The sequence below is a fragment of the Enterococcus sp. OL5 genome (genome assembly GCF_006491895.1).
GTDB lineage: Bacteria > Bacillota > Bacilli > Lactobacillales > Enterococcaceae > Enterococcus_D > Enterococcus_D innesii.
Genome location: NZ_VHIL01000003.1, coordinates 230,687 through 288,357, shown reverse-complemented (window position 1 = coordinate 288,357; position 57,671 = coordinate 230,687). Strand labels below are relative to the sequence as shown.

Here is a 57,671-nt window from a genome sequence, read left to right as displayed (position 1 = left end):
GTTGCTGGAAGCAGAGCATTTTCAGCTCGGCTATGAGCAGCCTTTGTTTAAACCGCTGACGTTTGCGATCCGTCAAAAAGAGCGCTTGGGGATTCAAGGGGCCAACGGATCTGGCAAGTCCAGTTTGATTGCGAGTATTTTAGGTACTTTCGATGGACAGCAGACAGGGACGATCAAAACAGCCCACGGGATCACTATTAGTTACGTCCGGCAAAATTATGAGGACAACCGTGGGATGCTGACAGAATTTGCCCAAGAGCATGGCTTGAATTATCAAGATCTGCTAAATAATTTAAAAAAACTTGGCTTGGAAAGAACTGTCTTTCAAACCCCGATCCAGCAAATGAGTATGGGGCAACGTAAACGCGTGGAGCTAGCCAAATCATTAGCAACACCAGCGGAATTGTTTATCTGGGATGAACCGCTGAATTATTTGGACGTCTTCAATCAGAAGCAATTAGAGGAAGTGATCCATTTGGTGGAGCCTTCTATGCTGATCATTGAACACGACCGTTATTTTCTTGAGCAAGTCTCAACGAAATTGCTGACGTTGACGATCGATGAAAAAGAATGAATAAAGGGAAAAAAGGACGATTGTTTTCTTAAATAAATCGTTCTTTTTTGTTATTTTAAACGGGAATTTACTGGCAGGTTTAGTAAATAAATACTAAGGGTGCTTTTGATAAAAAAGAAGTGTAAAAATAGTGTTATTATACACAGCTGCGTATATTTGATAAAATTCATTCATTTTTTCATGAAAATTTTCGAAAAATGACGAAATGTTCGTGTTTAGTGGGTGCAATCCCCTTTGGGCTACTCATCGTTTTCTCATTATTAGGTAAATTAATTAAAAATTCTTTCATAATTCCCAATGATTTTTACAAAACATTTACAATAATAGTATCGAATAAAAACATTAGTTTGTTATGATTAAAATCGAATTTCTTTGAGCGTTTGACCGAAACATCAAGAGTTCGTTTTTTTTGTGACTTGAAATGCCAGTCAACTATTCGGAGGAAAAAGAGAAAATGGAGGGGCAGTTTTGATAGAAGTAGTCGGGTTGAAGAAGGTTTTCGATAATAAGTTTGAAGCCTTGAAAGCAGTAGATTTTACAATAGAAAAAGGCGATTTGGTTTGTTTGTTGGGACCGAGTGGTTGTGGGAAATCGACGATATTGAATTTGATCGCGGGGTTGTTAAGTCCCACCGATGGAGATATCCGCTTTAATGGTACTTCCGTTGTTAAGACGGAGCCGAAAGACCGCAATATCGGGTTTGTTTTTCAGAATTATGCCCTTTATCCCCATATGACTGTGTTAGAAAATGTCATGTTTCCCTTGACAGTCGGAGAGAAAAAAATCAAGAAAAATGAAGCACAAAAAATTGCTGAGAAGTTCATGAAACTGACCAATATTGAAGAATTAAGTCAGAAAAAACCTGGAACCCTTTCCGGTGGACAGCAGCAACGGGTCGCTATTACTCGTGCTTTGGTACAAAGTCCAGAAGTGTTACTGCTAGATGAACCATTGAGTAACCTAGATGCCCGTTTGCGCTTGAAGATCCGTGAAGAGATCCGTCGGTTAGTCAAAGAAGTAGGTATCACCACGATCTTCGTGACTCATGACCAGGAAGAAGCTCTTTCTATCAGTGATAAGATCATTTTGATGAACGAAGGGATCATTCAGCAAAATGATGATCCGCAAAACCTTTACTTAGAACCAAACAATCTTTTCGTAGCGAAATTTATTGGTAATCCAATCATCAACATCTTGCCAGTAGAAGTCAAAGAGGGACAAATGATCCATCCAGCGTTTACGATCCCGGTTGACCGCTTTACCGACATTCGCTTCAAAAAACCATTGACAGACGGCCAATATACGTTAGGTATTCGTCCAGAAGATGTGCTGACCACTTTACAAGCAGGGTTGTTCCAAACAGAAATCAAGAGTGTAGAGCTGATCGGACGAGAACGAATCTTGAACTTTGATCTGGCTGAAAAACATATGAAATCGATCGTTAGTATTGAAGAGATCATTGAAGAAGGCGCGCAAGTGTCATTTGATTTTCATTACAAAAAAGCCTTTATCTTTGATGAAAAAGGAGAGCGGGTCTACTAATGTTCAAAAAAAATTATAACCCTGAGAATCAACCAAAGGCGTGGCTGTTTTTACTGCCTTCATTGGTCATTATTTTCTTATTCAGTGTGTATCCGCTGTTTCGTTCCTTCATCATGAGTTTCCAAAAAGGAACCTTGATTAACCAACAGTATGCTGGGCTTGAGAACTATCAAAGGGTTTTAACGGACCCCGTATTCTTTCGAGCACTGCAAAACACAGCGCTGTTTGCTTTTGCGGTCGTGCCGATCTCGCTGATTCTCTCATTAGCGATTGCTTGGATCATTTTTGAAAAAGTCAAATACAAAAGTTTTTTTGAAACGATCTTCTTTATGCCCTATGTCACAAGTACGATTGCGATCGGGATCGTGTTTCGTTACTTTTTCAATGGCTCTTACGGGATCATTAATTATCTGCTAGGTCTTGTCGGCATTGCGCCAGTCAATTGGCTAGATAACGTCAACATGAGTATGACGACTTTGATCATCTTCGGCGTTTGGACGAGCCTCGCCTTCAACATTATTATCTTGTTGGCAGGAATGCGCAACATCGACAAAGAACACTATAAAATCGCAAAAATGTTTGGCGCTACCGATGGCGAAATTTTTCGGAAAATCACCTTTCCGCAGTTGATCCCGACCTTTGCTTTCTTGTTGACGGTCAATCTGATCAGTGCCTTTAAAGTTTATACTCAAGTATATGCTTTGTTTGGCGGCCAGCCAGGGATCGCTCGTAGTGCCACGACAGCAGTCTTTTATATTTATGACAAATTCCATATTGCCGACGTCCGGGGATTGCAATGGCGGCAACCGTGATCTTGTTCATCATTATTTTGCTCGTCACCTTTATCCAAAATAAACTTTTGAAGAAAGTGGGCGAGTAAACGAATGAAAAAAATTGTGACGATTGTTTCGATGTTGTTTTTAGCAATTTTAGCAGTGATCACGCTGTTTCCCTTTGTCTATATGATCTTGGCTGGGCTAATGACCTACAGTGAAGCAACCAGTATTCCACCGACGATCATGCCGGAGTCTTTCCAGTGGAGCAACTACGGGGAAGTCTTTACCCGAGCACCGTTTTTACGCTACTTCTTTAATACGGTCTTCGTTTCTGCGGTGACGACTATCGCGACGCTGATCACGGCGATTCTAGCTGCCTTTGCATTAACAAGTCTTGAATTCAAATACAAACGTCTCGTGATTGGCTTGATGATCTCGTTATTGATGGTTCCTTATGAATCGATCATTTTCACCAATTACAATACGATTGCGCGAATGGGCTTATTGAATACGTATAGTGCCTTGATCATTCCCTTTTTGACCAGTATTTTTTACATCTATTATTTAAACGGTTATTTACAAAGTATTTCTAATACCTTTTATAAGGCAGCCAAAATTGACGGTGCCAGCGACCTAGCTTATATCCGCCGGATTTTGATCCCCATGTCAAAACCAGCCTTAGTGACAGTCGGGATTCTGACGTTCATCTCTAGCTGGAATTCCTTCTTATGGCCGTTGTTAGTGACCAATGAGAAAAAATACCGCCTCTTAAATAATGGGTTGGCTGCCTTTACCACAGAAAGCGGCAGTGACGTTCATTTACAAATGGCGGCAGCGACCTTGACCGTCATTCCAATTCTGATCATTTACTTGATCTTTAGAAAAGAAATTATCAAAGGAGTGGCTAAAGATGGCATCAAAGGATAAAACAACGATCACCTTCCATAGCGGGATCTTAACGATTGGAGGGACCGTCATCGAAGTTGCGTACAAAGATGCCCATATCTTTTTTGACTTCGGTTCGGAATACCACCCAGAAACACCTTTACCAGATGAAGAATTACAAACTCTAGTCTCCCACCGTTGGATACCAGAACTGAAAAATGTCTACGATCCACGCTTAGACTACACGTATCAAGGCAGTGAAACGAAAGAATACCAAGAAACAGCAGTCTTCCTTTCCCATGCCCATCTGGATCACTCAAAAATGATCAACTTTTTAGACCCGAGCATTCCTATGTACACCTTGAAGGAAACCAAAGCGATCCTTGAAGTGTTGAATCAAAAAGGGGACTTCTTGCTGCCCGTTCCTCATGAGGAAAAAAGCTTTGTCCGTGAATTGATCGGCTTAGAACCGCACGATGTGATTCGAGTCGGGGAAATTGAAGTCGAGATCATTCCAGTCGATCATGATGCTTATGGAGCGGCAGCTTTGTTGATTCGCACGCCGGATCATTTTATTGCTTATACCGGTGATTTACGTTTGCATGGCTATCATCCAGAGCGTACCAAAGAATTCTGTCAATTAGCCAAACACACGGACCTATTGATGATGGAAGGGGTCAGCATCAGCTTCCCAGAAAGAGAACCGGATCCCAATGCGATCACGGTGGAAAGTGAAACAGAATTGATCGAGAAGTTTGTGCGTTTGGTCAAAGAAAATCCCCAACGACAAATTACCTTCAATGGCTATCCAGCCAATGTCGAGCGCTTTATGGCGCTTGTCGAAGCCGCACCACGGACGGTTGTTCTAGAGGCGACCCAAGCCGCATTGCTGAAAGAAATTTTCGATAAAGATGTACCGTTCTATACGATCGATGATCAAGTACCAGCGACCCTCGATCCAGCCTTCGCTATTTCTTATCAGGCATTATGTGCCGACAGGAGCCAGTACCTTTGGCAAGCAGTCGCGCATTTTGAAAACTTGCAAACAGGTGGATTGTATATTCACAGTGATGCACAGCCGTTAGGCGATTTTGATCCAGCTTACCAAGTCTTTTTGGATCAACTGGCAGCACTGGAGATCGAATTTGTCCGTTTGCCAAACTCGGGACATGCAAAACCAGCTGATTTAGATCAGATCATTGCCTGGATCGAGCCCCAACGATTGGTTCCAATCCATACGCTGAAACCAGAAAATCTGGTGAATCCGTACGGTGAAAGAATATTGCCGCAACGCGGTGAAAAAATTATTTTAGAGTGATAGAGGAGAGGAAAAAATGAAAACAAAGAAACTTGCATTTGCAGCAGCTGCAGCCGCGACATTGGTATTAGGGGCTTGTGGAAACAACAACGATTCATCTGGTTCTACGGAAAGTGATGAAATCGTTACAGAACTAAGCGAAGATACGACTGTCACCTTTTGGCATGCAATGAATGGTGCGCAAGAAGAATCATTGACGAAATTGACGGAGCAATTCATGGATGAAAATCCAAACATCAAGATCGAATTGCAAAACCAATCCAGCTACTCTGATCTACAAGCAAAGGTGAATTCAACCTTGCCTTCACCAAAAGATCTACCAACTATCACCCAAGCATATCCTGGTTGGTTATGGAATGCTGCCCAAGATGACATGTTGGTTGACCTTGGCGAATACATCAACGATGATACTATCGGTTGGGGTGACCAAGAAGAGATCCGCAGTGCCCTTTTAGAAGGCGCACAAATCGACGGCGTGCAATACGGAATTCCATTCAACAAATCAACAGAAATGCTGTTTTACAATGCAGACATGTTAGACGAGTATGGTATTGACGTACCAACAAACCTGGAAGAATTAAAAGAAGCTTCTCAAGAAATCTATGAAAAATCAAACGGTGAAGTAGTCGGTGCTGGTTTTGACTCATTAAACAACTACTACGCCATCGCAATGAAAAACCAAGGCGTTGATTTTGACAAAGACTTGCAACTAGACAGTGACGAATCAAAAGAAGTCATCAACTACTACCTAGATGGTGTCAAAGACGGCTACTTCCGAATCGCTGGTTCTGATCAATACTTGTCTGGACCATTTGCTAACAAGCAAGTCGCAATGTATGTCGGCTCCATCGCAGGGGAAGGCTTTGTTAAGAAAGATACTGAAGGCAAATTCGAATATGACGTAGCAGCTCGTCCAGAAGCCATCAACTTGCAACAAGGAACTGACTTGTACATGTTCAACAGCGCAACACCAGAGCAACGTACTGCTGCTTTTGAATACATGAAATTCTTGACTTCTCCAGAAGCGCAAAAAACATGGGCAATCGATACCGGCTACATGCCAGTTGTTGAATCTGTTTTGGAAAGCGATGAATACAAAAACAATCCTGAAACAAAAGTAGCTGCCAAATTAGAAGACGCAACCAAAGAATTGTTCTCGATCCCAGTGATTGAAAATGCTGATCCTGCTTACAATGAAATGCGTTCAATCATGGAAAACATTTTGTCTAATACAGATCAAGATGTCGATCAATTGATTGAAAATGCAAAACCACAATTAGAAGATGCTTGGAACCAATAATTCTGAATTTCTTCGTCAAAATAGGGTATAATCAGGGAAACACCTGAGAATGAAACACCAAAGGGTTTGTGCCATAAGGTTTGAAGACACAAGGAAGCAGAAAATGCTGGCTTTCGAGGGTTTTCGACTTATGCGCATGCCCTTTTGGTCTATTGAGGGGAAAAGGAGTCTTTTGAATGAAAATCACGTTTTTAGAAACGAGCGATATGCATGGCTATGTCTATCCAACCAATTTTGCCGATGATACGGAACAAGGATTCGGCGTGGCAAAAGTTGCCACCAAAATGAAAGAGCTACGTCAAGCAGCCTCCGGGCCGGTCGTAACGATCGAAAATGGCGACTTTATCCAAGGCTCGCCCTTAAGCTATTACATCGCCAAGAGCCAGCATTCCGTTGCCGCATTGACCGCTGTCGTCAACCACCTAGACGTTGATGTTCATGTCTTAGGCAATCATGAGTTCAACTACGGTCTGCCTTATTTGCAAGAAGCGATCGCCAGCTACCAAACACCAGTACTGGCAGCGAATATTTTAAATGAAGCGGGAGAACCATTTTTTGGGCAAGCCTACACCATCATTGAAAAAGAAGGGGTCAAGATCGCGATCTTAGGAATGGTGACGCCGTATATTCCTCACTGGGAACAGCCTGCGACGATTCGCGGGATGCAGTTTGTCAGCATCGTTGAGACAGCGAAAAACTATGTACCTTACTTACGAGAACAAGCCGATATCGTTGTTGTCAGTTATCATGGTGGCTTCGAGCGTGATTTAGTCACTGGGGAACCGACTGAATTATTGACCGGCGAAAATGAGGGCTATCAATTATTGCAGGAAGTCTCAGGAATCGATGCCTTCTTCACAGGACACCAACATCGTGAGATCGCCACAAAAATCAATGGTGTTCCCGTTGTACAGCCCGGTTATCGTGGAAGCTTTATCGGCGCCATCGAATTGACGGTTGAAAAAAATCACACAGGGGTTCATGTCACAAACAGTACGGCTGCGTTGATCCCTGTTGCGGATGCTCTCCCAGATCAAGAGACGTTGGCTTTGTTAGCACCCATCGAAGAAGAATTACAAACATGGCTAGATCAGCCGTTAGGCAAAGTCAGTGGGGATATGCGAATCACCGATCCGATGGGGGCACGCTTGAAAGAGCATCCTTATATTGAATTTATCAATCGTGTTCAGATGGCTGCCAGCGGCGCCAAAATTTCTGGCACTGCTCTTTTCAACAATGAAGGCAAGGGCTTTGGCTCAACCATCACGATGCGGGATGTGATCACCAATTATATTTACCCAAATACGTTAGCTGTAGTCAAAGTAACAGGTGCTGAATTAAAAGCCGCTTTAGAACAAACGGCGGATTATTTAGCCGTTGTTGACGGTCAGATCGTGTTCAATCCTGCTTTTATTGAGCCAAAACCGCAATATTATAATTACGATATGTATGAAGGCATCGAGTATACGATCGATCTTAGCCAACCCGTCGGTCAACGAATCACCCGCTTGGATTTTGAAGAAAAAGCCATTGCGATGGACCAAGAATTAGAGATCGTCATCAACCAATATCGTGCCGTGGGCGGTGGCAACTACGCGATGTTTTCTGCCGAAAAAATCGTTCGTGAGATCCAAGTCGATATGACAGAACTGATTGCTGACTATTTAAAACAGCATCCTCAGATCGAAGCTACGACGAATCAAAACTTTCTAGTGACGTTATAATAGCAAAACAGCCTGCGATGAAGGAATCATCGCAGGCTGTTTCTTAATTTTCTACATTACGTACATAATCATCAAAGTACTTTACCAAATCCGCTTTGACTTGTTGATAGTCTTCTTCGGAATAGTCTTTGTCTTCTAGTTTTGCTTCGAAAAATGGCATCGCCAATTCTTCTCGTAAACGATCCAACACTTGTTCTTGGTTCATAACGTCACCTTTTTCACTTTTGATTTGATTTCATCATAACAAATGAAATGAGGCTGTCAATGCTTCGTAAGTGTCTTTCATTTTTTCTAAACGATTTTTTAAAGAAACAAAGTCATCGTCATCATGAAAAAGGACTTGTTTTAATTCAAAATAATAGATCTCAAAAGCATCAAAGAAAGCAATGACTTCCGCTGTTTGCAGCTCTTTGGCAGTATCGCAGCGAATATAGGCTTTTTCAGCGATCGCATACGTTTCCGCAGTCGTTAATAGGACCAATGATTCATTGTACTTGCGGCTCGTCACTAGTTCAAAGGTTGACTGACATTTATTGTAGATATTAGAAAAATCTTTGAGCACAAGTTCCTTTGGTGTTTTATCAAACATGGGGGAATCCTCCAAAACTTTATTTTTTGAATAAGACGCAGACACATTCTGGTGCGTAGATGTCTTTTTCTAAGACAGTCAATTTGCCAGTGGCTTCATCGCGTTTGTATAACGTTAGGTTATCAGAATTTTGGTTGGCACAAACCAGATAATCGTTTGTCGGGTCCAAATCGAAATCGCGAGGGAAGTCGCCTTCTGTTGAGATTGATTGAACAAAAGCCAGACCAGCGCCTTCATCGGTTACTTCAAAAACAGCGATTGAATTATGGCCGCGATTTGAGCTGTAAACAAAACGTCCATCGTTCGAGATACGTACCGCAGCACCACTGTTGAAATCCGTAAAGTCCGCAGGGATCGTTGGCACTTTTTGGATTTTCTCAAAACTGCCATCTGCTTGATTGTAGCGTAAAACAGTCAATGAGCTGTCTAATTCGCCCACTAAGTAAGCGTATTGGTTATTTGGATGGAAGACCAAGTGACGTGGACCAGTTCCGTCTTCTGCCACATAGACAGCAACTTCTGTCAGTTTGCCATCTTCTGAAATATCATAAGTATAGACCCGGTCCGTTCCAAGGTCACAAACTGCTAAACGTTGGTCTGGTGTTAAGTCAGTATAATGGACATGAGGTTTGTCTTGGTTTTCATGAGAGCCGACGGGTTCATCATGGTAGATGCTGTCTGTTGCTTCGATGCTGCCATCTTCTAGAATTTTATAAACATTCACTTCACCTTTGTGGTAGTTGGCACCATATAAAAGCTGACGGTTTTCATCAACTGCTACATAGCAAAGGGGTGCGCCTTCTTCCGTTGCGGTATTCAGCAAGGTAAAGTCTGGAGTATAAGCAGCGGCGCCGCCGTTGCCAGCTACTTCTGTGACGCTGTAAACTGCTTCTTTTTTACTGCGGGCAAGATAAGTCGGACTTTTTTCTTCCGCACATAAGGTCAAATCGGTCAGTGTTCCTTTTTCCGTATCTAAAGCGATCGAATAGATCCCTTTACTTTCGCGACGAGTGTACGTACCTAAATAAATCGTTTGCAACATAAAAAAACCTCCTAATAGTTTCATTCCTCTTTAATTCTACCATAGAATGCGGTTTTGGGCGGGTAGAAAAACTCTTTATGTTATAATAAACGAGAAGATAGAAAGGGGAGTTTGTCATATGAAAAAAGGGACGATCAAAGAAATTGGTCCACAAGCGATCGATTCACAAGAAAGAATGATCATCTTCTTTGGGGAAGAAGCGACCGACACACTGCGAGAATATTCAGTCATTCAAACGATTCCTGATTCGCAAGCGTTAGTCGTCAAAAAAGGGAATCAGATCACTTTTGGTGATCAGACCTATCAAGTCCAATATGTAGGAACGGTGGCTAACCAAATCCTGCAAACGATCCAGCATGTGACCTTTGTCTTTGACGAAGAGCCGGCTGAAGATCCGCTTTCAAGTGCGATTTATTTAACGCCAACTGTTTTGCCGAACCTCGAAGTCGGCATGCAAGTGACGTACAACTAGGAGGCAAAGAATGTCATGAAAGAAACGCAGAAAAAGCCGCATTCCTGGTTTTGGAAATGGTTTTTAAACAATCAAGCAGTGACTAGCTTGCTGGTCATTTTATTGATTCTCTTGATTTTGCTGCTCTTTACGAAAGTGTCGTATTTGTTTGAACCTGTCTGGCAATTTTTAGCTATCGTCGGATTGCCAATCATTTTGGCGGGCATTTTATATTACTTGATGAATCCAACAGTTGACTACTTAGAACGAAAAGGGATCAAGCGAATCTACAGTATTTTCGGTCTCTTTATTTTAGTGGTTGGTCTGATCGTCTGGGGTGTGGTGGTGATCATCCCTAAGATTCAAGAGCAATCCATGAGTTTTGCGGATAATTTGCCAGGCTACTTGACGATTATTGAGAATAAGGTGAATGAAATCTTGTCTGATCCAATCTTCTCGCAAGTCCAAGAGCAGATCGAAGCTTCCAATGAGAAGTTGATTTCTTCTCTGACGGATATCGTCCAAAACCTTTCCCGCAGCACGATTCAAAATCTAGGTAGTTTCTTCGGGGCTGTTGCGACGATCGTTTTAGCGGTCATTACCATGCCGTTTATTTTGTTCTACCTACTGAAAGATGGCCGCAAACTAGCCCCTTATTTTGTCAAATTTTTACCAACCAAAATGCGCCAGCCGTCACTGATCGTTTTAAAAGAAATGAATGACCAGGTATCCTCCTATATTCGGGGACAGCTGACAGTGGCGTTTGCGGTCGCAGTGATGTTTATGATCGGCTTTAGTATTATTGGCTTAGATTATGCCATCACACTAGGCATTGCAGCTGGCTTTTTAAATTTGATCCCTTATTTAGGATCTTTTTTGGCCATGATTCCAGCGGTCTTTTTAGGAATTGTTGGTGGGCCGGTATTGCTGATCCAAGTCCTGATCGTCTTTGTCATTGAGCAGACCATTGAAGGACGCTTGATCTCACCGTTAGTTTTAGGAAACGAATTGTCGATCCATCCTGTCACGATTCTTTTAGTCCTCTTGACTTCAGGAAAACTATTTGGCCTTGTTGGGGTCATTTTAGGGATTCCTGTCTATGCAGCTGCCAAGGTGATCATTACCCATGTATTTGAATGGTATACGCGGGTTTCCTCCTTGTATGAAGACGAAGAACCGATCCCCGAAGCACCATCAGAGGAGACACCCGAAGTCTAGCAACTTCGAATGTAAAAGAGTCCATACGTATTATCAACGGTACAGCCTTTTTCTGTGGGCTGTATCTTTTTTGTGCGGATAAAACAACCAGTATCGTTATAAACTGAATAGCGTATAAATTTGAGTAGACTATGAGAGGTGGGGCTGACAGAAACGCTGCCCACTTATTTCCAGAAAGAGGATCGAAAGGTGTCTCGAAACGGATTGACTTCTAAGGATCAAATAAATATAATTGAGTTATATAAATTGTTTATATAACTAAGGTATAGGAGTATGATGGATGCCAAAACAACGAATAACAAAGGAAATGGTGGTTGATGCTGCCTTTGAGATTGCGCGAAAAGGCGGTATGGAGCAAGTGATCGTCAAGAACATTGCCGAGAAGTTAGGCTGTTCAGTCCAGCCGATTTATAGTTACTGCACCAATATGGAGGGGCTGCGGACCGAGGTAGAACAGAGAGCACGGCAATTTTTACAAGAGTATTTAGCAGCCCATATTGACAAGCGTGATTTGTTTCGTAGTACTGGACATGCGTATGTGCAACTGGCGAAAGAAGAACCCCATGTTTTGAGAATTTTTGTATTACAAAAAAGAGCGAATGTTTCTTCATTAGAAGAGCTGTATCAGTTGGAAACGAATCCTCAAGTAGCAAAAAGGATTGTCGCCGATTTGAACATTAGCATAGAAACCGCCAAACAGCTACACTTGCATATGCTGATTTACACCATCGGAATCGGCACGATTTTCTCAGTAACGACACCCGGTATTCCACTAGATGAAATCTATGCACAACAGGAAAAAGCGTACGAAATGTTTTTGAAACAGGCAATAGATTCCACAGAAAAATAAGTCGCAGTCCTAACTGCAGGGAGGAGTTCCCCCATGAAAAACGGCATTATTGTTTACCAATCGAAATACGGCGCTGTCAAAAAGTATGTTCACTGGCTTCAAGAAGCAACAGGTTTTTCTAGCGTAGAAACTCCAAAAGCGAAAATAGCTGAAGTAATGGATTATGACACAATTATCTTCTGTGGGGGAATCTATGCTTCCGGCATTGCTGGACTGTCCTTTTTAAAAAAGAATAGCAATCAACTAAAAGGCAAAGCGATATTTATCTTTTGTGCGGGAGCTTCTGCTCCTGAAGAAGATGTTGTGAAAAAACTCAGAGAACAGAATCTCACGGGTCCGCTAAAGGACATTCCCCTTTTTTACGGAAGAGGGCAATGGCAGGAAAGCAAAATGACCTTTTTTGATCGGACCTTAGTGAAGATGTTAAGAAAAGCTGCCGCTAAAAAAGAGCCACATACCTATGACCCACAGACGAAGGCGCTCATGGAAGCCAATGGACAAGATTGCGATTGGACGGATAAAAAGTACTTGGTTCCGTTGGTGAATTATTTGGAACAGGAACTGTTTTGAAAGAGCAAACAAGTTTTTTGAGGTTTTATGAATCAAAGGAACAATGATAAGTCAGAGAAAAAAATGAAGTGTTCTTACTACGCATTTATGTTCTGTTTGCTACCAAGAATTTGCCAATATGTTCTTAGAAAGTTTTCAATCTATTTCTAAAAATCAATGATTAAATCGAATACCGATCACGCATGGGCTGATTCCTTATGTGTGATCGCTTTTTTTGTTTTTATCCACATCGCTTATCCCATTAGAAAAAGAGATGCAACGGCTTCCTTTTTTAGTTTCTCAGTTAACTACATCCAATGAGGTCGTTTTTTGCTTTGAATGAGGCAAATTCTTGTGAAGTTGAGGGGGACATCAGCTCTTTCAAGTGCTAGAAAAATAAGTTACGAAGCTATCGCTGGCTTTTTAATGGTCCTCTTTTTAAATGCCAAAAATCTTCTATTTCGCGCTTTTTCAATGCTTTAAAGGATTTGACACATTGCTGCAAGAAATACATATGGTCGAGAAAAACATCGGTTGCGTATACTGAATCTAAGACAAAAGAAAACCTTGTGAGGTCAACAAAATGTGGATTTTAGCAATTGATATTGGCGGTACTGCTATTAAATGTGGGTTAGTGAATAGTCAGGGGGAACGTAAACAATTGACTCAATTTCCCATGAACAAGGAATATTCCACAGTCACGCAACGTATATGTCGACAGATCGATGCATGTTATGCAGCAGCATTTGATGGCATTGCTATTAGCTCAACGGGACTGGTTGATCCCCGAAGCCAAGAAATCGGCATGACATCCCCTTTATATGAAGGATTTGGTAAAAGACTGGTTAAGCATTTGCGCAGTACATACCAATGTCCAGTGGCTGCCGAAAATGATGGCAACTGTGCGTTATTGGCAGAAAAGTGGTTGGGTCACGCTCAAAATTGTGCGTCCTTTGCGACAATTGTTCTAGGTACATCCGTTGGCGGTGGCTTGATGATCGATCATCAACTGGTTCGCGGCAAACACTTACTAGCAGGAGAGTTTGGTTATATGCTTTTTCCGACCGAAAGGAAGGATTGGGAACTTTGGAGCATCGCAGGGTCAACCAGAACCTTAGTAGAGAAAACAGCAAAACGCATCGGAGACCCAACAATCAATGGTCAGCGTATTGATACACTGGTTCAAGAACAAGATCCGCGATGTCTGCCAGTAGTAGCTGATTTTGTCGATAAGCTGGCGGCAGCTTGCTATAGCCTGCAATATATGATTGATCCGGAAATCATCTTGATTGGCGGTGGAATCAGTGCGAGCCGTTTCTTGATCCCACATGTAAACGCACGATTAGCTATGATTGCTGAGCAGATTCCCAGTACGGTTATCGTGCCCAAAATTTGTGCCTGTCGTTTCGGCAATGAATCTAATTTGTTGGGGGCTTGTTATAACTGGTTAAGAATATACAAGCCTGATAGCTGACTTGTAAAAAAGCATTGTTTTTTATTGAAATAAAGCGTATTTTATTAGAGTATCATACATTCTTTTCTCCTAAATAAGTACCGATAAATGAAAGCGTTTTTGAGCTTTCGAAATAACAGAGAATAGGTGATGCAAATGGGAAAGTACACGGAACTGAATCGTCAAAAACTATTTAGGGGAATCATTCGTGCCATCAGCTCTTATTTAATCGTGTTTTTAGTGCCTTTTTTAGCCGTGTCATGGATTTGGTATGATACCTCTGTCAAAAGTATCAATGAACAAGTGATGCTGACCGCTAGAAACCAATTAATTCAGTTGAAATATTCTTTAGAAAATACGTTTATTCAATTGAATTATCTGACGCAAAAAATGACCAATGATCATGTTGTCTCATTGACATATTTGCAGCATCCTTACTTGACCAAAGAAGCAAGAGAGGCCATGCAAACATACAAAATCACCAACGACTTAGTCGAAGAAGTCTATTTATATTATAAAGAGTCCCCAGCAACCTTGTATTCAACCGTAGGATCATTCTCTTTTGACACATTTTTGAAAAAAGTACTGCCGAAAAATGAAATGGGCCAGGAACAGTTAGCCGCACAATTGGATTCCTCAGCGCCTACATTGTTGACATTAGAAGGCGCCGGTGAGGAGCAGCGATATTCCCGTTTCTTTTATATCGTTCCCATTCAAAGTGAAGAGATGACTGTCTATGGCTCAGCGATCTATGAAATCAAAGAGAACAATTTGAAGAGAATTCTTGATCTCAGCAATAACGATGGGATCAGTAACACCTATATTATCAATGATGAGTACCAGTTATTAGCCAGTACCACCAATGATGAGTTAGCGCGCTTTTTAAATCATCCCGAACGCATGAAAAAAGGCATTCAAACAGGACGAATGCGGTTTGAACAATCAACGTATTTTGTTCAAGCGATTGCCAATAATGAATTGAATATTTCAGTGGTAGCCGTTGCTAATCCGAATCAAGCGCTGGCATCGGTCAACCGTGTACAAGAGCAGTTCGTCTTAGTATTTATCGCCATATTATTTACGGGTATCACTGCAGTCGTGATGCTTGGGTTACGTAGTTATCGCCCAATTCGCAAAATCGAAAATCTGGTTCAGGAGTTTCATCGGGACCCCAAAATGACCCTTCATTCGATGGATGATGTCCATAATACCTTGGCGGCATTTTTGGTTGAGCACCAAGAACTACATCAGGAAGTCCGCCTGCAAACACCTCATGCCAGAGAGCAAGTGCTGCGCAAATTAATGAGCGGACGTTTTCGGTCCGAGCAAGAACTGGCTTTGCTTTTAGAAGCGGTTCATGTCTGCTTTCCTAAGTCAAATTACTTTGTGATCGCCATCGATACGAAAACTGTGGATTCCAAAGCCAAGCAAGGAGATAAAAAATTTCTGATCGATTATATCGAGGAAATCAAAGAGGCGGATTATACGGCATATGCGACGGAAATTTTATCCAAAGAAATGTTAGCCTTGACCGTAGGGTTTGTTGATGGCAAAGAACAACAAGAAATTGTGGATGCCATTGCGGAAAAAATTACCCATGCGATCTCCCTAACACCCACAATGGGTGTCGGTATGACGGTCGATCAACTAACCGCCATCAATGAATCCTATATCGAAGGGTTGGCAGCACTGGAAAATCAAGGGAGTCAAGGCAAGCAAATCAGCTACTATGCGGAGCTTTCCAAAGAGACCAATCATTTGCCAATCAATTACCCAGACAATCAAAAATTAAAATTGATCCAAGCCTTGAATCAAGGAAATATTGAGATTGCCAGTGAAACGATCCAGCGGTTGATCGAAGAAGGCGAGAGTAAACAGACTTCGCCTCGTGTCCAAAAAATGTATGGCTACTACTTGTTGAATACGATCGCGCAAGTCGGCGGTGAATTGGTGGGGGCAGAAGTACTGCATACCGCTTCTGAAAGTGCTGATTTCAACAGCTTGAATCAATTGCAGTCTGCCTTGTTAACGATTGCCCAGCAGATTTGCACGAAGGTGCAGAAACAGCCGCTGGATGACGAGTCGGAAATGAATGAGAAAATCTTCAGTTTTATCCAAGAAAATTACCATTCCTCACAGCTCTCCTTGGAATCGGTGGCAGAGGAGGTTGGTGTTTCTGTCTCTTATGTCAGCCGTTTTGTAAAAAAAGAAAGCGGCAAAACCTTCTCCAAATATATTCAAGAACTAAGACTGAAAAAAATCAAAAAGGAACTGATTGAAACAGATTTGCCAATCAAAGAAATTATTCGCAACAATGGGTATTATGATGTTTCCAATTATACGAGAAAGTTCCGAAAAATAGTGGGTGTGACACCAGGGCAATACCGTGAAATGAACCAAAAAATGAGAAATTATTGAAAGTATGGGGGAAAATGAGATGAACAAACAAGTTGATTTGACAAAAGTTCAGCAACGAGCAGCCGTCTTTTTTGAGGAAATAGGTTGGCAGTCGGCGAAAGATCCGTTACCGAAAATAGTGATCGATCCGCAGCTGGATGCTGATTTTCGATTTGAAAACCAAACAATCAGTGTGTCCTCGCCAGAACATGCCTTTTACGCGTTAACCAAATATGGCCGAGATCAGGCGACGGGTCAATTAGCACAGAAAAGCTATCTAGCAGCGCTTAAAGAACGCTGTCTGATGATCGATATCGGGCGCAAATTTTATTCGCTAGCTGATTTGAAAGCAATCGTCCGCAGCATGGCTTGCTTCCAATTCACGCATCTGCAACTTCATTTTTCGGAAAACGAAGGCTTTCGGATTGAATCCCAGCAATTTCCAGAAATTGTTTCGGAAGAATATTTGACCAAGCAGGAGATTCGTGAATTGATTGCGTATGCCCAAAACCATGAAATTGCCATCATCCCTGATTTTGATTCTCCTGGTCATTTGCGACAAGTGTTGGCTCAAAAACCTCAGTGGCAATTGCCGACAGCAGCTGGCACGCGTGATGATCGAGCACTAAACATTTTGGATTCAGAAGCGGTAGCCTTTATTCAGGAAGTTTATCGGGAATATGCGCAACTGTTTGAAGACAGCACTTATTTTCACATCGGGGCCGATGAGTTTATTGATTTTGACCAGTTAGAAAACTTTCCACAAATGATCGAAGCAGCCCGCGAGCGCTATGGGGAAAAAGCCAGCGGAATCGAAGTCTTTATTGATTATGTCAATGAGCTGGCGGTCTTTGTTGAAAGTCTCGGCTTTGTTGTGCGGGTCTGGAATGATGGTTTTTACCGCTTGAATCGCCAAGAGCAGACAACGTTGACGGAGAATTGCCAAATCTCCTATTGGACCCGTTGGAACCAAAATATGGCGCCGACGGATGTCTTTTTTGAAAAGGGCTATACCATGATCAATCACAATGATAATTTTTTCTATTATGTCTTAGGAGAAGCGGCAGGGTATACCTATCCAACTTACGAAAAAATCAGCAATGAATTCCAGTTGACGACGTTTGCCAATGGACAACAAGTTGCACAGGAACAGCTTGCCCAAACACAGGCGATCGCCTTATCCGTCTGGGCGGATGTACCTGAGGCTCAGACTAGCCGTGAAGTGATCCAAGCGATTTTTTGGCTCCAAGCGGCCATTAGCCAAAAAGTTTATAATGAGCCAAACCGACCAAAAGAGACATTTCAAAAGCTTTATGATGGGTGGAAAGCGACCTTCAGCTGATTGTTAGAGGAATTGGGTGAAAGGGTGCATCGCTAACAATCCCTGTTGCTTTCTTTATGCTGAATAAGTTTAGCGACAAGTGAAACAACAGCCAATAGTATTTTTGATAAAATGAACGTAACTCCGAGTGAGGGGAGAAATGGAGCAAATAAGTGATCATAGATATTCAACCGTTGAAGAGGAAAGATATTCTTGAAATGGATCAAATGTTTTTAAAGCAAGGGTGGCCTTCTCGCCAGCAGCTCTTGATGGAGTATTTAAATGAGCAAGAAACGGGGGAGAGATACGTTTTGCTTGCCAAAATAAACAACAAAACTGCCGGGTATTTGACTTTGGTCCCTCTAGCAAAGCATGGGCCATTTAAAGGCTTGTATCCAGAAATTGCGGATTTTAATGTTTTTGAATCCTATCAAAAACAAGGGGTAGGCAGTCAGCTTTTAAAAGCAGCCGAAGAAAAGGCACGAGAAATAGCTGCCGTGGTGACTTTGGGGGTAGGTTTACACACTGGTTATGGATCGGCCCAGAGACTGTATGTAAAACAAGGCTATATTCCAGATGGGTCTGGTGTTTGGTTCAATAATCAGAATTGTGCGATGAATGCGCCTTGTTGTAACAATGACGATCTTGTTCTTTATTTGTCCAAGGAACTTTAAACCTTCTGTGGTAAGTACCGTTAAGGATGGATTAAGCAAGCAACTCGTCTGGATGTTCTCATCACCTGTTCAACAAGCTAGTTCGCTACTTTCGTATAACTGAATTTGGGGAGTTCTTGAAAAAATAGCCATAAAAAATGACTAGAAACGATCAGTTTCTAGTCATTTTTTGGTAAAGAAAGTAAGGACAATGTTTTTGTATCAATAAAAATATTCATTTAGCACAGTGCAATAGGCGCTTATGTTTCTTTTAAAGTGATTTCGACCACTGGTACCAACACATCTGGTGGGCAGGCGGGTAAGCTGAGAACAAGGTCCTCTTTGTTGATGATGGCTTCCGTTGAAGTGAGAACTTCCTCGGGATCAAATCCTCGATAAAACAACTCGGAACCATCATGTAAGAAACGGATATGCTTCACGCATCCTGCAAGTCCCGGAAGATGCAAGGATTTGTAGGGATAGGAGAAGAGGTGCAAGTAAAGTTTATTCCCGTTTTGGGTGTAGCGACTGTCAATAGGCGATTGAAAAGAGCTGGCACCACAGCCGATAATCGCTTGCTGATGATAATGCATCCATGAACCGATGGCTTCTAAATGGCTGCGAGTTGGTAAGTTGATTTCTCCACGAGCAGTCGGGCCGATATTTAAGAGAAAGTTCCCATCTTTTGCTACTGTGTCAATCAGCATTTTGGTCATCATTTCACTGGATTTCCAGTGCTGAGCATCACGATCATAGCCCCACGTTTCGTACATCGTTTGGCACGCTTCCCATATTAAAGGCAATCCATCCGCTTCTAATGGTTTGTCTGGTTGGAATTGCTCAGGGGTGGTAATCCCGCGGTCCAAATCCAAACGGTCATTCAGCAGCATGTTCGGTTGCAGGTTTCGACAAATTTTTTCGATCCGTTCGCTATCCCAGTCGGCGGCACCTTTGCCTTTTGACCAGCCCCAATCTCGATGGCTATAAGGAAAATCAAACCACATATAATCAATGGTCCCATAATTGGTCAATAGTTCGGTGACTTGACCAGCCAAAAAATCTTGATAACGGCGCATGTCCCGCTGGTCATTAGTTTGACGGGCTTGAATAGTCTCTCGTTGCGGATGCAGTCCGTCGAGCGTGAAATCTGGATGATACCAATCGATCAGCGAATGATACAGTCCGACCTTAATGCCGACCTTGCGAAATGCCGGCAGCAGTTCTGCTAAGAGGTCTCGCTTGAATGGGGTGTTGGTTACTTTGTAGTCGCTGAGCGCGGTGTCCCAAAGGGCAAAGCCTTCATGATGTTTCGTCGTGAAGACCATGTATTTAAAACCGGCCTTCTTTGCGGTTTGAGCCCATTCCTCCGCGTTGAAAAGATCAGGATCAAACTGAGAAAAATAGTTCTCGCGATAGGTGGTAGGTTCAATTTTTTCTGTCGTCATAAACCATTCGTGTCGAGCGCCAATACTGAATAGGCCGAAATGGATGAATAAGCCAAACCGATCATGGAGAAACCAGTTTGGGTCAGGGTAGATGGCAGGCCAATTCCTATACGTTCTCATTAAAAATCACTCCTTTTTCACTCACTTAAAGAAATTCTGTATTCGTCATGACTGTTTCTTGAATTTTCCAGCCATCTGCTTCCTTAACGAAAGTATGGTAAGCCTCTGTGATGTGATCACGGTAGGAAGAATCTTTTGGGCTGATCGTTTTCTGTTGCGCCGCGACCAGCATGGATCCTGTCTCTTGTTTAACGACTTCAAAAGAAAGCAGCGTGTGCTGCAGCTGTTCTTCTGCAAAAAAAGCAGCCAATTCTTGGGTCGTCTCTGCTCGCGCCGCTGCCACGAGCGTGGCGGCATAAGCTGTAGCGTCTTGGTCAGAGGCTGCTTGTAAATTTTCTTTCAGCACTGACAAACAAGCCTCCGCCGCTGCTTGATTTGTAATATTACCTGTCATCTCCAGTTTTTCTGAAGGTTGGGCATGAACTGGAGCAGAAGAATCGGTTGTTAGAAAATAGAGAAAGAATAGGCTAACAACAGCCAGCAAACTCACGATGATGGTTCGGCGCAGCAAGGATGTTTTCATAAGTTCTCACTCCTTCTTTTAAACATCAGAAATTTTCCCCGCACTATAGATTCCATGAAATAAATTGCGACCCACAGAAGTGTTGCCGCTGAAAGGGGTCACCATTGGTAAGGACGGTTGAGTCAATTCTTCCAAAGTATCGAGCTCCCCGTCCAAGAAGGCATTCAGCCGCCAGCGCGTCGTGTCACAGCGCATCAGCAGGGCCCCATAACGCAGATCGATACTCTCAAAACCAAACGGACGATTCCAATCAAACCAGACTTGACGATGGGCTTCGTAAAGGGATTGCAAGGCGGATTTATAGACACTGAGCTCATCGACTGCTTGATGCAGTCCGCTGCGATCCTTGCTTTTATAGGCGCTGGTGATCTGGTTGGTAATACAGGCTTTTTGTGCCAAAACATCAGCCAGCTGCTGATAAAAGGCAAACATCGTTTGTGTGTCCCGTGTTGCTTTCACAGCGGCCAACTCTTGAGCCAATGCTTGATAGTGGGATGCTAAAGAAAGATCGGTTAAGTTTTCCTGATACAAACCATACAGCAAGTCTTGGTAGAACAGCAGCTTGCTGGGGTTTTCTCCGTGAGGATTATTTTCTGGTACACCTGCAGTTTGATCAAAGCGATCAAGCAGTAAAAAGTCGTTGGCTATTGATTGGTGAAAGAGCTGAAATTTTTTAGTTAAATTCTCTAACGAAAGGTCGTTTCCAAACTGCGCTTCACTGAAATATTGTAAACCTAGTAGCGCAGCAATCAACGGTGTTTCAGCTCCGTCGTCGCCCCAAAGTGTGGCATAGACTTCCTGAACATCGTTTTCTTTGGCGGCTTGCAAGGCATGACGCATGGTGGCGAAACTTTTGCCATAGTTCGGCGCCAAACCGTTCCAAGTCCAGATACCTCCAGCAAAGACGATCGGCTGTTTTAATTCCCGATGTTTCGCAAACATTCGCTGATAAGAGGCATGATCATGGTGGTAATAATCCCAGTAAACCATTTTGACAGCAGGAAGGTCAGTAAACAATTCTGTTGGAAAACACACGTCTGGATCGTAATAATCACCCGTAGGTGCACCGATCCTAAAAAACATATCGCTCCACATCATCGGCTTAAAACCCACGTTTTGACAAAGCACAGCTACCCGCTGCAGATGTTCGGCCATAATTGAGAAACGGTCTTTTAAACCGTGCAATACCAAATATTTTCCTTTCCCCAATTGGTGAGCTTCATCCATGCCAATGTGTAGCTGATCCGTCGTAAAACACGAACGGATCGAACGGATCGCTGCTTCCAAAAAGGTATACGTTTCTTCTTCTCCCACCAGTAAAATATCTTCCGTGTCCCGAATGTTTTTAGCAAATCCCCATTTTAAGGGATTCGTTAAGTGTGCCAATGTTTGAATCGCCGGAATCAAAGTTACACCTATAGATTGCGCATAGCTATCAAGCTTCTTTAACTCAACTTGTGTATAACGGCCTCGTAAATGACCAAAATAAGGATACTCTGGAATTTCATAAGTGTCTTCCATATAAAGCATGAGGCGATTAAGCCCCATCTTGCTTGTCAATAGAATAACGCGTTGCAGTTTTTCAACGGTCATTACTGCATTGCGGGACAAATCGATCATTGGTCCAATTGCTTCAAAATGAGGGTGTTCCTCCAGGATATAGACAGGGCGGTCCTCATGCAACCACAAGGTCAACGCCCGAAACAAATGGGCTTTTTCTTGATAGTAAATGATTGTTTCTAGCGGACCGTGGCAAATTTTCAGAGAACCGGGCCGTTGAATCAGCTGTAATGGATGCCCTTGCGGTGATTCTCGCAACGCTAGTTCCGGTAGTATGTGACTAAAAAAATCATCAAGGTTTTCATTACTTTGGATAAAAATGTCTTTCATCACGAACGTCCCTTCTTAAGTTTCTTTTATCAGCAATGATTCTGAACGTTGGATCGCTTGAAAAGAGAACCAACTATTGGGAAAAAGGAAAAAAGGAACAAAGCCGATGACTAATAAAATCGGTAAAAAAGTCAAAATGATTGTAGTTACTAAGATTCCCAAAATCATCGCAATCGTTTGGGGAACACTGATAACCATCAGTATTACTGCTTGCTTAAAATAGTGAAGAAGGGGCAAGTCATAACGCAAATACACTGGCAGCAGATACAAGCTGATCAAAAGGGCACTGATAAACAACAGCAGCAAAAAAAAGTGAATCAAGCTATTTTGGATAAAGGTACTAGAGATGCGCAATTCTAGCCATAAGAAAAGCAGCAAACCCACTTGCATGGCTCCTAATTGATTGGCGCGACGGAAATTTTTTTTCACGACAGTTCTGAACCAAGGCTTAAAAGCCGCTGGTCGTCCCTTTTTTTGGAAACTGTCGAAAAAAGCTTGGATGATCGTAGCGGTGGCAGGAAAAATCCCTAAAAATATCCCGTATCGCAAAACCCAATAGAACCAAAGAAACTGCAATTTTAGGCAATGGAGGAGCCATTCACCGACTTGATAGGAAACATGATAAAGACCATTGGATTGTTTCATAAGATCCTCACTTTCTTACGGATAACCATATTGTATCCGCTTTAATTGTTGTTCTTATCGTACCATTGATCCATGGATAGTGGGCATGGATGAAAAAAACCACACATCTCATACAGGAAAAACACAGCAAATATGTTTGACCCGCTTTATTTCTCCTAACGTTTTTATGGAAGGAAGCTTTCTTCATTACAAATTTTGCAAACGCTCTTGCTTGGTTTAACACAGTGAAAAAAGTTACATATTGTTAGATGGACTTTTTTTCGCTTACATTTAGAACAAAGAAAGGAGTGCAAATGCATGACAAAAATTCGCGGCGATATTGAAGAAGCCAAGGAGAGAGAGCAAGCAGCGTGGGTCCCAGAAACAGAAATGCTCAAGCAGCGTCTGGAATGGTTTCAAGACTTGAAATTCGGAGTGATCTTCCATTATGGGCTGTATGCCGAAGCGGGGATCGTTGAATCATGGCAATTATCTGAAAAAGATGAATGGGCTAGAGAAAACCAGCCCTATCGAGAAACTATCGAAGCACTACGTTTGGATTATTGGCAGTTGATCAATCAATTTGAGCCGAAGAAGCTGGATACCCGCAAATGGGCCAAGATCTGTAAGGATGCAGGATTTAAGTACTGTTTGTTCACGACAAAGCATCATGACGGGTTTTCGATGTTCAATACTATGGAATCAGAGTTTAAAATCGGTGGGAAATTAAGTCCCTTTAAACGCGATATATTGCAAGAAGTGTTTACGGCATTTCGAGAAGTAGGGATTGCAACAGGAGCCTACTATTCTAAAGCTGACTGGTATTCTCCTTTTTACTGGTTGGATGATGATACCGTCAAAGGCCGTCATGCCAGCTACGACACCCACCTTCATCCAGAAATTTGGGCGCGCTATGTGTCGTTTGTGCATCGCCAGATTGCAGAGATTACTTCCAATTACGGAACAGTCGATTTTCTTTGGTTAGATGCCGGTTGGTGCGGACAAGGCAAAGAAGACCTACAAATGGATCGTTTAGCTGAGATTGCGCGTGAGAAACAGCCGGAATTGATCATCGTTGATCGGATGATGGGTGGCCGTCATGAAAATTATGTGACACCGGAACGCAAAATTCCTGCATTAGCGGAAATTCCTAAAAAAGTTTGGGAAAGCAATATCCCGATTGGGAATGATTGGGGCTATGTGCCGAATGATACCTTCAAGAGCAGCCAAGAACTGCTGGAAACCTTGATTGATGTAGTCAGCAAAGGGGGAAATTTGATTTTAGGTGTTGGCCCAACACCTGAGGGCGAATTTACATTCGAAGAGACCCAACGCTTAGAAGAAATCGGCCATTGGTTGGCGCTATATGGTGAAGGCATCTATGAAACGCGGGCGAGACCAACAGCTTGGCCAAATGAATGGCATTTGACCTATCAAAAAGACGGCAAGGCTCATTTTGCATTTCGCAGTATCGCTGCAGTGGTTTGCGAACAGATTCCTTTAACAGAGATCGGAGCAACTGAAGAAGACGAGCTAATTGATCTAGCTACTAAAAAACCGTTACCAATCTATAAAAATGCTGATGAACCGTATCTCTTATGGTCGGATATCAGCCACCCGAACGTTGGGGCAGTTGGGATTCGCGTTTCGACACATAGGAAAAAAAATACACATTGATTTGAAAGCGAATACAATTCATGATAAGGCTAACACCAAGCAAGGAGGAGGAAGAATGGAAACAGCGCCAATCAGACAAACCGTTTCAGTACCTAAAACAAAGAAACAAGATATAAAAATGAAGATCAAGAAAAATCGGCAATTGTACTTGTTTGTGTTACCAGCATTTTTGATTATTTTGATTTTCTCTTATGGACCGATGTATGGAATCATTATTGCATTCAAGGATTATATGCCATCATTAGGGATTTTGGGCAGTCCTTGGGTTGGATTTAAACATTTTCAACGTTTCTTCGATTCCTATTATTTTTGGGAACTCATCAAAAATACTTTAGGAATCAGTATCTATTCATTGGTTGTCGGTTTTCCGCTGCCGATCATCTTGGCATTGGCTTTGAATGAGATCAAAGACGGCCCGTTTAAAAAAATTACCCAAACAGTCACCTATGCCCCAAACTTTATTGCTGTGGTGGTCATGGTTGGTATGGTCATTGCTTTCTTATCTCCCTCAACAGGGATCATCAATCACCTATTAGAATTTTTGGGTTTCGAGCGGATCAGCTTTATGACCAATCCCCGTTGGTTTAAAACGATTTATGTCCTGTCCGGAGTTTGGCAAGGAACGGGATGGGGGTCTGTGATTTATCTGGCAGCTCTATCTGGAGTCGATACGCAACTGCACGAAGCGGCAACGATCGATGGCGCTTCTCGTCTGCAACGCGTTTGGTATATCAATATTCCAACGATCATGCCCACGATGGTGATCTTATTGATCATGAGCTTCGGCAGCTTGATGTCAGTTGGGTTTGAAAAAATCATCTTGATGCAGAATCCTTTGAATATGCAATCCTCGAATGTGATTGCGACCTTTGTATACCAGCAAGGGCTGTTAGATGCGCAGTACAGTTTTGCTGCGGCAGTCGGCCTATTTAACTCACTGATCAATTCAGTCTTGTTGATCGTAGTCAATCATATCGCCAAACGTTTAAGCAACTCTAGTCTATTGTAGGAGGGAGGACCAAAAGTGAAAACAACTTCTTTAATAAAAGATACCCGTGCTGATAAAATCTTTTTGATCTTTGTTTATGTGTTTTTAGCAATTTCATTGCTGATCGTTTTATATCCGCTGATCTATATCGTCAGCGCTTCGATCTCAAATCCGCATCTGGTAAACTCTGGTGAAATGTGGCTTTTACCAAAAGGAATCACCTTCGAAGGTTATCGAACATTATTGGGCAACAGCAGTATCTGGCGTGGCTATTTGAACACGATTTACTATACAGTGTTAGGAACATCGATCAATCTCTTGGTAACCTTGCCTTGTGCCTATGCGTTATCGCGAGAGGATTTTTATGGGCGACGGGCCTTCACCAATTTTATGCTGGTTACCATGTTCCTGTCTGGTGGCTTGATTCCCAGCTATTTGCTGATTCGCAGCTTAGGCATGCTGAATACCGTTTGGGCATTGGTGATTCCAGGGGCCGTCTCAGTTTACAATGTGGTTGTTACACGAACGTTTTTTCAATCCACAATTCCGCGAGAGATGGAAGAAGCAGCGATTGTGGATGGTTGTTCCGATTTTCGGCTATTCATGCAGATCGTTTTACCATTATCAACGCCGATCATTGCGGTAATGGCTTTGTTCTATGGCGTCGGACATTGGAACAGCTTCTTTAACGCATTGATCTATCTTTCTGATCGATCGATGTACCCGCTGCAGATGATTTTAAGAGAAATTTTGATTCTTCAAGATATGTCTTCAAATACCGTCAGCAATGTGACTTCAGAAATGGCGAACATGCTATACAGCAAACAGCAACTCGCTCAAGTCATCAAGTACGGTGTCATGATCGTTTCTTCGTTACCGGTAATCATCGTCTATCCGTTCTTACAAAAGTATTTTGTCAAGGGCATGATGGTCGGTTCAATTAAAGGATAAAAAAATCAAAGGAGGAAGAAAATGGGATTAAAAAAGAAACTTTTAGGAATGGCGGGTGTCGCTTTATGCAGTACCCTCGTCTTGGGTGCCTGCGGCAATTCTTCAGATGAGGGAACTGGAGAAAAGAAAGAGGTTGCTATCAATCATGACAGCCAATTTCCAATCATCAAAGAAGGCGAAGAGCTGACCTTGAATATCATGGCACCAGGTGTGGGAATGGCCGAGTGGGAAGACATGCCGACGCTACAGGATTACCAAGAAAAAACCGGTATCAAATTGACTTATACGACACCGCCATCGGCTGACTTTAGTACGAAACTGAACTTAGCCTTTGCTTCCGGCGACTTGCCGGATATCGTTTACGGTGCTGGTTCGCAAGCACTGACGGCTTCGATGGAGATCGATTACGGTTCACAAGGGATTTTACTTCCTTTAGAGGAGTATATCACGCCAGAAATCATGCCAAATCTTTATGCACTGACGCAAGAAGATCCTTCTATTTTAAAATCGATCACCACGCCAGATGGGCACATTTACTCCTTACCAATGATCTCGCGGAATGCGACTTCAATCTGGTGGCAAGGCCCGATGTGGTACAACGGCACGTGGCTAGATAATTTAGGCGTATCAGAACTGCCGAAAACCACAGAGGAACTGCAAGAATTGTTGACGCGTTTCAAAGACGAAGATCCTAACGGAAATGGTCAAGCAGACGAGATTCCATTGACGGATGTCGATATGAACTCGACACGTGTTTGGTTGATGGCCGCCTTTGGCTTACGGACTCGCGGGATTCAAGTGGACGATGATGTGGTCTCCTACACACCGACATCAGAAAACTACAAAGCATTCTTGGAATACATGAATACACTGTACGATGAAGGATTACTGGATAAAGAAGTTTATGGACAGTCCGATGAGCAGAAAAAAGCGAAGGGTGAAAACAATCAACTAGGGCTTTTTGCCGACTATTTCAGCTTCTTTACTACTGGTCGTAGTGAGGCAGAGGCAATGAACGATCCGATGTTCCAACCGTTGACCTCTGAATGGGCACCAGAAGCCAAGATTCCTGGCAGTCCACGAATCTCCCGCGGAACTTTTGCATTGACCAATGTCAATCCTTCCCCAGAAGCTTCCATGCGTTGGGTGGATTACTTCTATTCGGAAGAAGGCACAAAATATATTGAACAAGGGCCAGAAGGTGTTCTTTGGGAGTACCAAGAAAATGCGGATGGCGAAAAAGTCCGGGTTTATGTGGATGGCATTGATACAGATAACACGGAAGACGAACGCGGTAAAATCACGCCGGCGTATGGATTGACTACACCAAACATTGTCATTGATACAACAGGTGAATACCATATACGCAAAACGGCTGATGAAGAACCAGATACTCGTTTTAGTGATTGGGTTGCACAAGAAACGGCAGAAAAGATGGAAGACATCGCTGAAGTACCATTCCCGCTACTGTATTTAACGATTGAAGAAAATGACAAAGTAGCAGCCACTGCCACTGATTTGACAACTTATGTAGAACAAATGGAAGCGAAGTTTATCACAGGTGTCGAGCCATTAGACAATTGGGACGATTATGTGAAAACGATCGAAGCAATGGGCATTGACGAATATGTCGAAGTCTATCAAACGGCCTATGACCGCTGGAAAGCAAACTAATATCATACGATAAGGGAAACGGGTCGAGACAATCAATCTCCACCCGTTTTTTTTCAAAAAATAGATAGAGGAGTCAAAAGAAAAATGAGAGTTATGCAGCCTTACGAGTTTGAACGCATCCGAAAAATTTTCTACAAATTAAAACAGTACCGTGTACGCTACCAACAGCCAATAGACCCGCTTTTTTTAAAGCAAGAGGATTGGGTACCGTATGAGCAAGGGAGTTATTTCGGAGAAAAAAACACCTATTATCAGCTGAAAGGCAGCTTTCAAGTTCCCAATGACTGGGTAGGGAATCCTTGTGTCTTACAAGTCTATTCAAGCCTCTCAGAGTGGGACAACACCACCAATCCCCAAATCAAAATTTATTTGGACGATACCTATGTCCAAGCTATCGATGTCAATCATCGAGAGGTCACTTTGGCTGAAGGATATCAACAAAAAGCAGTCAAACTGAAGATTGATCTGTTCTCGGGCCGTTCCGATAAACCATTCCCACTGCATATCAACTTATTGGCATTGGATCCTGTCGTCAATGAACTCTGGTTTGATTTTTATACGCTGTTTGATAGTTGGCGTGCCATTCGTGCTTTTGGCGGTGACGAAGCATTTTATCAACAAGTCCTTGGTCAAGTCGCCAATGTCTTGGATTTTCGTACGCCCTACTCAGCGGCATTTTATGAAAGTCTCGCAAAAGCAAAGCAGCTGCTTGCGTCATATTACTTACCAGCGCATACACCAAAACAAAAAGTGACGGCTGTCGGCCATACCCACATCGATCTGGCGTGGCTTTGGACGGCGCAGCAAGCAATTGAAAAAGGCGAGCGCAGTTTCCAGACGGTCTTGAAATTGATGGAGGAGTATCCAGATTACACGTTTTTTCAAAGCCAACCACAACTGTATCTCTCCATGAAAACACATTATCCTGAACTTTACGCTGCAATCAAAGAAAAAGTTCGAGAAGGAAGATGGGAAGTTGACGGGGCGATGTGGGTGGAAGCCGATTGCAATTTGACTTCAGGGGAATCGCTGGTTCGTCAGATCCTTTATGGCAAACGGTTTATGAAAGAGGAATTTCAAGTCGATAGCCGCATCTTATGGCTACCGGATGTCTTTGGTTATTCAGCCGCCTTGCCGCAAATTTTACGCAAAACAAATACGCCCTACTTTATGACGACGAAGCTGTCATGGAACCAGTTCAATCAAATTCCTTATGATTCCTTCTATTGGCAAGGAATTGATGGCAGCCGCGTTTTGACGCATTTTATTACCACCATCAGTGAAGGATACAGTCCAAGAGATTATTATACGACGTATAATGGATTGCTAGATCCGTATACGATCAAAGGCAGTTTTGAACGTTATCAGCAAAAAGATCAGCACGACGAAATTTTGATTGCCTATGGGTATGGTGACGGTGGCGGAGGCCCGACGAAAGAGATGCTAGAAGTCCAGAAACGGCTGCAAAAAACATTGCCGGATATGCCGACGATTACTGGCAATCATGTGGGGGGCTTTTTTGATCGACTGGCAGATTCTTTTAAGGAAAAATCTGGCCCAGTCTGGTACGGCGAATTGTACTTTGAATACCATCGTGGAACACTGACTTCGATTGGCAAAAACAAGAAGGCCAATCGCCAAGGAGAATTTTTCTTACAGACGATTGAAAAACTTTATAGTATTTGTGCAATCAATCGTTATCCGCAAGCTGAATTAGAACAACTTTGGAAACAGCTGCTATTTAATCAATTCCATGACATTCTGCCGGGAAGCTCGATCAAAGAAGTTTATGATCAGACGGATCAAGAGTATCAACAGCTCTTTGATAAAGGCTGCAAGCTGATCGAAGCTTTGATTCCAGCGGTGCAAGCAGCCGAAGCTACGTCATGGCATGTCTTTAATCCGCTGGGACAAGAGCGGACGGGTCTGGTCTATTTAGACGATCAGACAGGGATCAAAGAAGCTTACCTGACTCAGCGGACCTATGATGAACGGCTCTTAGTCAAAATTCCCGCCATGGCTGGATTGAGCTGCAAAACACTGACCCCTGTCTCAGCTGTGCCTCAATCAAAGCAAGTGGCAATGCGGCTGGAGGAATCGTTTGAAACGGTTGATTTTAAAGTGATTTTTGACGAACACTTTGACATCATCTCTTTATTTGACAAACGGCAGCAGCGAGAAATCGTGCCAAAAGGAGAGCGGTTGAATCAGTTAGTGGCTTACGAAGATCTGCCAATGGATTATGATGCGTGGGACATTGATATTTATTACCAGAAGAAGCCTTATCCTGTGAAGCAAGTTCTCTCAGCTGAGGTTGTTGAGCAAGGGGAGATTCGCGATACCTTGAAGATCAAACGTCAGTTTGAAGATTCTTTTATTACGCAATGGCTGCATTTTTACCATGGCACGGGAAGAATCGATTTTGAAACAGCGGTTGATTGGCACCAGCATCAACTGCTGTTAAAGGCATTGATGCCGATTGATGTTAACACATTGGAAGCAACGTTTGATATTCAATTCGGGCAGGTAAAACGGCCTGTGCATCAAAACACGACATGGGACCAAGCGCGTTTTGAGAGCTGTGGACAAAAATGGGTAGATCTCTCAGAAGGGAATTATGGGGTTAGTATTTTGACGGATTCGAAATATGGGTTCAATACGGATTATCAAAAAATCGGACTTTCTTTGATTAAATCGCCGATTGATCCGTATCCTGAAGCGGATCAAGGCCTTCATGAGTTTACCTATTCCTTGTACGCCCACGAAGGAACTTGGCAAGACGCGCAAACGATGGAAGAAGCTTTGGCATTGAATGTTCCCGTTCTAACCGTTCCAAGTGTGCCACAACTATCAGCAGAAGCTTTTCTAGCAGTCGACCAAAAGAATGTCTTACTGGATACGGTGAAAAAAGCCGAAGATGAAGAGGCACTGATCGTGCGGTTGTATGAATATCACAATCAAACCACCGCCTGTCAAATGCGCTGCCAGAAAAGAATCAAAAAAGCGGTTTTAACGAATCTTTTGGAAGAAACCGTCGCTGAACTGCCGGTCGAGCCGCTGGATGCCCAAAGCATCACAATCCATTTCCAGCCTTTTGAGATCCAGACCATCATGCTTTATTTAGAAGACTAAATAGAAATGGAGAAGCATATGATTGAGACACTTTTACGGCAAATGACATTGAAAGAAAAAATCGGCCAGCTGAATCAGCGTCTGTATGGTTGGGAAGTTTACGAAAAAAACAATGGAAAAATTATTTTAACTGAAACCTTTAAAAAAGAAGTAGCTCGTTTTGGCAGTCTTGGCTGGATCTACGGCGTCTTTCGGGCTGATCCTTGGTCAGGTAGAAATCAGCAAACCGGCCTGACGACCACGGAGTCCTATGAGCTATCCCTTATGATTCAAACTTATTTGCAGGAGCACACTCGGCTGGGGATTCCGGCCCTTCTCAGTGAAGAGTGTCCTCACGGTCACCAAGGTTTGGAAGCGACGACGTTTCCGGTCAATTTTAGTGTTGGTTCTAGTTGGAACCCAGAGCTGTATCAAGCGGCCCAAACCATCACTGCTCAAGAGATTCGGGCAAAAGGGGCCCATGTCGGCTTGGTTTCCGCATTGGACATTGCTAGAGATCCTCGTTGGGGGCGAACAGAAGAATGTTTCAGTGAAGATCCGTTTTTGACCAGTAGCTTTACCAAAGCAGCCGTCAGAGGGTTACAAGGATCAAAAGCAACGATTGAAAAACAGAACGTTTTAGCGGTGTTGAAGCACTTTGCTGCCCAAGGTGCAGGAATGGGGGGACACAATGCAGGGCCAGTGGCAATCGGTGATCGGGAATTCCGCGAGATCCATCTGCCACCAATGAAAGCAGGGATTGCTGCCGGGGCTTTGGGGTGTATGGCTGCATACAATGATCTAGATGGTATCCCATGCCATGCCAATGCTTATTTGCTGCAAGAGGTTTTACGAGAAGAAAGTGGCTTTATGGGAATTGTGATGGCCGATGGGTGTGGGCTGGATCGGATTGCTGACTGGCTGGGGAGCCACCCACAAGCGGCCGCCAAATCCTTGACCAGCGGTGTGGATGTTAGTTTATGGGATGAAGTTTTCCCAGTGTTAGAAGAAGCTGTCCTTGAGGGGCTAATTGCGGAAACGGCGATCGATGATGCAGTCCTCCGTGTGCTTCTTTTGAAAGAAAAACTTGGCTTGTTTAAAGAAGCAACGCCCCATGTTTCATTGCCCCGTAAAGAAAAGGCGCAACAAGTTGCCTTGAAATTGGCGGAGGAATCGATTGTTTTACTAGAGAACAATGGTATTTTGCCTTTGAAGAAAACGCGACAAAAGATTGCCGTCATCGGTCCTCACGTTAAACAGCTCTATCATCAGCTGGGGGATTATACGCCATTCAAGGAAGAAACAACATGTACGACCCTTTGGGAAGGCTTGACCAGTTTAAGTACGCATCAAGCTGACTTCTTCTACGAGAAAGGCTGCGAAATCTCTAGTGGCACACTGGCTCAACGAAGGCAAGCCTGTCAGATTGCAGAAAAAGCGGATGTCATCTTAGTGACGATCGGCGGCTCCAGTGCCCGTGATTTCACAACGGATTTTGACAAAAACGGTGCCGCCTTAAGGGGATCTCAGGAAATGACCAGTGGAGAAAACATCGACTTGGCTACCCTCGATTTGCCGCAATGCCAGTTGGATTTACTGTTTGCGTTGAAGAAGAGTAAAAAGCCGCTGATTGGGATCGTGATTTCCGGTCGACCGCATTGCTTAGCACCTTTGCAAGACTTGTTCGATGGGTTGCTTTACGCTGGCTATCCCGGACAATATGGAGGGAAAGCGATTGCTCGGATCCTTTTTGGTGAAACGGTACCTAGTGGAAAATTAGCAGTTTCTATTCCTGATACGGTTGGACAGTTGCCTGTCTGTTATAATTATCGCAACACAGCGTTTCAAAAAGACTACCTCGATCAAAAAGGCGCACCAGTATATGCTTTTGGTTATGGGCTTAGTTATGCCTCTTTTATTTGCAGCTCGGTTTCGGCTGAATATGCAGGAGAAGGCATTATCGTCAGTGGCACACTTAAAAATCATTCTACTGTGTCTGGTAAAGAAGTGGTCCAATGCTATCTAAAAGAGTATACAAAAGCATATGTGCCGAGGAAAAAAGTCCTATGCGGCTTTCAAAAAGTATGGGTGCCTAGACAAGGACAAGCAGCTTTTCAACTCGTGATCGGTGAAGCATCATTGCAGCAGCTGGCAATTTCTCTGGAAGAAACAACATCATTTTGTTTAGAAATCGAGGCAGCTGCGCAGCGGTATCAGTTTGCATTTCAACGATCCAACCCTGACCGCACGTGGCAGGTAATTCAGAAAGGAGCAAAAGAATGATTCAATTTCCAAAAACTTTTTATGGGGAGCGGCCGCGTCAGCACCGCAAACCGAGGGGGCCGCGGCGGTTGACGGCAAAAGTCCCTCTACATGGGACAAATGGTTTGAGTTGGAGCCGTCACGCTTTTACGATGGTGTCGGACCAAGCGACACCTCAAATACCTACTATCAATACCGGGAAGACGTAGCAAACATGAAGGCCATGAACTTGAATTCCTATCGGACATCGATTGCATGGACCCGCTTATTACCAGATGGAAAAACATTGAATCAAACAGCAGTCCGGTTTTATCGGGCATATTTTCAGGAAATGTTGGACCAAGGCATCGAACCGATCATTAATTTGTTTCATTTTGACATGCCTTGGTGGCTGATGGAAAAAGGAGGCTGGGAGGCGCGGGAATCCGTGGACCATTTTGCATTTTATGCAAAAACTGCTTTTGAACAATTCGGCGATCTAGTGAAAAAATGGGCGACCTTTAATGAACCGTTGGTGCATATTGAATGTGGGTATTATGGAGATGCTCATTGGCCGCAAGTGCGTGATTTCAAGCGGGCGATCCAAGTGGGTTATCATACTTTGCTAGCTCATGCGAAGGCGGTTGCTGAGTTTCGTAAACTCGCACTTCCTGATGGAGAAATCTGTATCATCTTAAATTTGTCACCTGTTTATCCAAGAAGCCAAGAAGCGGCTGATCGAGAAGCCGCTGAATGGGCAGATCTCTTGTATATTCGCAGTTTTTTGGACTGTGTCGTTTATGGACAATTTCCTGAAAAACTAACGAGCTTATTCAAGGAGCATCACTTGTCCCCTGAATATGAAGCAACAGATGCGGAAATTTTTCGTGAAAATACCGTAGATTTTATTGGTTGCAATTATTATCAACCGTTGCGGATCCAAGCACCACTTCCGCAAAATGCAGCATCCGGTCCCTTTGAGCCGCGTCAGTTATTTCGTGGGTACGATTGGCCAGAGAAAAAAATCAATCCTCATCGCGGCTGGGAAATCTATCCAGAAGGGATTTACGATATTGCGATGCGTCTAAAGAACGACTATCAAAACATGCCATGGTTTGTTTCCGAAAATGGCATGGGGGTATCTGAGGAAGAACGGTTCATGGACGCCATGGGGCAGGTCAATGATACGTATCGGATCGCCTTTGTTGAAGACCATTTACGTCAGCTGCATCATGCAATTGAAGATGGGTCACCTTGTTTCGGCTACCATATGTGGACCTTTATGGATTGCTGGAGCTGGTTGAACGCATATAAAAACCGCTATGGGTTTTATCGAGTGGATTTGAAAAATGACTTCAAGCGTTATCCCAAAGCGTCCAGTTTTTGGTTGGCAGAAGTAGCTGCCAAGAATGCCCTTGATTGATCAAAGTGTCCTTAGAAGAAAAAATACCGCAGGAAAACTTTCCTGCGGACTTCTTTGGCTATGAGTATTTTATAAATACTTCCCACGAAAATCGGCAATGGCTTGGCGTGAGGCATAGATATTGCGTGCCAGCTTTTCATTCTTACTTAAAAAGACATAGAAAAGGACATCGACCGCCAATAGGTGGGCGATAATCGAATTCGTAGCAGCACTACGCTGGTTGGCTTCTTTGGAACGGGACACTTGCAGGGGAACATCCGCCAATTTTGTTAACGGATTACTGCCAAAGCGGGTGAGTGATAGAATCGGGACGCCAAGGTTTTTAACGATTTCTGCTAAGTGAACCATCTCAGGCGTGTGTCCACTGTTGGAAATGACCCAGAGGAGACTTTTTTTCTCGTTTTTGACGAGTTGCGGCAACAAGAGATTGTAGTCATTTTCAAACACGACGATCTTGCCTAAACGAGTCCATTTTTGTTGGATATCTTGTGCGATCAATGAGGAAGCACCGATTCCGCAGACAAAAATGCGTTCACGAGTCGCGATCAGTTCAGCGGCAGCCAACATCAGCTGTTCTTCTAACAATTGGGCCGTCTCATTCATAGTCACCTGTGCATTGTGGCTTAATTTAGATGTGATGGCATGAAAGGGCTCATTTAATTCAACATCGGCATAGCCCAAGTTTTCATTGGCATTTTGGCGCAAGCCGGATTCCGCAGATAATTGTATTTTTAAATCTGTCAAACTAGCAAAGCCGGTTTTTTTCGCAAAGCGTACGACAGTCGGCGCACTGATCCCAGTGGCTTCTGCTAATTGACTCGCAGTCATCGACGGCACTTTTTCAGGATTGGCCTCCATGAATGCGAAGAGTTTCTTCTCAGAAAGCGATAATTCATTTTTCATGCTCTCGATTCGGGAAAGAACGCTCATCCTTACACTTCCTTTAGATAGAGTAGTATCCTAAGTATAACATAAGTTTTGAAGGAGCTTTCAAAAGAAACGAAAAGAATAGGTAGATAAACTTGCTTTTTTACTTAGAATCAAGTAAAGTAATTACGTGTGAAAAGCACAGTACCTGTTACTTGGTTTAACGAATCACCAACGTTTTACTCAGTCGCAGGGGAAAAAAGAAAAAGAGGTGAAAAACATGGCAATTTCAAAAGAACGCAAAAACGAAATCATCAACAAATTTGCACGTCATGAAGGAGATACTGGTTCTCCAGAAGTTCAAATCGCTGTTTTAACAGAAGAAATCAACCATTTGAACGAACATGCACGTATGCACAAAAAAGACCACCATTCATACCGTGGGTTGATGAAAAAAGTTGGACATCGTCGTAACTTATTAGCTTACCTACGTCAAAAAGACGTACAACGTTACCGCGAATTAATCCAAGCTTTAGGATTACGTCGTTAATCAAACAAAGAAAAGTGAGGTTCAACCCGAATCTCACTTTTTTGCTATGAATCACTGCGACTGGGCGGCGCAAGCCGCACAGAGCAGATGATGAATAGTACTAGGCGAGAGCAGCGAGCGTAGTGACCAAGCAGCGGAATCACTGCGACGGCATTGTCGGCTAAAACAGCTGATGCAGTCTGACAGGTGATTTCGAGCCATCTAAAAAGTGAAACACCGAAAGAGCGGCCTTTTGACTGGTGAATCAAAAAGCGTAGCTAAAAAGAATTTTGGGTCCTTGTAAGCAGCATCCTACTAACCAAATGAAAGCAGCGGAACGACATTCCGATTTTTTCATTTGTTTAGTAGTGACTTGCTGGGATCCGATGAAAAGGAGCAGAACATGACAGAAAAACAAGTATTCAAAACCACTTGGGGCGGCCGCCCATTAGAAGTAGAAGTTGGCCAATTAGCCAAACAAGCAAACGGAGCTGTATTGGTTCGTTATGGCGATACGGTTGTCCTAAGTGCAGCGGTTGCATCTAAGGAAGCAAAAGATACCGACTTTTTCCCATTAACAATCAATTACGAAGAAAAAATGTATGCCGTAGGGAAAGTACCTGGTGGCTTTATCAAACGTGAAGGACGCCCAAGTACGGAAGCAACCTTGACTGCCCGCTTGATCGACCGTCCGATCCGTCCAATGTTTGCGGAAGGTTTCCGTAACGAAGTACAAGTAACAAACATCGTAATGAGTGTTGAACAAGATTGTACGCCAGCAATGGCGGCAATGTTAGGTTCTTCTTTAGCATTGTCTATTTCAGATATCCCGTTTGACGGACCGATCGCTGGTGTTGATGTTGGTCGGGTCAATGGTGAGTACGTCTTGAATCCAACAGTAGAACAAGCAGAACAAACTGATATCGAATTGACAGTAGCTGGAACGAAAAAAGCTATCAACATGGTTGAATCAGGAGCGAAAGAAGTTTCTGAAGAAGACATGTTAGGTGCGTTATTATTCGGTTTTGATGCTATCAAAGAATTGGTTGCCTTCCAAGAAGAAGTTGTCGCAGCTGTGGGCAAACCAAAAATGGAAGTCAAATTGTTACAAGTAGATGCTGACTTGAAAAAAGAAATCTTCGACGGCTACTACCAAACAATGAAAACTGCTGTTATGACTGAAGAAAAATTGGCTCGTGAAGACGAGATCGATAAAGTCAAAGACACAGTGAAAGAAGTGTATGCAGAAAAATTTGCTGGACATGAAGAGGAAGCACAATTCTTGAAAGAAGTGAAACAAATCGCGGAAGATCTTGAAAAAGATGTGGTTCGCGAATTGATCACCATCGACAAGATTCGTCCGGATGGCCGTCAATTAGACGAAATCCGTCCATTGGCATCAGAAGTTGGCTTATTGCCACGTGTTCATGGTTCTGGTCTATTTACTCGGGGACAAACCCAAGCATTGTCTGCTTGTACATTAGCACCTTTAGGCGAACACCAAATCATTGATGGATTAGGGGTTGAAGAATCAAAACGGTTCATCCATCATTACAACTTCCCTCAATTTTCTGTTGGTTCGACTGGTCGTGCCGGCTCACCAGGACGTCGTGAAATCGGTCATGGTGCATTAGGCGAACGTGCCTTAGCACAAGTGATTCCTGATGAAACAGACTTCCCTTACACAATCCGTCTCGTTGCAGAAGTATTAGAATCAAATGGTTCTTCTTCTCAAGCAAGTATTTGTGCTGGAACTTTAGCATTGATGGATGCAGGGGTACCAATCAAAGCACCAGTTGCAGGTATCGCAATGGGACTTGTATCTGATGGTGAAAACTACACGATCTTAACTGATATTCAAGGCTTAGAAGATCACCTTGGCGATATGGACTTTAAAGTTGCTGGAACCAAAGATGGGATCACTGCGTTACAAATGGATATCAAGATTCAAGGAATCACTGAACAAATCTTGACAGAAGCATTAGATCAAGCGAAAAAAGCACGGATGGAAATCTTAAATGAATTGACATCAACATTGGCTGCTCCTCGTGAAGAGTTAAGCCAATACGCACCGAAGATCGAAATGATCCAAATCGATCCTGCGAAGATCAAAGATGTAATCGGTAAAGGCGGCGACACCATCAATGGCATCATTGATGAAACTGGCGTGAAAATCGATATTGATCAAGACGGAAAAGTTTCGATTGCTTCTGCTGATGCAGAAATGATCCAAAAAGCTATCAAGATCATTGAAGAATTGACGAAAGAAGTAAAAGTTGGCGAAGTGTACCTTGGGAAAGTTGTCCGTGTTGAAAAATTCGGTGCGTTTGTCAACTTGATCAAAGGCAAAGACGGCTTAGTTCACATTTCACAACTTGCGAACGAACGGGTCAACAAAGTAGAAGACGTTGTCAAAGAAGGCGACGAAATCTTAGTGAAGGTCACAGAAATCGACAAACAAGGCCGTGTGAACCTTTCAAGAAAAGCACTATTGAACGAAGATAAAGCAGAGCAAAAATAAGCTGCTATTTCTAAATTATCGCATTGAAAAGCAAAGTCTAGGAAACTAGACTTTGCTTTTTTTTTGTCTAAGTAGCACATCTTCAAAAGGGGCTTACTTGACAGGAGTTATTTTTTGCTTTAGTGCGAAAAATAAGAGATAATTCAGAATATTGTCTTTGCCATGCAAGCAATAATTCTAAGATGTTAAACGCATCTTATTTAGGATAAGGAGTACGATATGAAACAAACATTTCCAACTGATTTTTTATGGGGAGCATCGATTTCCGCTCACCAAACCGAAGGGGCGTATCAAACCGACGGCAAGGGGCTGAGTGTCCAAGATACTCGTCCAAGAGACAACCACATGATCGCGGATTTTACTGTGGCTGTCGACCATTACCACCAGTACAAAGAGGATATCGCCTTGTTAGCAGAAATGGGGATCAAAATTTTCCGTTTTTCGATCGCTTGGTCGCGAATTTTTCCAGAAGGGCGCGGTACTATTAATCAAAAAGGATTGGATCATTACAGCGATGTCATTGATGAATTGCTGAAACACGGCATTCAGCCCTTTGTAACGTTGAACCATTTTGACTTGCCGCAAGCATTGGAAGACGAAGGCGGCTGGACAAAACGCAGCACCGTTGAGGCATTTGCCGCATACGCCAAAACGCTGTTTACAGCCTATGGGGATCGAGTGACGCACTGGCTGACGATCAATGAACCAAATATCATGCTGTTGGTGGATCAAAAAATATTAGGGAAAAAGATTCCATTATCAGAAAAATACCAGCAATTTCATCACCTGATGATCGCTGAAAAATATGCTTTCGAAGCGTGTCATGAAATCGTACCGAATGGCAAAATCGGACCGGTGCCGAATATTTCGTTGGTCTATGCGGCGACTAGTCGACCAGAAGACAACCAAGCAGCGCTGTATTTCAACAGTGTCCGGAACTGGGCGTACCTTGATTTCGCCTGCTTCGGTCGTTACAATACGGTCTTTCAAGATTATTTGAACCAAAACGGCCTCACGATTGACTTTGGTCCGGAAGATGAGGCGTTGATGAAACGGGCTCTGCCTGACTTTGTCGCAATGAACTTCTACACCACGGTGACAGTGGAGCAGCCGACGGAAGCTGGGGACATGAAAAACGGCATCAGTGATCAGCAAAGCGAAGACATTATGGAGCGTGGTTTTTACAAAGGGTTCACCAATACGTTCTTGAAGAAAAATGCCTTCAATTGGACCATCGATCCCTTGGGGCTGAAAACGACGTTGCAAACACTCTATGATCGTTACCACTTACCGATCATCATTACCGAAAATGGCTTAGGGGCCGAAGACCATCTAGAAGCAGATGGCACGGTTCATGATCCGTACCGTATCGATTATTTGTCGCAGCATATCAATCAATGCTTAGCCGCGATCAATGCTGGGGTGGATCTGATCGGATATAGCCCGTGGTCTGCCATTGATTTGATTAGTGTGCATGAAGGGATTCGAAAACGGTATGGTTTTATTTACGTAGATCGCAATGATGCAGAGGAAAAAGAACAAAAACGAGTGAGAAAAGACAGCTTTTATTGGTATCAAAAGCTGATTGAAGAAGGGGCAATCCCTTCGTTGGAGGAGTAACGATGACAAGTGTTTTTACCTTTTTAGAAACGCGTTTGATGCCGCCTTTGAATAAGTTGGCGAATTTACGCTTTATTCGCGCAATCATGCAAGCAGGGATCATTACGGTCCCTTTTACGATCGTCGGATCGATTTTTTTGATCATTAATAATTTACCACAAATCATTCCGCCACTGGCTAGCTTTTTCGAACAAACGATTTTACGATTTTCGCCGCTTTATAGTGTCGTAACTACCATGTCTGTCGGTTCGATTGCTGTTTTTTATTGTTTAGCAACAGGGTATTATTTAACTGAGATTTATCATAAAGAAGAGCATTTGACTATGAGCAGTTTTGTAGGAGCGTTATTAAGTTTGTTTGCCTTTTTAATGACGATCATTCAAGTCGATATCACAGATGGTACTGCACAATTGCTACAATCAGAAAGCGAAACCGCCATTGTTTACAATGGGGTCGCTTTAGGCGGTTGGATCACTCGCTTCAGTGGAGTAGGGATCTTCATCGGGATTATCACCGCAGTAATTGCTACGTCAGTCTATCGTTTTTGTGTAAAAAGAAAGATCACCATCCAGATGCCTGAAGGGGTTCCTGATGGAGTCAGCAAAGCATTTGCGTCATTGATCCCAGCGATTTTGATTGCCTTTTTGATGGTCGTGATCAATGGAGTACTGGCGGCTTTCCACACGGATCTTCACGGATTGCTATCCAAACCCTTTGAATTCGTGAAAGAGTTGACGGGTTCTTGGTTAGGAATCATCGTGATTATGCTCCTTATCCACCTCTTATGGGCAGTGGGGGTTCATGGGACGGCAGTTATTAAAAATAGTTTCATCAATCCCATCCTGTTGGTGGCTCTAACTGAAAATATCGATGGTGCCAATAATATTTTTGCTGGGGATTTCGTGAACATGTATATTTTTATGGGCGGCGCAGGAAGTACGCTTGGATTGGTTTTATTGATGCTGTTTGTGGCAAAATCGCAACAACTCAAAGTCTTAGGAAAAGCAGCAATCTTACCGGGGCTTTTTAACATCAATGAACCAGTGATCTTCGGGGCACCGATCGTCTACAATCCGTATTTGATCATCCCCTTTATCGTAACCCCTATGATCAATGTGACGATTGCTTACTTTGCTAGCTCGTTTGGCTTTGTCGATAAAGTCATTACGGGAATTCCCTGGATTTCACCAGTCGGAATTGGGGCGTTTTTAGGAACCGGCGGTGATTTCCGAGCCATCCTGATCGCTTTGATCAACTTAGGGGTTTCCATTCTCTGCTATTATCCATTCTTTAAGATGTACGATGGCAAACTCTACACGGAGCAACTTGCCAATCAAGTATAAGTAGAAAAAATACAGTAAAAATGCCCATTGTTGGACTTCTAGTGAAGTGCCAACAATGGGCGTTTTTGCTAGTGCAAATAGTGGTCACGTATGCAAAGACTGTTGATACAAGACACAATCATCGCAATCTTTGCGGGTTGGTTTGGCTTGCTGGGGTGTTTCTTTGTGTAATGGCAAAAGCATACGCAATCCGTTTAAGATAACTAAGATCGTGCTTCCTTCATGACCCACGACCCCTAGAGGCAGCGTGAGAAATTCAAGGAAGTTTGAAGCAATCAGCAACAAGATGACACTGATAGAAAAGACGATGTTTTGTTTGATGATCCGCTGTAATTTCTTAGCCAAACGGTGACTGTCGACCAAGCGCAGCAAATCATTTTTCATCAAGACGATGTCCGCCACATCCATTGCGACGTCGGTTCCTTCGCCCATCGCGATCCCCACACTTGCGGTCGCTAAGGCTGGAGCATCATTGATCCCATCACCGACCATCGCATTGATTTGGTAGGTTTCTTTCATTTCTTTGATACGAGTGGTTTTCTCATCAGGCAGGCAATCACTTTCGTAGTCAGACAAGCCGATCTCTGCGGCGATCACTTTGGCAGTACCTAAATGATCACCCGTCAGCATCGTCGTGTGAATTCCTTGCTTATTGAAGTAGGCAAGACTTTCACGAGCTTCAGGACGGGGCTGATCCAATAGTGCTAAATACCCTGCTAATACACGGTCACGATTGATGTAAATCAAGGTTTTTCCGGCTGCTTTTAATTCTTGGATGCGGGTTTGCTCACTGACAGCTACAGAGGTTAGATCGACTTCTTTTCCAATCGTCCAATGGGCAGCTTGGTAAGTGGTGGCTAGACCGACCCCCGCTTGTTCTTCCACTGCTAATTCCAATGGTTTTTCATCATGAAAATACGCTAGAATCGCTTCAGCCAATGGGTGATTTGATTGTTTTTCCATCCCGACGATCAGTTGGGGGATAAACGGTTCATCCAGCAACAGATGAACATCAGTGACAGCAGGTTTGCCGCGAGTCAGCGTTCCGGTTTTGTCAAAAGCGATCGCTTTGACATTGGCAAAGGCATCCAAGGCTTGTCCGCCTTTGCATAAAACGCCCAAACGAGCAGCGTGAGAAATGGCTGCTAATGTCGCAGGAGTAGCAGAGGCAACTAAGGCACAAGGAGATGCCACCACCAGTAAGACCATGCCACGATAAAAACTTTCTTGGAACCCCCAATTCGTGAAAAACGTACACAAAACGATCATTAGTGGGACGGCGATCAAGACGATCGGCACATAGATCCGTTCGATTTTTTCAATCAGGGTCGCCGTTTGACTTGGCATTTGCTGTGCTTCTTCCACCAATTGAATGATTTTTGCAAAGCGGGTGTTTTCACTCGTTTGAGTAACTTCAATGTACAATGGCTGTCCGAGGTTGATGGTTCCGCCAAAGACTTCACTGCCTAAACGTTTCTCGACAGGAATGGATTCGCCACTGATAGCCGCCTCATCAACACTGCTGGTTCCTTGGATCACGATACCGTCGATTGGGATCGCACTGCCTTTTGCCACCATAATCGTATCTTTTAACTGAAGGGCTTCGACTGGTACTTCGACGAGCTCCCCAGATTCAATCATTTTTAAGGCAGTCGTTGGTTGCAGTGCCATTAATGAACTAATTTCTCGCGTACTTTTGTTGGTCGTATATTCCTCAAGGGCACCGCTCAAACAAAAGATAAAGGTCAGCATCGCCCCTTCAAACCAATGACCAATGATACAGGCACCAATGGCGGCTAATGCCATCAGTAGATCGACGTTCAATCGTTTGTCGTGCACCAATTCTTGCGTGCCTTCCCAGGTTTGTTTCCAACCCCCGGCAAGTATCGCTAACAAGTAGGGGACAAAGCTATAAGGGATAGAAAAAGATGCCATAAGAAAGCCAGTAGCCATCAATAGCAAACAAGTGATCGTTGAAAAAACAGCCGACGATTCTGATTTACTCATAAGAAACGCCTCCTTTTGAATGTAGTCTAGGAATGAAAAACCGATCCTTTTCTCAAGAAACAATCGATTGGTCCTCCCTCAACTTGAGCATAGCACATTCGAAACCAAGATGGTAAAAAAACAACGTACCTGATAATGAAAGTGATTATCAAGTAGCGATTAAATAACATTACTATCCAAATGATAAATGGAAACTTACTATTATAGAAAAAAGAACACAAAAAAAGCAGTACAATAAAAAACGAATTGTACTGCTTTTGCTTGTTCGATGAGGTAGTCAGCGATTGGATCGCTTAACGCAAACTATACTTTGCTAAGGGAATTTGACGTGCTTCACACCATTCTTTGACAGCGCCAGAAAAAATCAGCTGGACCTTGGTGAGGTCTTTGGTACTTGTCTGTCCTGCCATAGTGTAGAGCAGCTGTAGCTGTTCCTTCCATGATTGCAAGGTGGCGATCGTTTCTTCTTTGCCTTTTGACAAAAGCAGCACGAGGATCGTGGCGGATAGTCCTACGCTATCGGCACCAAGGCAAAGTGCTTTGAAGATATCGTAAGCATCCCGAACCCCGCCTGAAGCGATGCGGGTAAAGGGTTGTTGGATCTCGTTTGCTTCCAGCAAGGAAATCACGGTGGATTGGCCGAAGGTATCTAGATACGCCAATTCACGTTTTTTCCGGCGAGCATTTTCGATTTGAGTAAAACTTGTGCCGCCGCTGCCAGCAACATCAATGGTTTTTACGCCGATCGCCAGTAACTGCTGAATCGTTTCACGGGACATCCCAAAGCCGACCTCTTTGACGACAATCGGAACGGCAACGGAAGCAATCGTTTTTTCCAATAAGGGCAGCCATTGGCTAAATTGACGATCGCCTTCGGGCATCACTAATTCTTGTGGTGCATTAAGATGGATCTGCAAGGCGTCGGCGCCAAACAGTTCTACTGCCCGTTGTGCATTTTCAACGGGACTGCCCGCACCAATATTGGCTAATAAGAAGCCATCAGGATTGGCTTTACGGACGATGCGGAAAGAGTCGGCGACACTTGGGTCTTTTAAGGCAGCCGAAACAGAGCCGGTTGCCATCATCAACTCACAGGCTTGTGCGATCTCTGCTAACTCTTGGTTGATTTTTAAGGTTTTTTCACTGCCGCCCGTCATGGCATTGATGAAAAAAGGGCTGGAAAATGAGCGGTCAAAGACAGTCGTCGCAATTGACACATCAGCCACGTCAATTTGTGGAAACGACTGGTGAACCAAGCGAACTGCATCAAAATCGTTGCTGTGTTCTTTATGGAACGCTTTTGCTAAGGAAACATGTTCATCTTTTCGATTCATGATAGGTCCTCCCGGTAATGGTAAACATGCAGCGGCAAGGGGGTGATCTCGGCTTTTTCCCACGCACTCATCAATGGTAAAATACCGGTTTTTTGGTCAACGATCACGATACCGCAATCGCCGCCGCCGGCACCGGAAGATTTGGCTGCACCACAATAATTTTCTGCTAGATCACAAAGCTTTTTAAGTGCTGGAGTTTCAATCGGCACACCAGTCAGTGCGGACAACTCCCGCAGGAGCTTTCGATTTTCCGTGATCATTTTTTTGATCGTGCGACTGTCTTCATTTAAGAAGCCGTCGATCAATCGATTGACGCAGTCTTTGCTGGCTGCTAAAAAGGCCGCATAGGCGTTTTCTTTTTCTTCTTTGGATTGATAGACTTGATCCACTAAATCAGAAGTAGAGGCTGGAGAGCCTGTCCAGCCAATCAATAGTCGAAGAGATTTCGGAACCGTCAAGGGACGGATCGATAATCCTGGCCAATCGAAAGCGATCAATTCTGTTAAGGTATGGTCTTTTTGTTTGGCTAAGACCCAGTCGTGATCGAAGGTTGAAAAAGCGATCCAGCCGCCATAACAAGAGGCCGCAATATCACCGCACGACCCATTGCCTTGAACAGCGAGATGGGCAAGAGCCGCAATTTTGAATTGGGTCAACCGATCCATTTCCATTTGATAGTACAGATTCAATGCTTTGACCGTGGCAACAGTCACGGCACCGCTGGAACCGAGTCCGTATTTGCGACCATTCGAGTTATCCAGTTCACTGGTCACTTTTAAATCGTAAAAGGAAAGGGGGATGCCTTTTTCTTGGGCATATTTTTCCGTCAGACGAATGGCTGCCAAAATATAGTGGAACGGGTTATCCCGGTGGTCTAAGACTAATTCGCCTTTGCGACGCGTCCAGCGAATTGGCAGGTCGCTGTATTGGGCAGACTGGATGCTGCCGTTTTTACGGGCCTCTTCAACAGTGACCGTGATAAATTGGTCAACGGCAACGATGATTGCAGGATGACCAGGTTCGACAACGGCGTATTCACCAGCAATAAATAGTTTTCCAGGAACGGATAGTTCAATCATTTCGACACTCCTAATCGATGGCTTCTTAATGGCTTCTTAGTTGATGGGGGAAGATTCTTCCACCGGTAAAAAGGCTAATCCTTTGCCCGCATGAGCAGTTACTAATTGTTCTGAGGCAAAGTGAGCACTTAATTCACGTAAAATCGTTTGTTCTTCTTGTTTTTGGCATAAAACTTTGACATTGGGACCAGCATCCATCGTGAAATAGCAAGCCAATCCTTTTTTTCGCAGCATTCGGACACATTCCATAGCTCGCAAAGATTCAGAAGACCAATAAGTAAAAGGTGGTTCGGCGGCTAAGGTCGTTCCATGCATTTTCAAGGCGTTGGCCTCGGTCGTTTCACCTAAAGCAGTAAAGTCTTTTTCGGCAATCGCTTGTTTCATTTTCACAAGATCGGTGGCAGTGGCAGAAAGCCAGCCTGGATAAAAGCTCGAGGTTTCAACGGTTCGGCGCATCCCCTCACGACTGGAGACTTCTTTGGCTTGTGCATTGATCAAAATAAAGATCATACTCAATTCTTCTTCCCAGCCATTCGACGGCACTTGGGTGGCAAAAGAAGTCTCATCGGTGCCTTGATGCCATTCAGCAAAGCCGCCGTAGATACTCCGACAAGCCGAACCAGAACCGCGACGGGCCAAACGGGATAACGCTTGCTCCGACAAGTTTAAGTCCAGTGCTTCACTACAGGCACCCGCCAATGCCGCTAATCCACTGGCAGAAGAGGCAAGTCCAGCAGCGGTTGGGACGAAGTTTTGACTTTCCACCGTGGCATACCACGGGCAGTCCGCTTTTTTTCGTACCAGATCCAAAAAGTCCGCAACTTTTTTGGTGGCAGCGTCTGTTTGCACCACGCCATCCAGCGTAAAGCGATCCTGCGTAAAATCGGGTGAAAAAGCCACCGTTGTTTCTGTGTAAAAGGCATCGAGGGTCAGAGACAAACTATTGTTCATCGGTAAAATGAAGGTTTCGTCTTGTTTTCCCCAATACTTGATCAATGCGATATTCGTGTAGGCGCGAGCCTTTCCCTTATACATGTTCATAAACTCCTAATCCTTGTATCCATGCCGCACGAGCGCCATCGGACAATAAAATACGGCTGATATTCTCAGCCTGTTCCTTCGTTTTGGTTAGTGCGATCATACAGCCGCCCCGGCCTCCGCCGGTCAGCTTTGCCCCGTAAGCCCCGTGTGCCAATGCTAAGGAAACCAACTGATCCAGTTGCTGATTGCTGACCCCTAACTGCTGCAGGGCCTGATGGGCGTTGTTCATGCTTTCGCCTAATACTTCTAATTGATTGGCTATGATGGCCTCTTTAGCTTTTTTGGTTTCGATCCCTAAACGCTGGATTGCTTGACTAGCCAGCTGCTTGCTGGTTTCAAAAAGATGGGCGACACTTTTGACTGCTTCTCTCGTTTGCCCTTTGATGCCAGTATCAGCGACGAGCAAATAGCCGTCGATCGTGAGGGGAAACGAAGTGATGGGATGCCCTTTGATAAAGTAAATGGCATCTGTCCCACTGGCTGCCGCAGCATCGATCCCGCTAGGATTGCCGTGAGCGATTTTTTCAGAAAAGTTGACATAGGTCATCAATTCTTCTTTTGTAAAGTCTTTTTTGATCCAATCAAAAAAAGCGCGAGTCAGTGCAACAGCGACCGCCGCGCTAGAACCCATTCCCCGTTCAGAAGGGATGGTGCTGACGATGGAGGTTGCAAAAGGACCCGTGTGAAAATCTTGTTGCAGACGATGCAGCAAGTCTTTGACATTTTTTAAGTGGCTGGGGACTTCTTCAAGCAGACCGTGATAGTAACTTGAAATCAAGGTGTTTGTTTCATTTGCTGTGATCTCGACTTGTACTTTTGCTCCCGCAAAAGGGAAAGCAATTGCTGGTTCACCGTAAACAACTGAATGTTCACCCATTAAGATGATTTTTCCTGTAGCTATGCCAGTACCAATTGACATTATTTTCCTCATTTCTCTAGGGAGCTTACCCCACATGATTCATTTATCGTTTGTCAGTCAATTGTAACTATCTCCTGACGAAAACACAATTTAATTAAAGATCCTTTCCTATTTTACTAGAAGAAGGCTCTTTCGTTAAGCATTCCGTATGAGATTTCAAAAAAAAGCAAAAATCTTTAAACTTTTATTGAAAAAAATCTTGATCTGTGCTTCGAAAGTTTCAGTTGACGGCACAAGATATAGTATTGTATAGTTGGTATCGCAAAGGCAACATACAATATTTAGTGATGAGTGAGTTGGGGGATATGAGCGTGATCGTATTAGCAGGAACGATTGGTGCCGGTAAATCAAGTTTGACCGCATTGATCGCCAATCATTTTGGCAGTCAAGCCTTTTATGAATCGATCGATGACAATGAAGTGTTACCATTATTTTATGCAGATCCAAATAAATATGCGTTTTTACTGCAAATCTATTTCTTAAATAAACGATTTGAAAGTATCAAGCAAGCCATGAAAGACGACAATAACGTCTTGGACCGTTCCATTTATGAGGATTCACTGTTGTTCCATTTAAATGCGGACCTTGGGCGAGCAACCGATACCGAAGTCAAAGTCTATGATGAATTGTTAGCCAATATGTTAGAAGAGCTGCCGTATGCAGCCCACAAAAAGCATCCAGATCTCTTGGTGCATATTCGCGTTTCTTTTGAAACGATGCTGGAGCGTATTGAAAAACGCGGACGGGAATACGAACAATTGACCTTTGATCCTTCGTTATACGACTACTACAAAGAGTTGAACAAACGCTATGATCAGTGGTACGAAGAATACAATGAGAGTCCAAAAATCCAGATCGATGGCGATCAATTCAATTTTGTCGAAGACCCACAAGCGGCACAGGCCGTTTTAACAATGGTGGAAGAGGCCTTGAAAGACGCCCGTAAATAAGTAATAGCCGATACAGCCAGGAAAGTCCTTTGATTGGGCTTCTGGCTGTTTTCTTTTATAATAGAAGAAAGCAAGAGTGGAGGATGGATTGTGGAAAACAAACATGTCTTTTATGACGGAAACTATGAATGGATTCAAGTCGACCAACAAGACGCAAAAAGCGTGATGGCACTGCAAAAACAATATCATTTGTCTGACGAGATGCTTACGTACTCTTTAGATAAAAACGAACGCGCACGGGTCGAATATGATGCCGAAGAGGAAGCATTGCTGCTGGTTTTCAATGTACCTCAGCAAGAAAAGCGTGACAATCATTTTGAGACCAGCCCGATGACGTTTATTTTAAAAAGGAAGCAACTCTTTACTTTTGCTTCCCACAATACCCGTTATGTGATTCCAATGATGGAGCGCTTGATCCTGCAAAACCCGCTGCAAACGCCCATTCATTTTTTGTTTCAAAGCTTATTCTTGATTTCTGGCACGTTTTTTTCGCTAGTCGAAGAAGTCAATAGTGAGCGGATTCGCTTGAATCAGCGACTACGGGAAAAAACCACCAATAAAAACCTGCTGCAAATGTCTGATTTGGAAGTTGGACTGGTTTTTTTAGTCTCTGCTACGAAACAAAATGCGGTCCTCTTGGAGCAGATCAAAGCGTTATCCATTTATCGTTTGATGGATGATGACGAGCGGGAACAGCTGGATGATGCCCTGATCGAAGCCAAACAGGCAGTGGAAATGACGTTGCTGGCTTTTCAAATTTTAGAGCAACTATCTGGAACCTACAATAATCTGTTAAACAATAACTTGAATGATACCATGAAGTTTTTGACTGTTTGGTCCCTCTTATTGACTGTGCCTTCCATCGTGACCAGTTTCTTTGGCATGAATGTTCCGCTGCCTTTTACCAATAGTATTTTCGGTTGGGGCATTGCCTTGCTGATTAGTTTAGTGTTATCCGTCTGGATGTTGATTGCTTTATGGCGCAGAATTCGTTAGTCGATCACCAAACCTAGACCGGCGGCGATGACCAAGGATTGTTCTTGATCGACTGTTAGTCCCCGCAATTGTTCAAAGGACAACGCGATCTTTTGAAATTGATTGGTCCGAAAATCTAGAGTTGCTAATTTTGTGTGAAACCAGTTGCTATTGTTCAACTGGTTTTCTTGTAGCGACAAGTGTTTCCAATCCATCTCATAAAACTCACTGTCGTTTAGTTGGCACTGACGAAACAGCATCGTCCGTAAATTGGTATTGCTAAAAGAAGCAAAGTTCGCCACGCAATCTTCAAAGGTACAGTCACGGAAATAGCTTTCCGCAAAATTCGTACCAGTCAATTTACACTGTTTAAAGTGAACCCGATGAAAGCTGGCACCAAAACATTCCAGATTAGAAAAATCGCAGTTCTCAAAGAGGACATTTTGGCATTCCCATTGACTCAAGCGTGTTTTTTGCATCGTCACTTTCTTGAAATGACATTGCTTCAAGATGAGGTTTTTGCAAGCATCATAGCTATAGTCACCGCCTTCGAAGAAAGCACCTTCGAAAAGCAGTTCTTCTTCTAAATAAAAATCCTGTGGCTCTAATGCCGACAATAAGGGCGGTACTGGCAATACGATTTTTTTCTTCATCAAGATCCCATCCTGTATGTTTTTCTCTCAGTATAACACGGCGAATCGATGCCGCGATAGTTACGAAAAAGCGGTGGGGCATTGTGAAATTTATTCAATCGGTTTGCAGAATGCTTTTATAACAAGGAAAACCTTTGATTTTGAATACATATTTTTTCACAATATTTTTACTTGCAAGACGAAAATAATTTTGATATAGAAACTTAACCCGCTGAAAGTGACGTATATCAACGGAAAACTGTCACAAATTTTTAAAATCGCGAAAAAGTTGATAGTTTTCAAATTCACAAGCGAGCTATAATGACAATGTAAACAAAAGGAGGAAATTTTCCATGACAAAAACAGTTATTATCGGTGCAAACCACGCGGGGATTGCTGCTGCCAATACACTATTAGATAACTACAAAGACCAAGAGGTCGTAATGATCGACCGTAATACAAACTTAAGCTACCTAGGTTGTGGGACTGCTTTATGGGTTGGACGTCAAATCGATTCATACGAAGGCTTGTTCTATACAAAACGTGAAGATTTTGAAGCAAAAGGTGCAAAAATCCATATGGAAACAGTGGTTGACCATATCGATTTTGAGAAAAAAGAAGTACACGCTGTGACCAGTGAAGGTGAAACGATCGTTGAATCTTATGACAAAGTTGTCATCGCAACTGGTTCTGTTCCGATTTCACCAAAAGTACCTGGACGTGACTTGAAAAACATCCATTTCTTGAAAAAATTCCAAGACGGACAAACGGTTGATAAAGAGTTAGCCTCAGAAGACGTGAAAAACGTTGCCGTTATCGGTGCTGGTTACATCGGTGTTGAAATTGCTGAAGCAGCAAAACGCCGTGGTAAAAATGTGTTGCTTTTTGATGCAGCGACACGGGCATTGCCAAACTACTACGACAAATGGTTCACAGAAGATATGGACAAAAACTTAGCTGACAATGGGATTGAATTGCATTTCGGTGAATTAGCACGTGAATACAAAGGAACAGAGAAAGTAGAAGCAGTTGTAACAGACAACGGCGAATACCCAGTTGATCTAGTGATCAACGCGATCGGTTTCTTACCAAACAACGAGCTAGGCAAAGATCATTTGGAATTGTTTGCTAACGGCGCGTACTTAGTGGACCGCCATCAACGGACAAGCGATGCAGATGTTTACGCAGTCGGTGACTGTGCAACGGTGTACTCAAATGCTTTGCAACAAACAACGTATATCGCATTAGCAACGAATGCCGTACGTTCAGGGATCGTCGCTGCCCATAATATCGGCGGAACGTCTCTAGAATCAACGGGTGTTCAAGGATCAAACGGGATTTCGATCTTTGGCTACAACATGGTTTCAACTGGCTTGTCAGTCGAAGCTGCCGAACGTAATGGCATGAAAGTGAAATACTCTGATTACGAAGACACCCAAAAACCAGGCTTCATGAAAGAAAATGCGACAGTTAAGATCCGCATCGTCTATGAAGAAGAGACACGCCGCATCGTTGGTGCGCAAATGGCGTCACGTACATCTGAAATCGCAATGGGCATCCACATGTTCTCACTAGCGATCGAAGAAGGCGTAACGATCGACAAGATGAAGCTATTAGATATCTTCTTCCTGCCTCACTTCAACCAACCATACAACTACATCACGATGGCTGCATTGAAAGCAGAATAAGAAACACGAAAGTCGGAGCGTATGCTCCGGCTTTTTTTGAAACAATCATGAAAACTGTTGACAATAAGAGAAAAAAGCAGTATACTATAAAAGTTGAGAAATAAAAGCAGAAGCACCCGCTTCTCGCCTGAGTGAAGATATCGCTGGGCAGAATAGGATTCCTACCATTTATTTGTGTGGAGTACGTGCGGGTTCGTGAAGAACTCGTTTTTTTTTATTGTCTGATTTCGAATCGACAAGCTTTTCTTTCTCTCAAAAAACTCGGAGGTGAATGACCATAGCAAAGGATATGATGGTAAACGACGGCATTCGTGCACGTGAATTGCGTTTGATTGATCAAAACGGCGAACAACTTGGTGTAAAGAGTAAAGCTGAAGCATTGCAAATTGCAGAACGAGCAAACCTTGATGTGGTATTGGTGGCACCAAATGCTAAGCCGCCAGTAGCAAGAATTATGGATTACGGGAAATTCCGCTTTGAGCAACAGAAAAAAGACCGTGAAGCTCGTAAGAAACAAAAAGTAATCAACATTAAAGAGGTTCGTTTAAGTCCAACGATCGACGTCAATGATTTCAACACAAAATTGCGTAATGCACGTAAATTCCTTGAAAAAGGGGACAAAGTGAAAGCTTCGATCCGTTTCAAAGGCCGTGCCATTACCCATAAAGAAATTGGTCAGAAAGTGTTAGATCGTTTGGCGGAAGAAACTGCTGATTTGGCAACTGTTGAGCAAAAGCCAAAAATGGATGGCCGCAGTATGTTCTTAGTATTAGCACCAAAAAACGATAAATAATGACTCACTGAGTTTCAGTTTAAAGTCAGATAACGAAAGATTTTGAGGAGGAAATTAGTTATGCCAAAACAAAAAACACACCGCGGATTAGCAAAACGCGTAAAACGCACTGGCGGCGGCGGATTGAAACGCTTCCGTGCCTTTACCAGTCACCGTTTCCACGGCAAAACAAAAAAAACAACGTCGTCAATTGCGTAAAGCTTCAATGGTTTCAGCTGGCGATTACAAACGTATCCGTCAACAACTAGCACGCATGAAATAATTGCGTAACCCAAGCTTCACGTATACAAACAATTATCGATTTTCATATTAGGAGGAATTATACATGGCACGTGTTAAAGGTGGAACAGTAACTCGTAAACGTCGTAAAAAAGTGCTTAAATTAGCAAAAGGTTACTACGGTTCTAAACACACTCTATTTAAAACAGCAAAAGAACAAGTAATGAATTCATACAACTACGCATACCGCGATCGTCGTCAAAAGAAACGCGACTTCCGCAAATTGTGGATCGCTCGTATCAACGCAGCGGCTCGTATGAATGGCTTAAGCTACTCAAAATTGATGCACGGCTTGAAATTAGCTGAAATCGACATCAACCGCAAAATGTTAGCTGACTTGGCTGTAAACGATGCAGCAGCATTTACTGCATTAGCTGACCAAGCAAAAGACGCTTTAAACAAATAATCAGATAACGATTTATCTAATAACGCAAAGGCCGCTCATTCGAGCGGCTTTTTTGTCCTTTATCAATAATAAATGGTCGCTTGTTTTTATTTCAATCGGACTAAGGAATATTATCAGACTGTTGATACCTCTTCCTGGATTGGGAGAAGTTAAAGCATATCCTAATTGTATTTGTAAAAATTTGAAGATGCTCCTTTAATAAGTAAAAAAAGCAAGTTATCTGATGGCCTCAAAAGAAAATTACACTTTCAAAAGCGCTGGAAAGTAAAATAACCGACCATTCATTATCGTTCAGTGAGAAGTAGGCACTTAGTTGTATAGAAGCTTTGACAAGTTTTTGTTGATAGAGCTGTGTTTCCATCGTTCTATCAATATTAGTACATTCCATATTAGTATTTTATTCGTATATTACATCACGTAGGTATAGAATTTTAGTGAAAAGCCATTTGAAAAGTAAAAACTCTCTATTTCCGTATGCTATATTTTTTAATTGAATCAATTGTTTTTGCTCATCACAATCACGCGCTTCTTTTTTACATTTTTTGAACTAAAAAAAATTAGATATTCACTTTGAAAGCGCTTATTATTTACTGAAGGAGGTCTGCAAAATGAGTAATCGTGATCAGGATATACTTCGACAGTTAATAAAACATCGAAGTTTAAAGGAAGAAGACTTATTAACGTACTTTGAAATATCGCAAAGGCAACTAGCTTATAGTGTAGAGTCAATCAACCAAAAACTGCTTGAAAAAGAATTGCCTGTGATAGAAAGAAGAAATGGCTACTTTTATGCAAAAAATAAAGCCGCTGATTATTTGACGATTCACCAAACAGTACAGGATATTGTTTTTTCAAAAGAAGACAGAGTACAGCTACTACTAATAATGATATTAACAAGAATTGAAGAGCTGTCGCTTGATCATTTCTGTATTGAACTTCAAATCAGTAAAAATACTGCCTTAACAGATATAAAAAGGGCTAAGGAATTGCTGAAGAAGTACCATTTGGCCATTGAATTTTCTCGAAAAAGAGGATACGTGATCTTGGGAGAAGAATGGGACAAACGAATCATACTATTTCACGCCATCAGTCGAATTTATCGAAATTATGGAGAAAATGTGACCATCCAATTACTAGGAAGCTCACAGAACTACATGGAGCACGTCATGGATGACGTCTTAAAGATAGAAAAGTTTTTAGGTGTTAAATACACAGATGAAGATTTTTACCCATTGATCTATTTTATTTCTTCAATATTTGTAAGAATCGACCGTGGACAATCAATCGATAGCTGTCGCGTTGATGATCGAGAAGAAATTGAGAATACGAAAGAATACCAATCTCTTTCCTATATCACGACAGATTTTCCTGATTTACCTGAGGAAGAAAAAGTCTTTATCTCTCTACAATTGTTAAGTTCAAACGTTCGAAATAAGAGATTGGTTTCAGAAAAAGATTTACCTTTTCTAGCTAATTCTTTATGGGAATTCTTAACTGAATTTGAAATGAATACGCTATTGGTGCTCTCTGATAAAAAAGATCTGTTAAAAAAATTACTGAATCATTTTAAACCGGCCTATTATCGTATAAAATACGATCTTTCTACAGGAAATGTTCTTTATGATAAAATTCGTTCTGAGTATAGTGTTTTACATGATTTTGTACGACAATCTATTTCACCTCTAGAAGCGTTTTTTCAAACCGAAATAGCGGATGAAGAGATCGCATATATTACCTTATTTGTAGGTGGTCACCTAATCAGTACAGAGCATAGTGACTTGGAAGACAAAATCATCAAGGTGGCTATCTTATGCCCAAATGGAATTTCCATGTCAAAATTGATTGAACAAAAGCTGAAAGAAATCTTCCCAGAATTTCTTTTTTATCCAACAAATTCCCTTCGAGAATACGAAAAATTTATACTCCCACATGACATGTTTTTTCTACAGTCCCTGTGAAATCGGATAAGAAAGTTTATGTCATTAACGAAATTTTAAATAGAAGCGATCAGTTGCAATTACGGCAAGATGTAATAAAAGATGTTTTTCAACTTGATTTTGATAGTATAAGATCTTCACAGATTGTGGATATTTTGAAGCAATATGTCTCAGTTGATAAAAGTATTGAAACAAAGATTATTGAAGATCTAGATTCTTTATTGTTAATTGATCGCAAGTCTGGACAGGAAAACAAGAGCAATTCTAGTAGTGAGATAGCTGACGTTGTTTGCGAGAAGCATGTCTTGTTTGTAGAAGAGCAACTATCCTGGGAAAACATTCTTGAATTGGCCAGCCAAACGTTGATCAAGGATAATATTGTGACGGATGAATATACGAAAATGCTAAAGAAAGAATATAAGAATCAACCAGCATATATTATGCTTCGACAACGGGTCGTCCTGCCTCACTTAGATCCAATGCGAATGAAACAGAGTCTAGGCGTGTGTATTTTAGTATTAAAGCAGGGAATCATTTATCAAAGTGAGCGAGTCCATGTTGTCGTTTTATTGACGACACCTGATAAAACGAGTCATTTACCAATTCTTTATCAGATCAATCGTATTGCCAAAGATGCTGAATTCATTGATAGAATAGTTAAATATGGCGATGCCAAAAAGATAACTAAAGCAATACAAAACTTTTCAAGGGAACAAAATGAAGCTTAAAAGTACAATTCTTTTTAATCAGAATGACTTGAAAAGCGAGACAAATCCGATTGTCTTGCTTTTTCTATGTACATCACAATTGAGCCAGATTTATTTACACTTTTTGTGAAAAACAGAAATAGTAAATCTTATTGAAAGCGCTTATGATTTAGTCAAGGAATGAAACACTCACCAAAAAAGTAAAGGAGCTAAATTCATGTTAAAAGATTATGTCAAAGAAGAACTGGTTGTTCTTAATTTAGATAGTGCAGATCGTACAGAATTATTTAAACAGACGGCTAAGATTTTTAGTGATAAAGGCTATGTTAAAGAAGGGTTTTACAACTTCATTGTTGAAAGAGAAGAAAATTATCCGACGGGCTTAGATTTAGGCACACATACAGTTGCTATTCCACACGGGAATCCAGAGTATATCAAGCAATCATTTATTTCAGTCATCACATTAAAACAACCGATTAAAATGAAGAAAATGGAAGATGCAGATGAAGAAATTGATGTTGATCTATTCTTTATCTTAGGACTAAACGATGGGACACAGCATTTACAGATTTTGAAGCAAGTCATTGGCTTGATCCAACAAGAAGCGTTCGTTAAAGACATTCAATCAGCAAAATCAGCAAAAGAAGTAATGGAAAAAATCTCAGCAGTCGTTGTTGAAATTTAAATAGGAGGAAATAAAGATGAAAAAAGTAAATATTTTAGTAGCGTGTGGAA

General features: G+C 42.7%; 48 protein-coding genes, 2 pseudogenes and 1 other annotated feature (2 of these 51 running past the window's edge). Of the genes and pseudogenes, 36 read left to right on the top strand and 14 right to left on the bottom strand.

Annotated features, from left to right (window positions below):
* The 7 genes and pseudogenes from abc-f to FJU10_RS05550 form a co-directional block, all read left to right on the top strand.
* Nucleotides 1–574, top strand: partial view of a ribosomal protection-like ABC-F family protein gene (gene abc-f / locus FJU10_RS05580; protein ID WP_140965365.1) — the end only. 929 nt of this gene lie to the left of the window's left edge; the window shows 574 of its 1,503 coding nt (coding positions 930–1,503); its start codon lies beyond the left edge, outside the window; the stop codon is at nt 572–574.
* Between the two features lie 468 nt (nt 575–1,042).
* Nucleotides 1,043–2,116: an ABC transporter ATP-binding protein gene (locus FJU10_RS05575; RefSeq protein ID WP_096741761.1), complete on the top strand. Its 1,074-nt coding sequence runs from the start codon at nt 1,043–1,045 to the stop codon at nt 2,114–2,116.
* Nucleotides 2,116–2,996, top strand: a pseudogene (locus tag FJU10_RS05570) (carbohydrate ABC transporter permease). The gene FJU10_RS05575 and the pseudogene FJU10_RS05570 overlap by 1 nt, the downstream one beginning before the upstream one ends.
* A gap of 4 nt (nt 2,997–3,000) precedes the next feature.
* Entirely contained in the window at nt 3,001–3,819 is an 819-nt protein-coding gene (locus FJU10_RS05565; protein ID WP_005228015.1) for a carbohydrate ABC transporter permease, read from the top strand.
* Entirely contained in the window at nt 3,803–5,095 is a 1,293-nt protein-coding gene (locus FJU10_RS05560) for an MBL fold metallo-hydrolase (RefSeq protein WP_140965364.1), read from the top strand. Before FJU10_RS05565 ends, FJU10_RS05560 begins: the two co-directional genes overlap by 17 nt.
* A 16-nt stretch (nt 5,096–5,111) precedes the next feature.
* Entirely contained in the window at nt 5,112–6,395 is a 1,284-nt protein-coding gene (locus FJU10_RS05555) for an ABC transporter substrate-binding protein (protein ID WP_081117767.1), read from the top strand.
* A gap of 176 nt (nt 6,396–6,571) precedes the next feature.
* Nucleotides 6,572–8,119, top strand: coding sequence for a bifunctional metallophosphatase/5'-nucleotidase (locus FJU10_RS05550; RefSeq protein WP_140965363.1), 1,548 nt, complete (start codon nt 6,572–6,574; stop codon nt 8,117–8,119).
* A 43-nt stretch (nt 8,120–8,162) separates the two neighbouring features.
* On the opposite strand, the gene FJU10_RS19000 is transcribed toward FJU10_RS05550, so the two are convergent.
* From FJU10_RS19000 to FJU10_RS05540, 3 genes are read right to left on the bottom strand one after another with little or no spacing between them, the layout of a single operon-like run.
* On the bottom strand, nt 8,163–8,324 hold the full coding sequence (locus FJU10_RS19000; protein WP_005233739.1) for a hypothetical protein: 162 nt from the start codon (nt 8,322–8,324) through the stop codon (nt 8,163–8,165).
* Nucleotides 8,325–8,357: 33 nt separating this feature from the next.
* On the bottom strand, nt 8,358–8,708 hold the full coding sequence (locus FJU10_RS05545) for a hypothetical protein (RefSeq protein ID WP_005233740.1): 351 nt from the start codon (nt 8,706–8,708) through the stop codon (nt 8,358–8,360).
* Between the two features lie 19 nt (nt 8,709–8,727).
* Nucleotides 8,728–9,750, bottom strand: coding sequence for a lactonase family protein (locus FJU10_RS05540; RefSeq protein ID WP_034878296.1), 1,023 nt, complete (start codon nt 9,748–9,750; stop codon nt 8,728–8,730).
* Between the two features lie 118 nt (nt 9,751–9,868).
* Between FJU10_RS05540 and FJU10_RS05535 the strand changes: the two genes are divergently transcribed.
* The 8 genes from FJU10_RS05535 to FJU10_RS05500 all read left to right on the top strand — a co-directional run bounded on the left by FJU10_RS05535 (nt 9,869) and on the right by FJU10_RS05500 (nt 18,663).
* The gene (locus FJU10_RS05535) at nt 9,869–10,222 is read left to right on the top strand and encodes a PTS glucitol/sorbitol transporter subunit IIA (RefSeq protein WP_077452244.1); all 354 of its coding nucleotides are present in this window, start codon (nt 9,869–9,871) and stop codon (nt 10,220–10,222) included.
* A gap of 15 nt (nt 10,223–10,237) precedes the next feature.
* Entirely contained in the window at nt 10,238–11,419 is a 1,182-nt protein-coding gene (locus tag FJU10_RS05530) for an AI-2E family transporter (protein WP_077452243.1), read from the top strand.
* A 280-nt stretch (nt 11,420–11,699) separates the two neighbouring features.
* Nucleotides 11,700–12,269 carry a TetR/AcrR family transcriptional regulator gene (locus FJU10_RS05525; RefSeq protein ID WP_140965362.1) on the top strand — a complete coding sequence of 190 codons (570 nt, stop codon included), beginning with the start codon at nt 11,700–11,702 and terminating at the stop codon, nt 12,267–12,269.
* Nucleotides 12,270–12,302: 33 nt separating this feature from the next.
* A complete protein-coding gene (locus tag FJU10_RS05520) occupies nt 12,303–12,839 on the top strand; it encodes a flavodoxin domain-containing protein (protein WP_140965361.1) in 537 nt (178 codons plus the stop codon).
* A 562-nt stretch (nt 12,840–13,401) separates the two neighbouring features.
* On the top strand, nt 13,402–14,292 hold the full coding sequence (locus FJU10_RS05515) for an ROK family protein (RefSeq protein WP_086291657.1): 891 nt from the start codon (nt 13,402–13,404) through the stop codon (nt 14,290–14,292).
* A 129-nt stretch (nt 14,293–14,421) separates the two neighbouring features.
* Nucleotides 14,422–16,689, top strand: coding sequence for a helix-turn-helix domain-containing protein (locus tag FJU10_RS05510; protein ID WP_140965360.1), 2,268 nt, complete (start codon nt 14,422–14,424; stop codon nt 16,687–16,689).
* Between the two features lie 19 nt (nt 16,690–16,708).
* Complete coding sequence (locus tag FJU10_RS05505; RefSeq protein WP_140965359.1) at nt 16,709–18,010, top strand: family 20 glycosylhydrolase; 1,302 nt, start codon at nt 16,709–16,711, stop codon at nt 18,008–18,010.
* 152 nt (nt 18,011–18,162) lie between these two features.
* Complete coding sequence (locus FJU10_RS05500) at nt 18,163–18,663, top strand: GNAT family N-acetyltransferase (RefSeq protein WP_140965358.1); 501 nt, start codon at nt 18,163–18,165, stop codon at nt 18,661–18,663.
* A gap of 239 nt (nt 18,664–18,902) precedes the next feature.
* Here FJU10_RS05500 and FJU10_RS05495 read toward each other — a convergent pair whose 3' ends face one another.
* From FJU10_RS05495 to FJU10_RS05480, 4 genes are read right to left on the bottom strand one after another with little or no spacing between them, the layout of a single operon-like run.
* Nucleotides 18,903–20,207 (bottom strand): alpha-L-fucosidase, encoded by a 1,305-nt coding sequence (locus tag FJU10_RS05495; RefSeq protein ID WP_140965357.1) that lies wholly within the window; start codon nt 20,205–20,207, stop codon nt 18,903–18,905.
* Between the two features lie 25 nt (nt 20,208–20,232).
* Nucleotides 20,233–20,730 (bottom strand): hypothetical protein, encoded by a 498-nt coding sequence (locus FJU10_RS05490; RefSeq protein WP_140965356.1) that lies wholly within the window; start codon nt 20,728–20,730, stop codon nt 20,233–20,235.
* 18 nt (nt 20,731–20,748) lie between these two features.
* Nucleotides 20,749–22,620, bottom strand: a complete 1,872-nt coding sequence (locus FJU10_RS05485) for a beta-N-acetylhexosaminidase (RefSeq protein WP_140965355.1) — start codon at nt 22,618–22,620, stop codon at nt 20,749–20,751.
* Between the two features lie 15 nt (nt 22,621–22,635).
* Entirely contained in the window at nt 22,636–23,265 is a 630-nt protein-coding gene (locus tag FJU10_RS05480) for a YesL family protein (protein WP_140965354.1), read from the bottom strand.
* Between the two features lie 297 nt (nt 23,266–23,562).
* Between FJU10_RS05480 and FJU10_RS05470 the strand changes: the two genes are divergently transcribed.
* From FJU10_RS05470 to FJU10_RS05440, 7 genes are all read left to right on the top strand, one after another.
* Nucleotides 23,563–24,921 carry an alpha-L-fucosidase gene (locus FJU10_RS05470; RefSeq protein ID WP_140965353.1) on the top strand — a complete coding sequence of 453 codons (1,359 nt, stop codon included), beginning with the start codon at nt 23,563–23,565 and terminating at the stop codon, nt 24,919–24,921.
* 55 nt (nt 24,922–24,976) lie between these two features.
* Nucleotides 24,977–25,930, top strand: a complete 954-nt coding sequence (locus tag FJU10_RS05465; RefSeq protein ID WP_008379472.1) for an ABC transporter permease — start codon at nt 24,977–24,979, stop codon at nt 25,928–25,930.
* 15 nt (nt 25,931–25,945) lie between these two features.
* Nucleotides 25,946–26,860 carry a carbohydrate ABC transporter permease gene (locus tag FJU10_RS05460; RefSeq protein WP_008379474.1) on the top strand — a complete coding sequence of 305 codons (915 nt, stop codon included), beginning with the start codon at nt 25,946–25,948 and terminating at the stop codon, nt 26,858–26,860.
* 21 nt (nt 26,861–26,881) lie between these two features.
* Nucleotides 26,882–28,534 (top strand): extracellular solute-binding protein, encoded by a 1,653-nt coding sequence (locus FJU10_RS05455; RefSeq protein WP_061053315.1) that lies wholly within the window; start codon nt 26,882–26,884, stop codon nt 28,532–28,534.
* Nucleotides 28,535–28,618: 84 nt separating this feature from the next.
* Nucleotides 28,619–31,666, top strand: coding sequence for an alpha-mannosidase (locus tag FJU10_RS05450; RefSeq protein ID WP_140965352.1), 3,048 nt, complete (start codon nt 28,619–28,621; stop codon nt 31,664–31,666).
* 6 nt (nt 31,667–31,672) lie between these two features.
* The gene (locus FJU10_RS05445) at nt 31,673–33,928 is read left to right on the top strand and encodes a glycoside hydrolase family 3 N-terminal domain-containing protein (protein WP_140965351.1); all 2,256 of its coding nucleotides are present in this window, start codon (nt 31,673–31,675) and stop codon (nt 33,926–33,928) included.
* Nucleotides 33,929–33,932: 4 nt separating this feature from the next.
* Nucleotides 33,933–35,309 carry a glycoside hydrolase family 1 protein gene (locus tag FJU10_RS05440; RefSeq protein WP_140965350.1) on the top strand — a complete coding sequence of 459 codons (1,377 nt, stop codon included), beginning with the start codon at nt 33,933–33,935 and terminating at the stop codon, nt 35,307–35,309.
* A gap of 69 nt (nt 35,310–35,378) precedes the next feature.
* Here FJU10_RS05440 and FJU10_RS05435 read toward each other — a convergent pair whose 3' ends face one another.
* Nucleotides 35,379–36,239, bottom strand: a complete 861-nt coding sequence (locus FJU10_RS05435; RefSeq protein WP_140965349.1) for a MurR/RpiR family transcriptional regulator — start codon at nt 36,237–36,239, stop codon at nt 35,379–35,381.
* Between the two features lie 217 nt (nt 36,240–36,456).
* Here FJU10_RS05435 and rpsO point away from each other — a divergent pair, with 217 nt between their 5' ends.
* The 4 genes from rpsO to celB all read left to right on the top strand — a co-directional run bounded on the left by rpsO (nt 36,457) and on the right by celB (nt 42,189).
* A complete protein-coding gene (gene rpsO / locus FJU10_RS05430; protein ID WP_005228072.1) occupies nt 36,457–36,726 on the top strand; it encodes a 30S ribosomal protein S15 in 270 nt (89 codons plus the stop codon).
* 382 nt (nt 36,727–37,108) lie between these two features.
* Nucleotides 37,109–39,226 (top strand): polyribonucleotide nucleotidyltransferase, encoded by a 2,118-nt coding sequence (pnp, locus tag FJU10_RS05425; protein ID WP_077452226.1) that lies wholly within the window; start codon nt 37,109–37,111, stop codon nt 39,224–39,226.
* 219 nt (nt 39,227–39,445) lie between these two features.
* Entirely contained in the window at nt 39,446–40,846 is a 1,401-nt protein-coding gene (locus tag FJU10_RS05420) for a glycoside hydrolase family 1 protein (protein ID WP_140965348.1), read from the top strand.
* A 2-nt stretch (nt 40,847–40,848) separates the two neighbouring features.
* Entirely contained in the window at nt 40,849–42,189 is a 1,341-nt protein-coding gene (celB, locus tag FJU10_RS05415) for a PTS cellobiose transporter subunit IIC (protein WP_140965347.1), read from the top strand.
* Nucleotides 42,190–42,273: 84 nt separating this feature from the next.
* On the opposite strand, the gene FJU10_RS05410 is transcribed toward celB, so the two are convergent.
* From FJU10_RS05410 to mvk, 5 genes are all read right to left on the bottom strand, one after another.
* On the bottom strand, nt 42,274–44,196 hold the full coding sequence (locus FJU10_RS05410; RefSeq protein WP_140965346.1) for a heavy metal translocating P-type ATPase: 1,923 nt from the start codon (nt 44,194–44,196) through the stop codon (nt 42,274–42,276).
* A gap of 293 nt (nt 44,197–44,489) precedes the next feature.
* On the bottom strand, nt 44,490–45,530 hold the full coding sequence (gene fni / locus FJU10_RS05405; RefSeq protein WP_140965345.1) for a type 2 isopentenyl-diphosphate Delta-isomerase: 1,041 nt from the start codon (nt 45,528–45,530) through the stop codon (nt 44,490–44,492).
* Entirely contained in the window at nt 45,527–46,609 is a 1,083-nt protein-coding gene (locus tag FJU10_RS05400; RefSeq protein WP_016609860.1) for a phosphomevalonate kinase, read from the bottom strand. The genes fni and FJU10_RS05400 overlap by 4 nt, the downstream gene beginning before the upstream one ends.
* Before the next feature lie 36 nt (nt 46,610–46,645).
* On the bottom strand, nt 46,646–47,644 hold the full coding sequence (mvaD, locus tag FJU10_RS05395; RefSeq protein WP_096741740.1) for a diphosphomevalonate decarboxylase: 999 nt from the start codon (nt 47,642–47,644) through the stop codon (nt 46,646–46,648).
* A complete protein-coding gene (gene mvk / locus FJU10_RS05390; protein WP_008379501.1) occupies nt 47,637–48,569 on the bottom strand; it encodes a mevalonate kinase in 933 nt (310 codons plus the stop codon). Before mvk ends, mvaD begins: the two co-directional genes overlap by 8 nt.
* A gap of 305 nt (nt 48,570–48,874) precedes the next feature.
* Between mvk and FJU10_RS05385 the strand changes: the two genes are divergently transcribed.
* Both FJU10_RS05385 and FJU10_RS05380 read left to right on the top strand, forming a co-directional pair.
* Nucleotides 48,875–49,519 (top strand): deoxynucleoside kinase, encoded by a 645-nt coding sequence (locus FJU10_RS05385; protein WP_008379503.1) that lies wholly within the window; start codon nt 48,875–48,877, stop codon nt 49,517–49,519.
* Between the two features lie 90 nt (nt 49,520–49,609).
* On the top strand, nt 49,610–50,515 hold the full coding sequence (locus FJU10_RS05380) for a magnesium transporter CorA family protein (RefSeq protein ID WP_140965344.1): 906 nt from the start codon (nt 49,610–49,612) through the stop codon (nt 50,513–50,515).
* Here FJU10_RS05380 and FJU10_RS05375 read toward each other — a convergent pair.
* Nucleotides 50,512–51,147, bottom strand: a complete 636-nt coding sequence (locus FJU10_RS05375) for a pentapeptide repeat-containing protein (RefSeq protein ID WP_140965343.1) — start codon at nt 51,145–51,147, stop codon at nt 50,512–50,514. The two genes, FJU10_RS05380 and FJU10_RS05375, sit on opposite strands and share 4 nt — an antisense overlap.
* 332 nt (nt 51,148–51,479) lie before the next feature.
* On the opposite strand from FJU10_RS05375, the gene nox reads away from it, so the two are divergent.
* The 8 genes and pseudogenes from nox to FJU10_RS05330 all read left to right on the top strand — a co-directional run.
* The gene (nox, locus tag FJU10_RS05360) at nt 51,480–52,814 is read left to right on the top strand and encodes a H2O-forming NADH oxidase (RefSeq protein WP_081117741.1); all 1,335 of its coding nucleotides are present in this window, start codon (nt 51,480–51,482) and stop codon (nt 52,812–52,814) included.
* A gap of 98 nt (nt 52,815–52,912) precedes the next feature.
* Nucleotides 52,913–53,036 (top strand) — a sequence feature (ribosomal protein L20 leader region).
* A 49-nt stretch (nt 53,037–53,085) separates the two neighbouring features.
* A complete protein-coding gene (gene infC, locus FJU10_RS05355; RefSeq protein ID WP_005228103.1) occupies nt 53,086–53,607 on the top strand; it encodes a translation initiation factor IF-3 in 522 nt (173 codons plus the stop codon).
* A gap of 60 nt (nt 53,608–53,667) precedes the next feature.
* A pseudogene (gene rpmI, locus FJU10_RS05350) lies at nt 53,668–53,869 on the top strand (50S ribosomal protein L35).
* Nucleotides 53,870–53,932: 63 nt separating this feature from the next.
* The gene (gene rplT, locus FJU10_RS05345; protein WP_010749133.1) at nt 53,933–54,292 is read left to right on the top strand and encodes a 50S ribosomal protein L20; all 360 of its coding nucleotides are present in this window, start codon (nt 53,933–53,935) and stop codon (nt 54,290–54,292) included.
* A gap of 608 nt (nt 54,293–54,900) precedes the next feature.
* The gene (locus FJU10_RS05340; RefSeq protein ID WP_223272975.1) at nt 54,901–56,250 is read left to right on the top strand and encodes a BglG family transcription antiterminator; all 1,350 of its coding nucleotides are present in this window, start codon (nt 54,901–54,903) and stop codon (nt 56,248–56,250) included.
* A 53-nt stretch (nt 56,251–56,303) separates the two neighbouring features.
* Nucleotides 56,304–56,957 carry a PTS sugar transporter subunit IIA gene (locus FJU10_RS19290; RefSeq protein WP_223272974.1) on the top strand — a complete coding sequence of 218 codons (654 nt, stop codon included), beginning with the start codon at nt 56,304–56,306 and terminating at the stop codon, nt 56,955–56,957.
* Nucleotides 56,958–57,153: 196 nt separating this feature from the next.
* A complete protein-coding gene (locus FJU10_RS05335; protein WP_140965340.1) occupies nt 57,154–57,621 on the top strand; it encodes a PTS sugar transporter subunit IIA in 468 nt (155 codons plus the stop codon).
* A 16-nt stretch (nt 57,622–57,637) separates the two neighbouring features.
* On the top strand, nt 57,638–57,671 hold the 5' portion of the coding sequence (locus FJU10_RS05330; RefSeq protein WP_087664593.1) for a PTS sugar transporter subunit IIB. Its footprint extends 263 nt past the window's final position; the window shows 34 of its 297 coding nt (coding positions 1–34); it begins with the start codon at nt 57,638–57,640; its stop codon lies off the right edge, out of view.

Coding starts and splice junctions, on each gene's coding strand:
- FJU10_RS05550 (WP_140965363.1), top strand. CDS start 6,572: ATGAAAATCACGTTTTTAGAAACGAGCGATATGCATGGCTATGTCTAT.
- FJU10_RS05515 (WP_086291657.1), top strand. CDS start 13,402: ATGTGGATTTTAGCAATTGATATTGGCGGTACTGCTATTAAATGTGGG.
- FJU10_RS05555 (WP_081117767.1), top strand. CDS start 5,112: ATGAAAACAAAGAAACTTGCATTTGCAGCAGCTGCAGCCGCGACATTG.
- FJU10_RS05565 (WP_005228015.1), top strand. CDS start 3,001: ATGAAAAAAATTGTGACGATTGTTTCGATGTTGTTTTTAGCAATTTTA.
- FJU10_RS05520 (WP_140965361.1), top strand. CDS start 12,303: ATGAAAAACGGCATTATTGTTTACCAATCGAAATACGGCGCTGTCAAA.
- fni (WP_140965345.1), bottom strand. CDS start 45,530: ATGAATCGAAAAGATGAACATGTTTCCTTAGCAAAAGCGTTCCATAAA.
- FJU10_RS05505 (WP_140965359.1), top strand. CDS start 16,709: ATGAACAAACAAGTTGATTTGACAAAAGTTCAGCAACGAGCAGCCGTC.
- FJU10_RS05435 (WP_140965349.1), bottom strand. CDS start 36,239: ATGAGCGTTCTTTCCCGAATCGAGAGCATGAAAAATGAATTATCGCTT.
- rplT (WP_010749133.1), top strand. CDS start 53,933: ATGGCACGTGTTAAAGGTGGAACAGTAACTCGTAAACGTCGTAAAAAA.
- FJU10_RS05525 (WP_140965362.1), top strand. CDS start 11,700: ATGCCAAAACAACGAATAACAAAGGAAATGGTGGTTGATGCTGCCTTT.
- FJU10_RS05490 (WP_140965356.1), bottom strand. CDS start 20,730: ATGAAAACATCCTTGCTGCGCCGAACCATCATCGTGAGTTTGCTGGCT.
- FJU10_RS05400 (WP_016609860.1), bottom strand. CDS start 46,609: ATGATTGAACTATCCGTTCCTGGAAAACTATTTATTGCTGGTGAATAC.
- FJU10_RS05445 (WP_140965351.1), top strand. CDS start 31,673: ATGGAGAAGCATATGATTGAGACACTTTTACGGCAAATGACATTGAAA.
- FJU10_RS05470 (WP_140965353.1), top strand. CDS start 23,563: ATGACAAAAATTCGCGGCGATATTGAAGAAGCCAAGGAGAGAGAGCAA.
- FJU10_RS05560 (WP_140965364.1), top strand. CDS start 3,803: ATGGCATCAAAGGATAAAACAACGATCACCTTCCATAGCGGGATCTTA.
- pnp (WP_077452226.1), top strand. CDS start 37,109: ATGACAGAAAAACAAGTATTCAAAACCACTTGGGGCGGCCGCCCATTA.
- FJU10_RS05485 (WP_140965355.1), bottom strand. CDS start 22,620: ATGAAAGACATTTTTATCCAAAGTAATGAAAACCTTGATGATTTTTTT.
- FJU10_RS05335 (WP_140965340.1), top strand. CDS start 57,154: ATGTTAAAAGATTATGTCAAAGAAGAACTGGTTGTTCTTAATTTAGAT.
- nox (WP_081117741.1), top strand. CDS start 51,480: ATGACAAAAACAGTTATTATCGGTGCAAACCACGCGGGGATTGCTGCT.
- FJU10_RS05385 (WP_008379503.1), top strand. CDS start 48,875: ATGAGCGTGATCGTATTAGCAGGAACGATTGGTGCCGGTAAATCAAGT.
- celB (WP_140965347.1), top strand. CDS start 40,849: ATGACAAGTGTTTTTACCTTTTTAGAAACGCGTTTGATGCCGCCTTTG.
- infC (WP_005228103.1), top strand. CDS start 53,086: ATGACCATAGCAAAGGATATGATGGTAAACGACGGCATTCGTGCACGT.
- FJU10_RS05410 (WP_140965346.1), bottom strand. CDS start 44,196: ATGAGTAAATCAGAATCGTCGGCTGTTTTTTCAACGATCACTTGTTTG.
- mvaD (WP_096741740.1), bottom strand. CDS start 47,644: ATGTATAAGGGAAAGGCTCGCGCCTACACGAATATCGCATTGATCAAG.
- FJU10_RS05465 (WP_008379472.1), top strand. CDS start 24,977: ATGGAAACAGCGCCAATCAGACAAACCGTTTCAGTACCTAAAACAAAG.
- FJU10_RS05495 (WP_140965357.1), bottom strand. CDS start 20,207: ATGAGAACGTATAGGAATTGGCCTGCCATCTACCCTGACCCAAACTGG.
- FJU10_RS05530 (WP_077452243.1), top strand. CDS start 10,238: ATGAAAGAAACGCAGAAAAAGCCGCATTCCTGGTTTTGGAAATGGTTT.
- FJU10_RS05540 (WP_034878296.1), bottom strand. CDS start 9,750: ATGTTGCAAACGATTTATTTAGGTACGTACACTCGTCGCGAAAGTAAA.
- FJU10_RS05340 (WP_223272975.1), top strand. CDS start 54,901: ATGAGTAATCGTGATCAGGATATACTTCGACAGTTAATAAAACATCGA.
- FJU10_RS05450 (WP_140965352.1), top strand. CDS start 28,619: ATGAGAGTTATGCAGCCTTACGAGTTTGAACGCATCCGAAAAATTTTC.
- FJU10_RS05510 (WP_140965360.1), top strand. CDS start 14,422: ATGCAAATGGGAAAGTACACGGAACTGAATCGTCAAAAACTATTTAGG.
- FJU10_RS05545 (WP_005233740.1), bottom strand. CDS start 8,708: ATGTTTGATAAAACACCAAAGGAACTTGTGCTCAAAGATTTTTCTAAT.
- FJU10_RS05375 (WP_140965343.1), bottom strand. CDS start 51,147: ATGAAGAAAAAAATCGTATTGCCAGTACCGCCCTTATTGTCGGCATTA.
- FJU10_RS05535 (WP_077452244.1), top strand. CDS start 9,869: ATGAAAAAAGGGACGATCAAAGAAATTGGTCCACAAGCGATCGATTCA.
- rpsO (WP_005228072.1), top strand. CDS start 36,457: ATGGCAATTTCAAAAGAACGCAAAAACGAAATCATCAACAAATTTGCA.
- FJU10_RS05455 (WP_061053315.1), top strand. CDS start 26,882: ATGGGATTAAAAAAGAAACTTTTAGGAATGGCGGGTGTCGCTTTATGC.
- mvk (WP_008379501.1), bottom strand. CDS start 48,569: ATGTCAATTGGTACTGGCATAGCTACAGGAAAAATCATCTTAATGGGT.
- FJU10_RS19000 (WP_005233739.1), bottom strand. CDS start 8,324: ATGAACCAAGAACAAGTGTTGGATCGTTTACGAGAAGAATTGGCGATG.
- FJU10_RS05480 (WP_140965354.1), bottom strand. CDS start 23,265: ATGAAACAATCCAATGGTCTTTATCATGTTTCCTATCAAGTCGGTGAA.
- FJU10_RS05420 (WP_140965348.1), top strand. CDS start 39,446: ATGAAACAAACATTTCCAACTGATTTTTTATGGGGAGCATCGATTTCC.